Annotated in this window: 50 protein-coding genes, 1 tRNA gene and 1 pseudogene; 22 read left to right on the top strand and 30 right to left on the bottom strand. The window is 60.8% G+C overall.

Features of this window, described 5'->3' with window-relative positions; translation table 11 throughout:
* The first annotated feature begins 681 nt into the window (after window positions 1-681).
* From CZ203_RS08190 to CZ203_RS08180, 3 genes are all read left to right on the top strand, one after another.
* A complete protein-coding gene (locus tag CZ203_RS08190) occupies window positions 682-1,710 on the top strand; it encodes a LacI family DNA-binding transcriptional regulator (protein WP_159456431.1) in 1,029 nt (342 codons plus the stop codon).
* Between the two features lie 328 nt (window positions 1,711-2,038).
* On the top strand, window positions 2,039-3,052 hold the full coding sequence (locus tag CZ203_RS08185) for a Gfo/Idh/MocA family protein (protein ID WP_087065633.1): 1,014 nt from the start codon (window positions 2,039-2,041) through the stop codon (window positions 3,050-3,052).
* A 35-nt stretch (window positions 3,053-3,087) separates the two neighbouring features.
* Window positions 3,088-3,948 carry a sugar phosphate isomerase/epimerase family protein gene (locus CZ203_RS08180; RefSeq protein WP_087065632.1) on the top strand — a complete coding sequence of 287 codons (861 nt, stop codon included), beginning with the start codon at window positions 3,088-3,090 and terminating at the stop codon, window positions 3,946-3,948.
* A gap of 673 nt (window positions 3,949-4,621) precedes the next feature.
* Here the strand turns inward: CZ203_RS08180 and CZ203_RS08170 are convergent.
* The 3 genes from CZ203_RS08170 to CZ203_RS08160 all read right to left on the bottom strand — a co-directional run bounded on the left by CZ203_RS08170 (window position 4,622) and on the right by CZ203_RS08160 (window position 9,267).
* A complete protein-coding gene (locus CZ203_RS08170) occupies window positions 4,622-5,866 on the bottom strand; it encodes an MFS transporter (protein WP_159456430.1) in 1,245 nt (414 codons plus the stop codon).
* 61 nt (window positions 5,867-5,927) lie between these two features.
* Window positions 5,928-7,589 (bottom strand): glutamine--tRNA ligase/YqeY domain fusion protein, encoded by a 1,662-nt coding sequence (locus CZ203_RS08165; protein WP_087065629.1) that lies wholly within the window; start codon window positions 7,587-7,589, stop codon window positions 5,928-5,930.
* 25 nt (window positions 7,590-7,614) lie between these two features.
* Window positions 7,615-9,267, bottom strand: coding sequence for a glutamate--tRNA ligase (locus tag CZ203_RS08160; RefSeq protein WP_087066211.1), 1,653 nt, complete (start codon window positions 9,265-9,267; stop codon window positions 7,615-7,617).
* Between the two features lie 280 nt (window positions 9,268-9,547).
* On the opposite strand from CZ203_RS08160, the gene CZ203_RS08155 reads away from it, so the two are divergent.
* The 3 genes from CZ203_RS08155 (at window position 9,548) to CZ203_RS08145 (ending at window position 10,478) form a co-directional block, all read left to right on the top strand.
* Window positions 9,548-9,919 (top strand): metal-dependent transcriptional regulator, encoded by a 372-nt coding sequence (locus CZ203_RS08155; protein WP_087065628.1) that lies wholly within the window; start codon window positions 9,548-9,550, stop codon window positions 9,917-9,919.
* 71 nt (window positions 9,920-9,990) lie between these two features.
* Window positions 9,991-10,081, top strand: a tRNA-Ser gene (locus CZ203_RS08150).
* 190 nt (window positions 10,082-10,271) lie between these two features.
* Entirely contained in the window at window positions 10,272-10,478 is a 207-nt protein-coding gene (locus CZ203_RS08145) for a YwbE family protein (RefSeq protein ID WP_087065627.1), read from the top strand.
* 1 nt (window position 10,479) lies between these two features.
* Here CZ203_RS08145 and CZ203_RS08140 read toward each other — a convergent pair whose 3' ends face one another.
* Entirely contained in the window at window positions 10,480-10,680 is a 201-nt protein-coding gene (locus CZ203_RS08140) for a hypothetical protein (RefSeq protein WP_087065626.1), read from the bottom strand.
* Between the two features lie 622 nt (window positions 10,681-11,302).
* On the opposite strand from CZ203_RS08140, the gene CZ203_RS08135 reads away from it, so the two are divergent.
* Together CZ203_RS08135 and CZ203_RS14240 are read left to right on the top strand one after the other, a co-directional pair.
* Entirely contained in the window at window positions 11,303-11,830 is a 528-nt protein-coding gene (locus tag CZ203_RS08135; RefSeq protein ID WP_087065625.1) for a CarD family transcriptional regulator, read from the top strand.
* A 523-nt stretch (window positions 11,831-12,353) separates the two neighbouring features.
* Window positions 12,354-12,614 carry a hypothetical protein gene (locus CZ203_RS14240; RefSeq protein WP_143436179.1) on the top strand — a complete coding sequence of 87 codons (261 nt, stop codon included), beginning with the start codon at window positions 12,354-12,356 and terminating at the stop codon, window positions 12,612-12,614.
* Between the two features lie 85 nt (window positions 12,615-12,699).
* Here CZ203_RS14240 and CZ203_RS08125 read toward each other — a convergent pair whose 3' ends face one another.
* The 8 genes from CZ203_RS08125 to CZ203_RS08090 form a co-directional block, all read right to left on the bottom strand.
* Window positions 12,700-13,077, bottom strand: coding sequence for a hypothetical protein (locus tag CZ203_RS08125; RefSeq protein WP_087065623.1), 378 nt, complete (start codon window positions 13,075-13,077; stop codon window positions 12,700-12,702).
* A gap of 65 nt (window positions 13,078-13,142) precedes the next feature.
* The gene (locus tag CZ203_RS08120) at window positions 13,143-13,655 is read right to left on the bottom strand and encodes a Gx transporter family protein (RefSeq protein WP_087065622.1); all 513 of its coding nucleotides are present in this window, start codon (window positions 13,653-13,655) and stop codon (window positions 13,143-13,145) included.
* A gap of 10 nt (window positions 13,656-13,665) precedes the next feature.
* Window positions 13,666-14,061, bottom strand: a complete 396-nt coding sequence (locus tag CZ203_RS08115; protein ID WP_087065621.1) for a NusG domain II-containing protein — start codon at window positions 14,059-14,061, stop codon at window positions 13,666-13,668.
* Entirely contained in the window at window positions 14,051-15,091 is a 1,041-nt protein-coding gene (locus CZ203_RS08110; RefSeq protein WP_087065620.1) for an FAD:protein FMN transferase, read from the bottom strand. Before CZ203_RS08110 ends, CZ203_RS08115 begins: the two co-directional genes overlap by 11 nt.
* 137 nt (window positions 15,092-15,228) lie before the next feature.
* Complete coding sequence (locus CZ203_RS08105; RefSeq protein ID WP_087065619.1) at window positions 15,229-17,271, bottom strand: diguanylate cyclase; 2,043 nt, start codon at window positions 17,269-17,271, stop codon at window positions 15,229-15,231.
* Window positions 17,272-17,294: 23 nt separating this feature from the next.
* On the bottom strand, window positions 17,295-17,651 hold the full coding sequence (locus tag CZ203_RS08100) for an Hpt domain-containing protein (RefSeq protein WP_159456429.1): 357 nt from the start codon (window positions 17,649-17,651) through the stop codon (window positions 17,295-17,297).
* 486 nt (window positions 17,652-18,137) lie between these two features.
* A complete protein-coding gene (locus tag CZ203_RS08095) occupies window positions 18,138-19,847 on the bottom strand; it encodes an ammonium transporter (protein WP_087065617.1) in 1,710 nt (569 codons plus the stop codon).
* A 130-nt stretch (window positions 19,848-19,977) separates the two neighbouring features.
* Window positions 19,978-22,080: a glutamine synthetase III family protein gene (locus CZ203_RS08090; RefSeq protein WP_235847486.1), complete on the bottom strand. Its 2,103-nt coding sequence runs from the start codon at window positions 22,078-22,080 to the stop codon at window positions 19,978-19,980.
* A gap of 477 nt (window positions 22,081-22,557) precedes the next feature.
* Between CZ203_RS08090 and CZ203_RS08085 the strand changes: the two genes are divergently transcribed.
* The 8 genes from CZ203_RS08085 (at window position 22,558) to CZ203_RS08050 (ending at window position 31,885) form a co-directional block, all read left to right on the top strand.
* Window positions 22,558-23,649 carry a class II glutamine amidotransferase gene (locus CZ203_RS08085; protein WP_087065616.1) on the top strand — a complete coding sequence of 364 codons (1,092 nt, stop codon included), beginning with the start codon at window positions 22,558-22,560 and terminating at the stop codon, window positions 23,647-23,649.
* A gap of 3 nt (window positions 23,650-23,652) precedes the next feature.
* Window positions 23,653-25,158 carry a glutamate synthase-related protein gene (locus tag CZ203_RS08080; protein WP_087065615.1) on the top strand — a complete coding sequence of 502 codons (1,506 nt, stop codon included), beginning with the start codon at window positions 23,653-23,655 and terminating at the stop codon, window positions 25,156-25,158.
* A 102-nt stretch (window positions 25,159-25,260) separates the two neighbouring features.
* Window positions 25,261-25,983, top strand: a complete 723-nt coding sequence (locus tag CZ203_RS08075) for a GltB/FmdC/FwdC-like GXGXG domain-containing protein (protein WP_087065614.1) — start codon at window positions 25,261-25,263, stop codon at window positions 25,981-25,983.
* Window positions 25,984-26,010: 27 nt separating this feature from the next.
* Window positions 26,011-27,330: a glutamine synthetase family protein gene (locus tag CZ203_RS08070; RefSeq protein WP_087065613.1), complete on the top strand. Its 1,320-nt coding sequence runs from the start codon at window positions 26,011-26,013 to the stop codon at window positions 27,328-27,330.
* A 33-nt stretch (window positions 27,331-27,363) separates the two neighbouring features.
* Window positions 27,364-27,933 (top strand): ANTAR domain-containing response regulator, encoded by a 570-nt coding sequence (locus CZ203_RS08065; RefSeq protein ID WP_087065612.1) that lies wholly within the window; start codon window positions 27,364-27,366, stop codon window positions 27,931-27,933.
* Window positions 27,934-28,257: 324 nt separating this feature from the next.
* The gene (gene dapF, locus CZ203_RS08060; RefSeq protein WP_227103810.1) at window positions 28,258-29,103 is read left to right on the top strand and encodes a diaminopimelate epimerase; all 846 of its coding nucleotides are present in this window, start codon (window positions 28,258-28,260) and stop codon (window positions 29,101-29,103) included.
* Window positions 29,100-30,707, top strand: coding sequence for a CTP synthase (locus CZ203_RS08055; RefSeq protein ID WP_087065611.1), 1,608 nt, complete (start codon window positions 29,100-29,102; stop codon window positions 30,705-30,707). Before dapF ends, CZ203_RS08055 begins: the two co-directional genes overlap by 4 nt.
* On the top strand, window positions 30,704-31,885 hold the full coding sequence (locus CZ203_RS08050; protein WP_087065610.1) for an LL-diaminopimelate aminotransferase: 1,182 nt from the start codon (window positions 30,704-30,706) through the stop codon (window positions 31,883-31,885). Before CZ203_RS08055 ends, CZ203_RS08050 begins: the two co-directional genes overlap by 4 nt.
* An 89-nt stretch (window positions 31,886-31,974) precedes the next feature.
* Here CZ203_RS08050 and CZ203_RS08045 read toward each other — a convergent pair whose 3' ends face one another.
* From CZ203_RS08045 to abc-f, 3 genes are all read right to left on the bottom strand, one after another.
* Window positions 31,975-33,357 (bottom strand): sodium-dependent transporter, encoded by a 1,383-nt coding sequence (locus CZ203_RS08045; RefSeq protein ID WP_087065609.1) that lies wholly within the window; start codon window positions 33,355-33,357, stop codon window positions 31,975-31,977.
* Between the two features lie 211 nt (window positions 33,358-33,568).
* Window positions 33,569-34,894 carry an MATE family efflux transporter gene (locus tag CZ203_RS08040; protein ID WP_087066208.1) on the bottom strand — a complete coding sequence of 442 codons (1,326 nt, stop codon included), beginning with the start codon at window positions 34,892-34,894 and terminating at the stop codon, window positions 33,569-33,571.
* Between the two features lie 98 nt (window positions 34,895-34,992).
* On the bottom strand, window positions 34,993-36,606 hold the full coding sequence (gene abc-f / locus CZ203_RS08035) for a ribosomal protection-like ABC-F family protein (protein ID WP_087065608.1): 1,614 nt from the start codon (window positions 36,604-36,606) through the stop codon (window positions 34,993-34,995).
* A gap of 320 nt (window positions 36,607-36,926) precedes the next feature.
* Between abc-f and CZ203_RS08030 the strand changes: the two genes are divergently transcribed.
* Complete coding sequence (locus CZ203_RS08030) at window positions 36,927-37,271, top strand: GIY-YIG nuclease family protein (RefSeq protein WP_087065607.1); 345 nt, start codon at window positions 36,927-36,929, stop codon at window positions 37,269-37,271.
* Window positions 37,272-37,442: 171 nt separating this feature from the next.
* On the opposite strand, the gene rlmD is transcribed toward CZ203_RS08030, so the two are convergent.
* Both rlmD and CZ203_RS08020 read right to left on the bottom strand, forming a co-directional pair.
* Window positions 37,443-38,801, bottom strand: a complete 1,359-nt coding sequence (gene rlmD, locus CZ203_RS08025; RefSeq protein ID WP_087065606.1) for a 23S rRNA (uracil(1939)-C(5))-methyltransferase RlmD — start codon at window positions 38,799-38,801, stop codon at window positions 37,443-37,445.
* Window positions 38,802-38,805: 4 nt separating this feature from the next.
* The gene (locus CZ203_RS08020; RefSeq protein WP_087065605.1) at window positions 38,806-39,639 is read right to left on the bottom strand and encodes a DUF3298 and DUF4163 domain-containing protein; all 834 of its coding nucleotides are present in this window, start codon (window positions 39,637-39,639) and stop codon (window positions 38,806-38,808) included.
* A 144-nt stretch (window positions 39,640-39,783) separates the two neighbouring features.
* On the opposite strand from CZ203_RS08020, the gene CZ203_RS08015 reads away from it, so the two are divergent.
* Window positions 39,784-40,023, top strand: a complete 240-nt coding sequence (locus CZ203_RS08015; RefSeq protein WP_087065604.1) for a hypothetical protein — start codon at window positions 39,784-39,786, stop codon at window positions 40,021-40,023.
* Window positions 40,024-40,061: 38 nt separating this feature from the next.
* On the opposite strand, the gene CZ203_RS08010 is transcribed toward CZ203_RS08015, so the two are convergent.
* The 13 genes from CZ203_RS08010 to csaB all read right to left on the bottom strand — a co-directional run bounded on the left by CZ203_RS08010 (window position 40,062) and on the right by csaB (window position 54,376).
* The gene (locus CZ203_RS08010; RefSeq protein ID WP_143436178.1) at window positions 40,062-40,589 is read right to left on the bottom strand and encodes a hypothetical protein; all 528 of its coding nucleotides are present in this window, start codon (window positions 40,587-40,589) and stop codon (window positions 40,062-40,064) included.
* A 21-nt stretch (window positions 40,590-40,610) separates the two neighbouring features.
* Window positions 40,611-41,861 carry a phosphoribosylamine--glycine ligase gene (gene purD / locus CZ203_RS08005; RefSeq protein ID WP_087065602.1) on the bottom strand — a complete coding sequence of 417 codons (1,251 nt, stop codon included), beginning with the start codon at window positions 41,859-41,861 and terminating at the stop codon, window positions 40,611-40,613.
* A 23-nt stretch (window positions 41,862-41,884) separates the two neighbouring features.
* Window positions 41,885-42,457, bottom strand: a complete 573-nt coding sequence (locus tag CZ203_RS08000) for a hypothetical protein (protein ID WP_207651264.1) — start codon at window positions 42,455-42,457, stop codon at window positions 41,885-41,887.
* Between the two features lie 28 nt (window positions 42,458-42,485).
* The gene (locus tag CZ203_RS07995; protein ID WP_087065600.1) at window positions 42,486-43,661 is read right to left on the bottom strand and encodes a phosphoribosylaminoimidazolecarboxamide formyltransferase; all 1,176 of its coding nucleotides are present in this window, start codon (window positions 43,659-43,661) and stop codon (window positions 42,486-42,488) included.
* Window positions 43,662-43,680: 19 nt separating this feature from the next.
* Complete coding sequence (locus tag CZ203_RS07990; protein ID WP_087065599.1) at window positions 43,681-44,385, bottom strand: IMP cyclohydrolase; 705 nt, start codon at window positions 44,383-44,385, stop codon at window positions 43,681-43,683.
* Window positions 44,382-45,041, bottom strand: a complete 660-nt coding sequence (gene purN, locus CZ203_RS07985) for a phosphoribosylglycinamide formyltransferase (RefSeq protein ID WP_087065598.1) — start codon at window positions 45,039-45,041, stop codon at window positions 44,382-44,384. Before purN ends, CZ203_RS07990 begins: the two co-directional genes overlap by 4 nt.
* Before the next feature lie 51 nt (window positions 45,042-45,092).
* The gene (gene purM / locus CZ203_RS07980) at window positions 45,093-46,130 is read right to left on the bottom strand and encodes a phosphoribosylformylglycinamidine cyclo-ligase (RefSeq protein WP_087065597.1); all 1,038 of its coding nucleotides are present in this window, start codon (window positions 46,128-46,130) and stop codon (window positions 45,093-45,095) included.
* A gap of 116 nt (window positions 46,131-46,246) precedes the next feature.
* Window positions 46,247-47,671: an amidophosphoribosyltransferase gene (locus CZ203_RS07975; RefSeq protein WP_087065596.1), complete on the bottom strand. Its 1,425-nt coding sequence runs from the start codon at window positions 47,669-47,671 to the stop codon at window positions 46,247-46,249.
* Window positions 47,672-47,712: 41 nt separating this feature from the next.
* Complete coding sequence (gene purF, locus CZ203_RS07970; protein ID WP_087065595.1) at window positions 47,713-49,182, bottom strand: amidophosphoribosyltransferase; 1,470 nt, start codon at window positions 49,180-49,182, stop codon at window positions 47,713-47,715.
* Window positions 49,183-49,279: 97 nt separating this feature from the next.
* Window positions 49,280-49,990, bottom strand: coding sequence for a phosphoribosylaminoimidazolesuccinocarboxamide synthase (gene purC, locus CZ203_RS07965; RefSeq protein WP_087065594.1), 711 nt, complete (start codon window positions 49,988-49,990; stop codon window positions 49,280-49,282).
* Window positions 49,991-50,054: 64 nt separating this feature from the next.
* Window positions 50,055-50,546: a 5-(carboxyamino)imidazole ribonucleotide mutase gene (gene purE, locus CZ203_RS07960; RefSeq protein ID WP_200809458.1), complete on the bottom strand. Its 492-nt coding sequence runs from the start codon at window positions 50,544-50,546 to the stop codon at window positions 50,055-50,057.
* A gap of 395 nt (window positions 50,547-50,941) precedes the next feature.
* Entirely contained in the window at window positions 50,942-52,114 is a 1,173-nt protein-coding gene (locus tag CZ203_RS07955; protein ID WP_087065593.1) for a glycosyltransferase, read from the bottom strand.
* Window positions 52,115-52,138: 24 nt separating this feature from the next.
* Window positions 52,139-54,376: a polysaccharide pyruvyl transferase CsaB gene (gene csaB / locus CZ203_RS07950; RefSeq protein WP_087065592.1), complete on the bottom strand. Its 2,238-nt coding sequence runs from the start codon at window positions 54,374-54,376 to the stop codon at window positions 52,139-52,141.
* Between the two features lie 485 nt (window positions 54,377-54,861).
* Between csaB and CZ203_RS07945 the strand changes: the two genes are divergently transcribed.
* The 4 genes and pseudogenes from CZ203_RS07945 to CZ203_RS07930 form a co-directional block, all read left to right on the top strand.
* Window positions 54,862-55,992, top strand: coding sequence for a DUF6017 domain-containing protein (locus CZ203_RS07945; protein WP_087065591.1), 1,131 nt, complete (start codon window positions 54,862-54,864; stop codon window positions 55,990-55,992).
* A 101-nt stretch (window positions 55,993-56,093) separates the two neighbouring features.
* Window positions 56,094-56,306 carry a DUF5348 domain-containing protein gene (locus CZ203_RS07940; protein WP_003819042.1) on the top strand — a complete coding sequence of 71 codons (213 nt, stop codon included), beginning with the start codon at window positions 56,094-56,096 and terminating at the stop codon, window positions 56,304-56,306.
* Window positions 56,307-56,348: 42 nt separating this feature from the next.
* The gene (locus CZ203_RS07935) at window positions 56,349-56,825 is read left to right on the top strand and encodes a PcfB family protein (RefSeq protein ID WP_003509387.1); all 477 of its coding nucleotides are present in this window, start codon (window positions 56,349-56,351) and stop codon (window positions 56,823-56,825) included.
* Window positions 56,822-57,529 (top strand): annotated as a pseudogene (locus tag CZ203_RS07930) (type IV secretory system conjugative DNA transfer family protein); the annotation flags it as partial. The gene CZ203_RS07935 and the pseudogene CZ203_RS07930, both read left to right, overlap by 4 nt.
* Window positions 57,530-57,671 lie beyond the last annotated feature (142 nt).

Raw genomic sequence — 57,671 nt, 5'->3', positions numbered from 1 at the left:
CCGCAGGGTCCGGACAGGGGTTTCCCACCAAGCCCCCAGCGCGGGTATGCACTTTGCCTTTGTTTCAAATATGTCATCAAATCCGTTTGCTTTCCTCCGATTCTTAGGTTTATCCTTCTGGAATCTTCGCACGTTTTCCGCCGTTGTTTGCCTCTTTTCTGCCGTTTTTTCGCCAAATTCCGCTACCATCTTTTGGCGTTCCGGCAATTCCGCCCACGCGTATCCCGGCGTGTGCGTCTGGCTGCTGGGGCGCGGTAGTTCGCGCCGCCCAGGGGCGGTTTCCGGCTTCTATATCCGCATTTATTATATAAAATGCACAATACAAAATTCTTGCGTTTTTATCGTATTTTTTACAAAACCTCCCCCTTCCCGCCACCGCCTGCGCGTAATTCCTTTACAGTAAATTGCCCAAGAACCGTCCATTTCCCGCGATTGGGCACCGGTTTTGCAAAATTTTTTTCAATCCCGCGTGCATCTTCCGATAAATATGCTATAATAGCCCTAAATGCGGTTGGCCACGCACCCGCACCGCAAATTTGTGGAGTTTTTCAGCTGATTTTATCCGCCAGGGGCCGCGCCTGTCATTCTATACCATTGACACGGACGCCCACAGCCCCCGGATTCCCAAATCTATACAAGGACTCCCAGGCGTACCCAAAGGCCTGGGTAAGGAGGAACATCATGGCCGTCACCCTAAAGCAGATTGCCGAGCTGGCAGGCGTATCCCGCGGCACCGTCGACCGCGCGCTCTATGACCGCGGGCGCGTCAACCCCGAGGTCGCCGCGCACATCAAACAGATCGCCGCCGAGCTTGGATACCAGCCCAACCGTGCCGGCCGAGCGCTCGCGCTGGCCAAAAACCCAATCCGCATCGGCGTAATTATCCAGTCGGTCGAGACGCCGTTCATCCAGCTCGTGCTGGAGGGCGTGCATGCGGCCGCCGACGAGCTTGGCGAGATGGGCGTGCAGGTAATGATCCGGCAGATCCAGTCCATCGATATCCCCGCCGTACAGCGCACCATGGACGAGCTGGTCGAGGCGGGCTGCGGCGGCATTGCGCTGCTGCCCGCGGAAAGCAGCGCGCTGCGCATCAAGATCCGCCGCCTGCATGAAGAGCGCCAGCTCCCCATCGTCACGTTTAACTCCGACATCGCCGATACCCCGCGGCTCTGCTTTGTCGGGCTCAATAACAGGCTGAGCGGGCAGACCGCCGCCGGGCTGATGCACGCGATCGTACACCGTCCCGGGCCGGTGCTCGCCATCACTGGCCACAAGGACAAGCGCGCCATGCAGGAGCGCGCGAACGGGTTTAACGAGGAAATCCGCACCGCCTACCCCTCGCTCACCGCCCTGCCCACCGAATACTGCTACGACGACGCCGCACGCGCCTATGACATCACGCGGCGTGCTGCTTCCCACTACAGCAGCCTTGCGGGCATCCTCATCTGCACCAACGGCCAGGACGGCGTGTGCCGCGCGCTGGCGGAGCGCGGGCTTACCGGCAAGATCCCGGTCATCGGTTACGACCTGACGCCGGACAACTGCAACAACCTGCGCAGCGGCAGGGTGGATTTCCTGCTCGGGCAGGATTCCTTTTCGCAGGGCTACCGCCCCATCATGCTGCTTTTCGACTATTTGTTTACCGGCAAGGCGCCGGAAAGCGAGTATGTGTACACGGACATCGTCATTAAGACGCGGTACCTCGTCTGACCCTCTTCCATCGGCAAAATGCATAATATTTTTGAATATTTTTGACGTTTAGATGCGTGCGTTCTCGGGAACGCACGCATTATTTATAACTATATACCCTGTTAATTTTCTATCAAGCCATGCCCCGCAGCCCCAAAATGTCAACATCCTTTAGTTTTCAATTTTCTTACAGCCCAATTCCCCCGGAAATTGGGCGTTTTTCTTTTTTTAATCTGGCAATTTTATTGATTGCGGCGTGCGCGTGCACGCAGTATAATTAGCACAAAGTTAAGCACAGGCTAAGCCGCAGATTTGGGCGGCGTGACGAAAATGGAAAAGGAGAACTGTTATGGAACTGAAAATCGGTTTAATCGGCTGTGGCGCAATTGGCCGCGAGCACATCAAGCGCCTGTCTGGCAAGGTACAGGGCTGCAAGGTTGTTGCGGTATGCGACGTTTTTGAGGAAGGCGCGAAGAAGGGCGCAGAACTCGCGGGCGGCGCAAAGGTTTATGTCAACGACGTAGCCGGCATCGTAAACGACCCCGAGGTCGATGCGGTCGTCGTCACCACCCCCGGTTTCGCACATAAGGAAGCGGTCATGGCCGCGATCAAGGCCGGCAAGCCGGTCTTCACCGAGAAGCCGATGACCACCACCGCTGCAGACTCCAAGGAAATCGTAGAGGCCGAGATGGCTACCGGCAAGCACCTGGTACAGGTCGGCTTCATGCGCCGCTATGACAAGGGCTACCAGCAGGTCAAGGCGCTGCTGGACTCCGGCGACTTCGGCAAGCCGCTGCTGTGCAAGTGCACCCACCGGAACCCGGAAGTTGGCACCGACTACAACACCCCGATGGCCGTCCATGACACCGCAATCCATGAGATCGACTGCATGCACTGGCTGGTAGACGACGAGTGGGATTCCGTCCAGGTCATCCTGGGCGCGGACACCAAGTACACCCACCCGGCGCTGCGCGACCCGCAGGTCATGGTCATGCGCACCAAGAAGGGCGTCACCATCATGCTGGAAGTATTCGTAAACTGCAAGTTCGGTTACGATATCAACTGCGAAGTTGTCTGCGAAGACGGCGTCATCCACATGCCCTCCCCGGCTTTCCCCACCGTCCGCAAGGATGGCAACCTGTCCACCCCGATCGAGCAGAGCTGGATCAACCGCTTCATCGACTCCTATGACGTCGAGCTGCAGAACTGGGTTGACTGCGCGAAGAAGGGCGTCGTAGAAGGCCCGACCGCTTGGGACGGCTATACCGCCAACCTGACCGCCGACGCGCTCGTCAAGTCCCAGGAGACCGGCGAAATCGTCAAGGTCGAGAGCGGTGAGAAGCCCGCTTTCTATCAGAACTAATTCCCCATTCATAAAAATTAACGGAGGAGATACATATGAAAATCGGGTTTAATGAAGCGAACGACCGTTTCTGCAAGGACCATTCCGTAATGAAGGACCTGGAGCTGTGCGAAAAATATGGCTTTGACTTTATCGATATCCAGTCCGAGTGCCTGAACCGCGACCTTGAGGCCGGCAAGTGCACCATCGAGGAGCTGGGCGAGTGGTTCAAGAGCCACCACCTCAAGATGCTGTCCTACAACGCGCTGGTATTCTTCAACATGAAGCAGACCCAGGCCGAAAAGGACGCCGTTATGGCCGAGCTGGACGAGATTATCCGCCGCTGCAACATCCTGGGCTGCAAGATGATCGTCGTTGTGCCGTCCATGGACCTGCCGGTACACGCGACCCGCGGCGAGATCCGCGCGGACGCTGTCGCGGTGCTCAAGGAGATGCTCAAGAAGGTCGAGCCGCACGGCATCAAGCTGTCCCTCGAGTTCTGCGGCGCGCCGGGCATGTCCATCAACCGCTTCGAGGATGCTTATGCCATCGTCGAGGAGGTCGGCTCCCCGCTCGTCGGCATCACGCTTGACCAGTACCACTTCCATGCCATGGCTTCCGACTGGGCCGCGCTTGAGAAGGCCGACGGCAAGAAGATTTTCGTATGGCACCTCAACGGTATGGAAGATATGCCGTGCGGCGCTGCGTACAACACCGACGAGAAGCGCCTGTGGCCGGACGCCGAGGGCGACTGCCTGGATCACAAGCGTTATGCGGATACCCTCAAGAAGATCGGCTTCGAAGGCGACTGCTGCACGATCGAGATTTTCCGCCCCGCTTATTACGAGATGACCCAGGAAGACAACGTCAAGATGTCCGCCGAGGTCACCAAGGCTCACGTTGCGAAATACTGCTAATTTTCCCCAAATTGGCATTTTTCGATCAGCGCTTGCCGGCTGGCAGCCGCCGCCGGTACTGATAACACTTCTTCTTTTCTTTCCTTACGGAGAGNAAAAAGAGACAGGTGCAGGGCCCCGTGACGAGCGCGGGCACCCCCGCCGTCGCCAGGGACAGCCATACGCCCCGCATCCCCAGCCCGCCGACCGAGGCCGCCACCGTAAACGACAGCATGAACCCGCGCGCCGCTACCACGGCGGCGAGGAACAGGCTGTATGGCGTCAGCGCGCCAGCCAAGAGGCAGAGCGCCAGCCACACAAGCGTGCCGCACAGCGCCCCCAGCGCCTGTGCCCCGGAGGATACGGCTTCCGCCCCCGCCCCTGCGACCATGTAGTCCGCCAGCCTCGTCACGCTGCCCTGCGCGCCGTCCATCAGGCCGGTGAACCCGCCGGCGATCACCCCGCAAAGGAACAGTGCGATCAGGAATAAAAATGCCGGCGTGCCCCAGACCACGCCGATCGAAAAGAAATTGATCCGCTTTTTCATAACGCCCTCCTTGTCCGCTTGGTACAGGCTATGCGGGGCATGCCCTGCATTATGCCTGCCCGCGCGTGCGGCGTGGGGACGGCATGCGTGTGATCCCGCTTCCCCGGCAAAAAAGCCCTCCCTGCAACACGTCAGGGAGGGCTTTCCTCAGTTTTCCAGGCTTGCGTCGTAGGCAGACCACCTGCGCCGCCCGATCGCTGCAGCCGCGCAGGCAAGCGCGGCAAACGCCAGCCAGATGCCGATCGCCGCGCCCCAGCCGAACCGCCCGACCGCCGCGCCCACGCCGAAGGACGAAAGCGCGCTCCCGGCGTAAGCGCTGCAATTGAGCACACCGGTCATCGTCGAAGCGCGGCCGATCACGCCGAACCGCATGGGGATGAGGTTGATCAGCAGGATGTTGGCGCCGATCATCGCCGTGCTCGCCACGGTCAGCATCGAAAGCGACAGCAGGCCGTTTCCGGTGCCGCATATGGCGAGCACGCCGAGGCTCGCCAGCGCCGCGCCGAAAAACGCGCCCGCGCCCGCCAGCTCGTTCCGGATATACCGCGCCGCCAGCCACCGCGTCAGCAGCACGCCGCCGATATTGAATACCGGCAGGATCAGTGAGACCGCAGCGGAGGCATAGGTCGTCATCTGGAACTGCTCCGTCAGGAAGGTCGGCATCCACGACTGGATCCCATCCTTCAGCAGCCCATGGGACAGCGCGGCCAATGCAATGGCCAGCGCGCCCGACGCCGCGAGGATGTGCCACAGGTTGCCCTGCTTGCGGGCGGCCTCGGGCACGGCTTCCGGTATGCCGCAGGCCTGTACGCGCCGCTCAATGGCCGCCATGGCGGGCAGCCAGAAAAGCGCCGCCGCCAGCATCAGCACGGCGGGAAGCCAAAACACCAGCCGCCAGCTGAAAAAGCGGATGGAACCGGCCGCCATCAGGTAGATCAGGATGTTGGATACCGGGATCGTCGCCGCCGCGTCGCTGCAGGCCTGCTTGCGCGCAGGCTCCGGCAGCATCTCGGCAAAGATGCGCGCCACCGGCGACCACATGCAGGCCTGAAAGACCCCGTTTGCCATCCAAAGCACCAGCATGGCCGGCTGCGCCGACGCGCACCCCATGGCTAGGTTGGCCGCGGACGAGCCGATCAGGCCGAACGCCACCATCCGACGCGGGCTGACCCGGTCACCCAGCAGCCCGGTCGCGATCTGACACGCCCCGTAGACCGCGAAGAGCGCGGTACCCACCAGCCCCGCCCCCGCCTTGGAGAACCCCTCCGCGGTAATCAGTTCGGCCATCGCCGCCGCGTAGTTAAAACGCCCCAGGCAGGAAATCATATAGGTCACCCAGCACAGCCAGAACAGCCGCCGGCCGGTCGCCGGGTCGCAGATTTTGCGTTCCATTCGTTGTCGTCCTCCACAGCAAAAGGACGGATGCCCTTGCATCCGCCCTTTTGGGGTTTTGTTATTTTTGCAGCGTCTTGGCAAAGCCGTCCTTGAGCGTGACGATGCGGTTATACCGCCCCGGCTCACGGTCCTTGATATAGTAGCCCATGCGGACGAACTGCATGCGGGTGCCCTCCGGCACGTCCGCGACCGACGGCTCCAGCTTGCAGCCGGTCAGGTGCTTGAGGGAATCCGGGTTGAGGTAATCCAGGTAATTCGTGCCCTCCGGCACGTCGTTCGTGTTTTCCAGGGTGAACAGGTTGTCGTACAGATACAGGTCGGCGTCGACCGCATGCGCGGCGGAGACCCAGTGGATGGTGCCCTTGACCTTGCGCCCGTCCTTCGGCATGCCGTTGCCGGTGTCCAGGTCGGCCGTGCAGCGCACCTCGGCCACTTCCCCGTTTGCATCCGTCACCACCTCGTTGCACTTGACGATGTAGGAACCCATCAGGCGCACCTCGCCATCCGGCTTCAGGCGCTGGAACTTCGGGGGCGGCACGACGGCAAAGTCGCTCTTTTCGATATACAGCTCGCGGGTAAACGGCACCTGGCGCACGCCAGCGGCCTCGTCGCGCGGGTTGTTCGGCACCTCAAAGGTCTCCTCCAGGTGCGCGGGGTAATTCGTGATGACCATTTTGAGCGGCTCTGTGACCGCCATGCGGCGCAGCGCGGTTTCGTTCAGCTCCTCGCGGATGCAGTGTTCCAGCAGGCGGATGTCCACCAGGCTGTTAGCCTTCGCGATGCCTGCGCGGCGCACAAATTCCAGGATGGCGGCCGGCGTATAGCCGCGGCGGCGCAGCGCGCACAGGGTGGGCATGCGCGGGTCGTCCCAGCCCTCGACACGTCCCGTCTCCACAAGCTCGCGCAAATAGCGCTTGGACATGACCGTATTGGTCACGTTGAGCCGCGCGAACTCTCGCTGCTTGGGGCGGTGCGGCAGCGGGCAGTTTTCCACGACCCACTCATACAGCGGGCGGTGGTTTTCAAACTCGATGGAGCACAGGGAGTGCGTAATGCCCTCCAGCGCGTCCTGGATGGGGTGTGCGAAATCGTACAGCGGGTATATGCACCACTTGTCGCCCTGGCGGTGGTGGTGCGCACGCACGATACGGTAAATCGCGGGGTCGCGCAGGTTCATGTTGGGGCTTGCCATATCGATCTTGGCGCGCAGCGTCATGGAGCCGTCCGGGTACTTGCCCTCGCGCATCTCCTGGAACAGGCGCAGGTTTTCCTCCACGGGGCGGCTGCGGCACGGGCTGTCCTTGCCCGGCTCGGTCAGCGTGCCGCGGTAGGCGCGCATCTCCTCCTGCGTCAGGTCGCAGACATAGGCCTTGCCCGCCTGGATGAGGGCGACCGCGCATTCGTAGCACTTTTCAAAATAATCCGAGCCGTAGTAGACCCCGCCGTTCGGCTCCTCGCCGGTCAGCCACTTGATGTCTTCCCAGATGGAATCGACATACTCGGTGTCTTCCTTGACCGGGTTGGTATCGTCGTAGCGCAGGTTGAATTTGCCGCCATATTTCTTAGCGATCGACCAGTTGATATAGATCGCCTTGGCGCTGCCGATATGCAGGTAGCCGTTCGGCTCCGGCGGGAAACGCGTGTGGATCTGCTCGGCAAGGCCCGCCGCGATATCTTCGTCAATAATCTCCGTCAGGAAATTAGATACATCTTCCATCATATTCTAGTTACCCTCTTTTTATGGATTAAAGCGCCGCTTCCGCGCGGCGCAGGCGTTCCAGGACGCGCGCGCGTCCCAGGATCCCCATCACGGTCTGGAGGTCGGGCGCGTTCTGGCGGCCTGCGACCGCGATGCGCACCACCATGGACACGTCGCCCACCGCGCCCTTGTACTGCCCCGGATCCTGCTTAAACGCCTTGGTATCCGCGGCAAAGCCGTGCGCCGCCGCGATGGCCTTCATTTTGTCAAAGAAGCCCTCCGGCGTGTCGTTTTCGTCAAACACCCCTGCAAAGTCGGCAAGGATCGCCTTTGCGTCGTCCGCGGACACGTTCTGCGGCAGGGTATAATCCGGCTGGAACAGCTCGTCGAACATAAAGTCCATGTAGGGCTTTGCGTCCGACCACAGCGCAAGGTCCTTGCGCGGCTTTTTCCCACCGCGGCCGATGGCGAGGTAGGCCTTGGAAAAGGCCGGGTCGCGCGTAAACAGCTTGTGGAAATCCGGGTCGTTGTCCGCGCTCCACTGCGCGATATAGTCGTAGGCCGTGCCGGCCGGCATCCGCGAAATGACGTTTTTGGACACGTCGCGCAGCTTTTCAATGTCAAACAGCGCGCCGGAACCGCTCATCTTCTTGGTGGAGAACGGGAAATCGTCCATCGGCGCGTCGGGGTTCGCTCGCCGCCACTCCTCGAAATTGGAATTGAGCAGCGTCATCAGGTATTCCAGCACCGCGGGCACCGGGTAGCCTTCCCGATAGTAAAAGTCCAGCGCCAGCTCCGGATCCTTGCGTTTGGAAAGCTTGCGCTTGCCGCCGGTCTCCGGGTCGATCTTCATGAGCTGCGCGGTGTGCGCATACTTGGGCGCCTTCCAGCCCATCGCACGGAAAAGCTGCAGGTGCACGGGCAGCGTGGCGAGCCACTCCTCGCCGCGCACGACGACCGTCGTGCCCATCAGGTGGTCGTCCACCACATGCGCAAAGTGATAGGTCGGGATGCCGTCGGACTTCAGGATGACGACGTCCTGGTCGTTCTCCGTGACCTCCATTTTGCCCTTTACCAAATCCTCGTGGCGCACCTTGTTTTCGATGCTGCCCTCGGAACGGAAACGGATGACGTAGGGCGTGCCCTTTTGCAGCTCCGCTTCAATGTCCTCCATCGGACGGTCGCGCCATACGGCGTACTTGCCGTAATAGCCGAAGTTCTCCTTGGCCGCCTCCTGCTGCGCATGCGCCTGCGCCAGCTCCTCTTCGGTGCAGAAGCAGGGGTACGCCATGCCCCGCTGTACCAGGGACTTTACAAAAGCCTGGTAGATTTCCGCGCGGCGGCTCTGGCGGTAAGGGCCGTATGCGCCGGAATCGCCTTGCAACGTAGCGCCCTCGTCAAAGTGCAGGCCAAAGGAGGCGAATGCCTTCAGGATGGTCTCCACGCCGCCCTCCACCTCGCGCTTTTTATCGGTATCCTCGATGCGCAGGTAAAACACGCCGCCCGACTGGTGCGCCAGGCGCTCGTCCACCAGCGCGCCAAACAGGTTGCCGAGATGCATAAAGCCCGTCGGGCTGGGCCCCATGCGGGTGACCTTCGCGCCTTCCGGCAGCGCGCGCTTCGGGTAGCGCGCTTCGACTTCCTCCGGCGTCTGCCGGATATGCGGGAACAAGAGTTCCGCCAAATGGTTATAATCCATGTTTTCCACTCCATTCCGGGGGGCTGCTTCCGGCCTCCCCCGGCTATATTCACTGCATTATCTTATCATACAGCGGCTGTATTCGCAAGTTCCCAGGCCTCAAATTGTATATTTCTGCAGTTCGCACACAATGCTTCCAGCTTATCCCTTCAAAATTGTGTCCCATTTTCGCAGGCTTCATCCCACGGTGCGGACGCTGGCGGGACAAAACGCGCTTGCAGCGGCCCTGTAAATATGATAAACTGTAATAGTATCATTTTACTGCGGGCGTGAGGTAAGCATGAAAATACAGGAATCCGGCGAAAATTATCTGGAAACCATCCTAACCCTTGAGCGCAGGAACGGCGTTGTGCGCTCCATCGATATCGCCAACGAGCTCGGCTTTTCCAAGCCCAGCGTCAGCCGCGCCATGGGCGTACTGAAAAAAGCCGGCCTTATCGAGCAAGAGGCGTACGGCAACATCCAACTGACGGAGGCCGGGCGCGCACGCGCGACGGAAGTCTATCGCCGCCATCTGCTCATCACCCGTTTCCTCGTGGAAACGCTGGAGCTTGACCCTGTCATTGCCGAGCAGGACGCCTGCCGGATCGAACACGTCATCAGCCCGGAAACGCTTTCGCGCATGCGCGCCGTGCTGGACGGCGAAGGCTAAAACTTTTTGCAAATTCCCCTTGCATCCGGGCGCTATTTCTGGTATCCTTATTTTTGGTCACAACCGAATACGGAGCGGTATCGAAGTGGTCATAACGAGCTCGACTCGAAATCGAGTTGCCGGTGAAACGGCACGTGGGTTCGAATCCCACCCGCTCCGCCATTCCCAAAGCCCTGTCCGGCGAAAGGTTCGCAGGACAGGGCTTTTCTTTGTCCCGGTGGGGTATGCGGGTATTTTATGCGAAACCTGGGCAGAATCTGTAGTATCCCCCCCTGGGAAAAACCGGCCGAGGCCGCCCCGCAGGCGAATCATAGGTAGCAGCATCACGACATATGTATAAGGAGGGATCCCATTGGACGGGAAAAAACGTGCCAATATCCATGCCGGCCAGACGGCCGATATCGTTTTAAAGGCCGACCAGCGCACCGGCCGGCTGACGCGCGGCGTGGTCAGCCGTATCCTGACGAACAGCGCCACGCACCCGCACGGCATCAAGGTGATGCTGGAAGACGGCCGCGTCGGCCGGGTACAGCGCATCATCGAAGAAGATACGCCTTGAGTTACGGTTTGCCCGCCTCCCACGCCTCCAGCAGCGGCAGATATTCCGCGTAACGGTGCGGGCGGATTGGGCGCAGCGGCGGGCAGGTGGAAAAATAGAGCACCAACGCTTCCCCAATCCCCGGGTAGTCCGTCACAAACGCATACCCGGTCAGTTCCCCCGCGCGGATACGCCGTTTGATCGCGTTGTGGTAAGGATACATGTGCGCGCCCTCCCCATCCCTTGTTATCGGGGCACAGCTCCCACGGGACACCCTTTATTCTACCGCGTCCCGCCGTCGCCTATCCGTCCCGCGGCGTCCATTTTGCCGCGCCCGGATGCCCAGGATGTGGCGTGGGAAATCCGCGCAAATCCCGCCCCTGGAACGCCTTCGAATTTTTTCTATGTATAAATAAAAAATTTCTTACATTTCTTCTCTAATTTGTGCTAAAATATAAGTACAACGTGTGGTTTTGATAAACGTAAGTCCAGTTGTCAAAACCATGCGTTTTTCTTTTTCGCGGCGCACCCGGCGCCGCCCTTTTACCATAGGACCTATTATGCCGGCACGAAGGAGGTCAGCAATGGCATCGACGCGTCATCCACACGCTGCAAAGCAGCATCCGGACTGCCCCGCCCCCGTGGGGCAAGGGCGCTGCCCATGGCTGCATCCCCCTGCGCAACTGGGCGCACACCGCGGCAGGGGCAAACGCCTGCTTGCGGCCAGCCGGCCCTAACGAGGGGACACAGGCGCATTTTGCGCACAAATAGATGAACGGGCAGCGTCCCCAGACCGCACGCCCGGAAACCCATGCGGATACCGCAATCGGAAAAGGAAAGTGTTTATGTTCCATATTGAAGACCTCATCGTGTACGGCAGCAACGGCGTATGTAAAATCACGGATATCGGCTATCCGGAAGGGCTGCGGGACAGCGAAAAGAAGCGCTATTACACCTTGAACCCGCTTTATACCACCGAGGTTATCTACGCGCCGGTGGATACCAAGGTCTTTATGCGCCCGGTGCTGACGCGCCAGGAAGCCCTCGACCTGATTTCCCAAATCCCCCAGATTGAGGAGGACAGCACCGACCCGCGCGACCGTAAGCAGGTGATGAACCGCTATCAGGCCTCGCTGCGCTCGCACGACTGCCGCGACCTCGTGCAGCTGATCAAGACGGTCTATCTCAAAAACCAGTCCGCGATGGAGCGCAAGCGCGTCCCCGGCCAGGTCGACCAGTATTTCTTAAAGCGCGCCGAAGACCTGCTGTACGGCGAATTTGCCATCGCGCTCGGCATCGCGCGCGACAACGTACAGCCTTTTATCAAAGATACGATGGAAAGCATGCTTTGCCTGCAGCAAAAAGAGGCATAAGCGCAAAGGGAGCCGGCAGCCAGCTGCCGGCTCCCTTTTTTGTACCCGTCCATCCAGCGGCGCGTCCATGCTATCGCGGCATGGACGCGATGACGGCCGCGCCTTGCGAATGCCGTCGGCCTGTTTCAGATGGGGCGTTTCCGCAATTGCTGCTATTTTAGACGGTTTACAACGCCTTCCTTTTTTCCCATCCCTAGCTTCTTGTGTGGGTCACGCATAAAACACGGTGTGAATTTTGTGCAGAATTACAATGGTGTTTTTTGCCTGCCGCCGCCGGATTGTGGTATACTAAAGGCGCATACAGGGGACGGCACCCATCACAAAAAACAGGCGGTATGCATGCACGCGAAAGGGGACGGCACCCATTACAAAGAATATAACCGTGATCGATGGAACCGGCAACGTCCTGGCGCCGACCTATCCGCGCCGGGCCAAGGGGCTGGTGAAAAACGGGCGGGCACGGTTCCTGGATGAAAACACATTATGGATCCTGTGCCCGCCGCCGGAACAAGGAGAGATACGGATGTCTGAACTGACTGCGCAGGAAATCCTGCAGCGCATCGACCATATCCTGAACGACGTCTCCCATCTGCACAGCGCGTTTATGACGATTGAAAAAATCCCCTGCCCGCCGGCGGGCGAACCGGACGCCGGGCAGGCGCGCGCGGAGGCGGTTTCCGCCATCGTCTGCGCCCGAGAGGAGACCAACCGCCAAGCGCTGTCGCTCTTGGAAAAAATGTACGAAGACCTATATTACGAAGACGTGGAAGACGAAGAAGAATAACGGGAACGGGGGACGGTTTATCCGCCCCCCGTTTTTTGCAATAGAAAAGCCGCAATCTGACCGATTGCGGCTTTTTTTCGGGTATTTACTTCGCCGTGTTGGGCGCAGCGCTGTTGCTGCCCGGTACCGTGCCGTCCGGTACGCCCGCGGTATCGTTGCCCAGGATGCCGTCGTCCGTCGCGTTCGGCGTGACTGCGCCGCCCGCTGTGCCGGGGCCGCCCGCGCCGTTCGTCGGGTCGCCGCTGCCTGTGGCATCGTCGCCCATCAGGCCGGTATCCACGCCGTCGTTGGCGTTCGCCGCGCCTTCCTTGTTCCCGTTGTTGTCCGCAGGCGTGTTGGTGTTGTTATCGGTCGCGCTGTTGTCCGTGGTATTGGGGTCCTTCGTGTCGGTCGTCTTACCGCAACCGGCCAGCAGGGACAGCGACAGGGTGAGCGCCAGCGCCAGAGCCATCAGTTTCTTCATTGCGTTATACCTCCTTGAAATTTATGCTTAGTATGAGGAGGATTCCCGGCTTTTATGCTGGGTTTTTACGCAAAAATATCAATTTTTTTCAGATGGTTCAGCACCGTCCGGCACACCAGCCCGGTCAGCAGCCCCATCGGGATGGAAGTGAGTAGCAGCAGCGGCAAATACCCCAGCACGTCGGCGGTGCCGAGCACGAGCATCGCCGCACAGACCTGCCCGATATTGTGCGCCGCCGCGCCCGCGACGCTTATGCCAAACAGGCTGAACCACCGCCCTTCGCGCCGCAGCAGCAGCGCCATCACACCGAGCGCCAGGAAGCCGCCGAACAGGCTGAACAGGAAAGAGGTCACGCTCCCCGCGAAAATGGACGCCAGCGTCACACGGCACAGCAGGATGGCCGAAGCCTCCCGTTTGCGCATCGCCGTGAGCGCGAACAGCGTCACAACGTTTGCAAGCCCCAGCTTGATGCCAGGCACCGGCACCACCAAGTTCAGGGGAACCATGCGCTCCACCAGCGACAGGATCAGCGCCAGCGAGGTAAACAGCCCGCATAGGGCAATCCGTTTAATCCGCATCGCTTCCCCCTTACCGCACAATTGCGTCGACGTCGCCGCTGGCCTTCTGCCCGGTCAGCTTGACGACCAGCCGGTTCGGCAGGCAAACCGCGGACTGGCCGGCGCGCGTCAGCCAGCCCGTGCGCACGCAGACCTGGTCGTGGCAGTCCGCTTCGCGGATGCGCACGCGGCGACCGTCTATTTCAATCGTATTGTGCCCACCCGCCCGGCCTTCGACCGTAAAGGTTTCCTGCACGCCGTCCGCCAGGCGCACGCGCCGCACAAGCTGCTGGTCCTGCCGCACCTCCAGGTACAGCGCGCCCTGCGGGACAAAGAAGAACGGCGCGGCAACCGCCGCCGCCAGCAGGAGCACCAATACGCACACGGCGAAGTCGCCCGGGCGGAAGGTGCGCAGCCTATCCTTCATAGGTATACCCCTTGTCCGCGCCCAGGAACTCCCCGAACGCAAATTGCGTCCCGCTGCTGTGTTTGAGCGCGTCGGACGGCACCATGCGCTTATCCTGCGTGATAAAAAGGGCGGGGATGCCGTTGCGGTTGCAAAAATCCAGCCCGCGTTCCAGCCCCATGACAAAAAGCGCCGTCGAGTAGCCGTCTGCCGCCGCACCCTCCTCGTAGGGCTGGAGCACAGTCACGCTGCGCAGCCCGCTTTGCGCGGGATACCCGGTCTTGGGGTCGAAAACATGGTGGTAACGCACGCCGTCCTGCTCAAAATACCGTTCGTAGTCCCCCGTCGTGACGACGCAGCCGTCGCGCACCTCGACGGTTGCGAGGTATTCCGCCACGTTGTCCGGGTCGCCGATGCCGATCTTCACCGGCTTCGCCTGCCCGTCCAGTTCAAAAGCGGAAACATTGCCGCCAAGCTGCAGCAGCGCCGCCGTCGCGTCTTCAGAGGTCAATGCCCACGCGCCGGCGAAGCCCTTGGCGATGCCGCCGAGGTCGACCTCCGCGCCGTTTAGCAGGCGGACGCGCCCGCCTGCACTGGCGTCCGCCGCCGGCTCAAGCTCGATGTTGCGGTAGTCGACATGCGTGAGCGCAGCGTCAATCTCGCTTTGCTGCGGCACGTGCGCCCCCTCCGTGCCGATGCCCCAAAGGTCGGTCAGCGGCGCGACCGTCGGGTCGTACGCCCCATCCGTATCCATCGCGAGCCCCTTTGCCTGGTCAATTAAATGGTACGTTTCATAAGATACCGTGACCCAGTCGCCGCCCGCATGGTTGAGCGCGTATATTTCACTCTCCGGGCGGGTACGGGACAGCATCCTGTCCAGCTTGTTGATGTATTGCTCCGCCTGCACCACGGCCTGCTTGGCGTCCGCGCCTTCCGCCTGGATGCCCATAACCGTATTCATAGCGAAAAACTGCGATTCCGCCTTTTGCACGCCGCAGCCGGAAACCAGGCCCAGCAGCAGGCAGATCGCAGCCAACCGTATTTTGTTCATTATTTTGCTCCAATCCACGGGGTTTATAGCCGTTTTTCAGTATAATACAAAACGCATCGAAACGCAAGGAAAAGCCCCGGACAGTTTTCCGGGGCTTTGGGGTGATTTTGTCCCGGCGGCCGGTGCGGCGCGCCGTTTCAGTTGTCCATCGAGGACAACACGCTCAGCAAATCCTGCATGGAGCTGTCATAGAAGCAGTAACGGTCCCTCCCGCGCTTTTTCGCCGCGTAAAGCGCCCGGTCGGCGGCATGGAACAGCGTTTCATACGCGTTGCCATCCTGCGGCGCGAGGGCGATGCCCATGCTGACCCGTATCGGGAAGGATTTATAGTTGCCGTGCAGGGCGTCGAAAATGCGGCGCGCCAGGGCTTTGATATCGCCCTTGTATTCGATAAACAGCAGGAATTCGTCCCCGCCGATGCGCGCCGCGATATCGCCGCCGCGCACGCTGTTTTTCACCATATGCGCAACATGCTGCAGCACCTGGTCCCCAAACATATGCCCGTACGCATCGTTTGCCGCCTTGAAGTTATCCAGGTCGAGCAGCAGCATGGCGTACTGCTTGCCCTCCGCCGTCAGCGCCCGCCGGATCCAGCTGCGGGCGGACGCATGGTTGCTCAGCCCGGTGAGGGAATCCTGCTCCGCCATGCGCCGGAGCTGCTCCAGCCGGAGCTGCTCTTCATGATCGTCCACAAATTTGCCGATGATGCCCGTGACCTCATCCGGGGCGTCGGCCTGCCAGATGGGGCGCGCGACCGCCTTGTACCAGCGTTTTTCGCCCTTGACATTGAGGCAGTACATCCCCCCGGCGATCGGTTTTTCCGGGGTTGCACAGTTGAGCCGGTGCTTCAGGTCGAGGAAGTCCTCCAGGGAGAATACCCTGTGCAGTTCCCCGTTGCCCTCCGGGTGCTCGATCAGCGTGCTCAGGCCGAGGCGCACGCCGCCCCATTCGGAAATGGTCAGCATGTCGGATTGGTAGTTATACTCAAACTGGATTTCGTTGGACATGGACGCGAAGAACTGGTACTTGATGCGCTCCTGTTCGAGCAGCGTCAGCGTCCTGCTGGACACCTTGCCCCCCGCGATCACCTGGCTGGACAGCGCCCGGATGTTGGCCTCCGACACGTCGCTCAGCGAACGCAGGCGGAGCTCCTCCTCAAGGTGGGGGCCCGCCTCCTGCAGGCACTGCATCAGCAGCGGGTTGAACGCGCCGCATTCGCCGCGCAGGATCATGCGCAGCGCCTCTTCATGCGGATAGGCCGGTTTGTAGACGCGCTCGCTCGTCAGCGCATCGTAAACGTCCGCCAGCGCGACCACCTGCGCCTCGATCGGGATATCGTCCCCCCGCAGCCCGTCCGGGTAGCCGCGCCCGTCCCACCGCTCGTGGTGCCAGCGGCAGATGTTGTAGGCGATCTGGATGAGCTCCTCCTCGTGGCGCTGCAGCGCGTCCTGCATGATGCTGGCGCCCTGCATGCTGTGCGTCTTCATCACCGCAAATTCCTCGTCCGTCAGGCGGCCGGGCTTGTTGAGGATTTCCTCCGGGATGGAGATTTTGCCGACGTCATGCAGGGCGGAGGCGTTGATGATCAGCGCCATGCGCGCGGCGGGCAACGGGTATTTATCCGTAATTTCCTGCAACTTGCGCAGGAAAATCTCCGTCAAGGTGCGGATATGCAGCACATGCAGGCCGCTTTCCCCGTTCCTAAACTCTACGATATTGGAGAGGATTTCGACCATGAGGAAATTGTTCCGCTCTTTTTCGACCATCTGCTCCGCTACCATGCCCTCCAGCGCCTTCTGCTTGGAATAGAGCATAATGGTGTTGCGCACACGCCTTTGCACCGTTTTTTCATCAAAGGGGCGGTTGATATAATCGCTCGCGCCCAGGTCGTAGGCATGGTCGATATAGGCGGATGCGGTCTCCGAAGAGATGGTGATCACAGGGATCCGGTTGAGCCATCCATTCCGCTCCATCAGCTCCAGGACCTCAAACCCATCCATTTCGGGCATGACGATATCCAGCAGGACGAGGGAGATATCATCGTTCCGTTTTTGCAGCACCTTGGCCGCCTCCGCCCCGGTGGACGCCTCGAGGATGTCATACTCCTCCGACAGCATGTCCGCCAGCATGGAACGGTTCATCTCCGTATCGTCTACAATTAAGACCGTACCCTTCTTCATGGCCGTCATCCTTTCTTCGTGCTTTAGCCCTGCATAAACGCCCGGATACAGGAAACGGTTTCGCGGTACCTGCCGTCCACCTCGTCCAGCAGCGCGCCGACGTCGGCTGGAAGCAGGCCGCCGCGCAGGGCTTCCGTCATTTTACTGGCGGCGTCGCCGAGCGACGACAGCCCCAGGTTCATGCACACGCCCTTGAGCGAATGCGCGGCGCGGAAGGCCTCCTGTGCGTTGCCCTGCGCCAGCGCGCTGCAAAGGAGCCCGTAGCTTGGCTCATCCGGGAACATGGCGAGGAACTTCGCCACCCGTTCGGCCTTGCCCATCCGCCGCAGCACATCCCCATAATCCGCGCCCATGCAGGCGTAACATTCATTGATTGTCATATATTCTCCCCCGTCCGTCCGGACGCTGCCGGACGGTAAAACCCGTGCAGCCATGGCTGCCGGTGATATAATATGGCCGCCCTTTCCTGTACCAAGATCCGCAGGCAGGGCGGCGTCTTCCGCGGGGCATCCCCAGCCTGTCGCCCGGGCCCGCGCTTCTCTATTTTGACAAATTGATCCAAATGGCACACCGCAAGGGCGCTTAGCCTCCGCTTTCCCATCTTTAAAAATGCGCAAACGCGGAAACAAGCGTTATTGCCATGTATCCTAAGCATATTCTAGCGCATCCACCCCATAGATGCAAGTTCAAGATCGCGCCCGTCACACAAAAACCCTGCGGCGCGGGTTTCCATACCGTACTGGCCTGGTACGCCGCCCGCAGGCAGGGGATGCGGCGCCGCCTTAACCGGGACAGGGGGAGGGGACGGCCCAGGCCGTCCCCTCCCCCTGTTTTTTACCGCTTATCCGCATACGGTACGCTTGCTGTCACTCCACATCCTGCAGCGCGTCGTACCCCTCTTCGCCGGTACGCACCTTGACGACGTTTTCGACATGGTAGACGAAAATCTTGCCGTCCCCGATGTGTCCGGTATAGAGCACCCGCTTCGCGGTTTCGATAACCAGCTCAACCGGCACCTTGGATACGACGATCTCCATTTTGATCTTGGGCAGCAGGGTCATGTCGACCTCGGCGCCGCGGTAGTATTCCGTCGCACCCTTCTGCAGGCCGCAGCCCACGACATTTGCTACCGTCATGCCCGCAATGCCGATCGCGTTCATCGCGTTCTTCAGTTCCTCAAACTTGGACTGCTTGGTCACGATGACAATCTTGGAGATGGCGTGACCGCCCTCCGCGGGCGCGTCCGTCCGCACCGTTACCGGGACCGCCGCGTCCATGCTTGCCGTTTCGCCAAGTTCCGCCTTTGCGGCAGCCTCGCCCGCCTTGGTGCCCAGCACCGCCGGGATCGGCATGAAATCCGCGTAGGCGGAGGCCAGGCCGTGTTCCTTCATGTCGAGGCCCTGGATTTCCTCCTCCCGCGAAACACGCAGGCCGATGGTGTGCTTGATGATCTGGAATACGGCTGTCATGGTAATGGCCACCCAGGCGATAACACACGCAACGCCGAGAAGCTGTACCAGGAAGAAATGCGCGCCGCCGCCGTAAAACAGGCCGCCGTCCGTGGCAAGCAGGCCGGTCAGCAGGGTGCCCATCGCGCCGCACATGCCGTGCACGCCGACCGCGCCGACCGGGTCGTCCACCTTGGCCTTCTTATCCACGAACTCGATCCCAAATACCACCACAAAGCCCGCAAGGAAACCGATGACCGCCGCGCCAAACGGGCTGACCATATCGCAGCCCGCGGTAATGGCGACCAGGCCGGCCAGAGAGCCGTTCAGCGTCATGGACACGTCCGGCTTCTTGTAGCGCACCCAGGTGATACACATGACGGTAACCGTCGCCACGGCCGCCGCCAGGTTCGTGGTCATGAAGATGCGGCCTGCGGAAACGATCGCCTCGCCCTCCATCGACACGGTGGACGCGCCGTTAAACCCGAACCAGCAGAACCAAAGGATGAATACGCCCAGCGCGCCCAGCGTCAGGGAGTGCCCGGGGATGGCGCGCGGCTTGCCCTCCTTCGTGTACTTGCCAATACGCGGCCCCAGGATCAGCGCGCCGACAAAGGCCGCGACGCCGCCGACCATATGTACCGCCGTGGAGCCTGCGAAATCATGGAAGCCGAGCTGGCTCAGCCAGCCGCCGCCCCAAATCCAATGGCCGGAAACCGGATAGATGACCGCCGAAATGACCATGGAATAGATGCAGTAGGCCGAGAACTTGGTGCGTTCCGCCATCGCGCCCGAGACGATGGTGGCCGCCGTGGCGCAGAACACCGTCTGGAAGACGACGAACGCCCAAAGCGGGACGCCCGACGGCAGCACCGCGGCATAGTCCCCGCGGATCATCGGGTCAAACGTGCCGAACACTGCAGACGAGCCGCCAAACATGATCCCGAAGCCCAGCAGCCAGTAAATTGGCGTGCCGAGGCAGAAGTCCATCAGGTTCTTCATGATAATGTTGCCTGCGTTCTTCGCACGGGTAAAGCCGGTCTCCACCATTGCAAACCCCGCCTGCATGAAGAACACGAGCGCCGCGCCCAGCAGCACCCAGATTGTGTTGACTGCAGAAAATTCCATACTTGATTCCCCCTTAAAATAGTAATGGCGTGTACGCTGCCCCGGGGATGTCCCCCGGGAACGGCATACACGCCATTGTGTATGTGAATATTTTCACGCGTTATAAAGTTCTACGGCCCCGGCGCGCTGTTTATACGCCGTAAAGCAGCTTGCCATAAGTCGGGAACGGCCAATACTTCTCCGCCGTCAGCATTTCCAGCTCGTCGGCGGGCACCCGCAGCTCGTTCATCGCGGCAAAAACGACGTCGTGGTAGTAGTTCGCCAGGTCCTGCGCGCCTTCCTTGCCAGCAGCCTCCTTGAGCGCCTGCTCCAGCTTGTCAAGCTTGGCAGCCAGGGAAGCGTTCAGCGCGGAAAGCTTTTCAATGATGGAAACCTCCACCAGGTCGGCCTGGATGCCCAGCGCCTTTTTGGCCATGGCGGCATCCGCAAGCTCCTTGGTGTAGCTGATCACCGCGGGGATAATCTGCTTGCGCGCCATATCCGCCATGGTCAGCGCCTCGATATTGATGGTCTTATAATACTCCTCGAGCAGGATCTCTTCGCGGGAATTCAGCTCGGCTTCCGTATAGATATCATGCCGTTTGAACAGCTCGATGTTCTTTGCGTCGGTATAGTGCGGCATGGCGTCCGGCGTGGACTTCAGGTTCATCAGGCCGCGCTTCTCCGCCTCCTTGACCCAGGAATCGTCGTAGCCGTTGCCGTTGAAGATGATGCGCTTATGATCCTTGATGACCCGCTTGATCAGGGCGTTGAGCGCGTCGTTAAAGTCCGCCGCGTCCTCCAGCTCGTCTGCAAACTGGCGCAACTCTTCCGCGACCGCAGTATTGATCATAATGTTGGTGCACGCGATCGAGAAGGACGAACCCAGCATGCGGAACTCGAACTTGTTGCCGGTGAAGGCGAACGGCGAGGTGCGGTTGCGGTCGGACGTGTCCTTAGGGATGGGGGGCAGCGCGCAAACGCCGATCTCCATCTTCTCCTTGACGCGGTCCTTATACACCGCGCCGGTCTCGATCGCCTTGAGCACGGCCTCCAGCTCGTCGCCCACGTACATGGAGACGATTGCCGGGGGCGCCTCGTTCGCGCCGAGGCGGTGGTCGTTGCCCGCGTTGGCGACGGAGATGCGGAGCAGGTCCTGGTACTCGTCGACCGCCTTGATGACCGCGGCGAGGAACAGCAGGAACTGCGCGTTTTCGCGCGGGGAGGAGCCGGGCTCCAGCAGGTTTTCGCCCGTGTCGGTGGATACCGACCAGTTGTTGTGCTTGCCGGAACCGTTGACACCGTCGAACGGCTTCTCATGCAGCAGGCAGACCAGGCCGTGGCGGCCGGCGACCTTCTTCATCATTTCCATCGTGAGCTGGTTGTGGTCGGTCGCGATGTTCGTGGTGGTGAAGATCGGGGCGAGCTCGTGCTGCGCCGGGGCGACCTCGTTGTGCTTGGTCTTGGCGAGGATGCCGAGCTTCCACAGTTCCTCGTCCAGCTCCTTCATATAAGCGGAGACGCGGGGCTTGATCGTGCCAAAGTAGTGATCCTCCATCTCCTGCCCCTTGGGCGGCATCGCGCCGAACAGCGTGCGGCCGGTATACTGCAAATCGGGGCGCTCATCATAATACTGCTTGTCAACAAGGAAATACTCCTGCTCCGGGCCGACCGTCGTATTGACGCGCTTGGCGTCCTTGTTGCCAAACAGGCGCAGAATACGCAGCGCCTGCTTGCTGATCGCATCCATAGAACGCAGCAGCGGGGTCTTTTTGTCCAGGATTTCACCGGAATAAGAGCAGAATGCCGTCGGGATGCACAGGGTGCCGTCCTTGATGAACGCATAGCTCGTCGGATCCCAGGCGGTGTAGCCGCGCGCCTCAAAGGTGGAGCGGATGCCGCCGGACGGGAACGAGGAAGCGTCCGGCTCGCCCTTGATCAGTTCCTTGCCGGAAAACTCCATGATGACGTTGCCGCCCTCGGTCGGGGAGATGAAGCTGTCGTGCTTTTCCGCCGTGATACCGGTCATCGGCTGGAACCAATGGGTGTAGTGGGTCGCGCCCTTGGAGACCGCCCAGTCCTTCATTGCATTGGCAACCACGTTTGCGACGGCCGGATCGAGCGCCCGGCTTTCATCGATTGTCTTCTTAAGCGCCTTGTAGATATCCTTGGGCAGACGTTCCTTCATCACGTTTTCATTGAAAACCATGCTGCCGAACATCTCCGGGATATTCATGTGCTTTAAGCCATCCATACTGCACGCCTCCATTAATATATTGAAATTTTCACCTGACAAATGTTAAGGATATAAAAAATGGCACTGCGGGCAATATGCCCACAGCGCCCTTGCTGTTTACAACGTAAATTATATCGGCCGCCGCCCCCTTTGTCAAGGCGCAAACCAGACATTTTCACCGTCCGGCAAAGATTTATCGCATAATACTAAGTTTATCCCGGTGCTTTGCCCCGCTTTCTATGCAATCTGTAAGAATTTAATTTCTTTTATGAATCCGCGCTTGACCTTTATTTTTGTATGCTTTAGAATGGAAAGCGGACAAAGACGTCCGCCACACAAGGCCTTGCCGCGATGCAGGGAGCCTTGGTGGCGGACGTCTTTTTTATTTTGTAATGTCCCGCCCGCCTTCCCCTTTCCAAAGGAAGGCGGCGCCCTTCACGCGGGGCGGGCGCGGTACATTTTAAGGCACTGCCAGAGTAAGGAGGGCACCCCACCATGCTAAAAGAAGGCCAGGTCCGTATCCCTGCCGGATGTGCAATCTCCGGCATCTTTTCCAGAAGCGGCGCGCGCACGAGCGGCGAAGCCATCATAAAATCCATTTCCACCATGCACGACCGCTCGAACGGCCTGGGCGGCGGCTTCGCCGGTTACGGCATCTACCCGGAGTACGCGGATTTTTACGCGTTCCATGTGTTTTATGACACCCAGGCGGCAAGGGACGCCTGCGAGGACTTCCTGGAAGCGCATTTCGACATTGTGAACCTGTCGAAGATCCCCACCCGCCGCCACCCGCGCATCACCGACGAACCGATGATCTGGCGCTATTTCGTCAACCCGCTGCATGTAAAGCTTGAGGCAAGCCAGCTCGACGAGCGCGAATACGTCGCCCGCTGCGTCATCCGCGTCAACGACCAGCTGGAGGGCGCGTACATCTTCTCCTCCGGCAAAAACATGGGCGTGTTCAAGGCCTCCGGCTACCCGGAGGACGTCGGCGCATACTACCGGCTGGAGGAGTACAGCGCCTATTCCTGGACGTGCCACGGCCGCTATCCGACCAATACGCCCGGCTGGTGGGGCGGCGCGCACCCGTTCGCGCTGCTCGACTGGAGCGTTGTGCATAACGGCGAGATTTCCTCCTACGACGCCAACCGCCGCTTCATCGAGATGTTCGGCTATAAGTGCAACCTGCTGACCGATACCGAAGCCATCACCTATATCATCGACTACCTCGGCCGGCGGCAGGGGCTGACGCTGCCGGAAATCGCGCAGGTCATCGCGGCGCCCTTCTGGTCGACGATCGAAAGCCGCCCCGCCGAGGAGCGCGCGCGCCTGACCTATCTGCGCAACGCGTTCGCCCCCCTGCTCGTCACCGGCCCGTTTTCCATCCTGGTCGGTTTTGACGGCGGCCTGATGGCGCTGAACGACCGCCTCAAGCTGCGCAGCATGGTTGTCGGTGAAAAGGGCGACACCGTCTATATCGCCTCGGAGGAATGCGCCATCCGCGTCATTGAGCCGTCGCTCGACCGGATCTGGGCGCCCCGCGGCGGCGAACCGGTGATCGTCACCCTGGACAAAGGAGGAAAGTAAACGATGCCTATTGATTTTTTATATCCGGAATACGAGGTCATCCGCAATCCCGGCCGCTGTATCTCCTGCCGCATCTGTGAGCGGCAATGCGCCAACGGGGTTCACCTTTTTGACGATAAGACGAAGAAAATGACGGCGGACGAATCCAAGTGTGTATGCTGCCACCGCTGCGTGTCGCTCTGCCCGACGCGCGCCCTCAAAATCGTCAAAACCGACCACGCCTTCAAGGAAAACGCCAACTGGACGGGCAAGGCGATCACCGAAATCTACCGCCAGGCGGGCACGGGCGGGATGCTGCTCTCCTCCATGGGGAACCCGGAGCCGCAGCCGATTTACTGGGACAAAATCCTGATCAACGCCTCCCAGGTGACGAACCCCCCGATCGACCCGCTGCGCGAACCGATGGAAACGCGGACCTTCCTTGGCAAAAAGCCCGGCCATATCGAGCGCGACGCGCAGGGCAACATCGTCCCGAACCTTTCCCCGCAGCTCGCGCTGGACGTACCGGTCATGTTTTCCGCGATGAGCTACGGCTCGATCTCCTACAATTCGCACGCCGCCCTTGCCCGCGCCGCCGCCGCGCTCGGCACCTATTACAATACCGGCGAAGGCGGCCTGCACAAGGATTTCTACGGATACGGCCCGCACACCATCGTGCAGGTGGCTTCCGGCCGCTTCGGCGTTTACAAGGAATACCTGGAGGCGGGCGCGGCCATCGAAATCAAGATGGGGCAGGGCGCAAAGCCCGGCATCGGCGGCCACCTGCCCGGGCTGAAGGTCGGCCCGGACATTTCAAAGACCCGTATGATCCCCGAGGGCACCGACGCGATTTCCCCCGCCCCGCACCACGATATTTACTCGATTGAGGACCTCCGGCAGCTCGTGTATTCGCTCAAGGAGGCCACCGGCTACCAAAAGCCCGTGTTCGTCAAGATTGCCGCCGTGCACAATGTCGCCGCCATCGCATCCGGCGTGGCGCGCTCGGGTGCGGACGTGATCTGCATCGACGGCTACCGCGGCGGGACGGGCGCGGCGCCCACCCGCATCCGCGACAACGTCGGCATCCCGGTCGAGCTTGCGCTCGCGGCGGTCGACCAGCGCCTGCGCGACGAGGGCATCCGCGGGCAGGTCTCCATCGTGGCGGGCGGTTCGATCCGCAACTCCGCCGACCTTTTAAAGGCCATCGCCCTCGGCGCGGACGCCTGCTATATTGCGACCGCCGCCCTGCTCGCACTCGGCTGCCACCTGTGCCGCACCTGCCAGGCCGGCAAGTGCAACTGGGGCATCGCCACGCAGCGCCCCGACCTTGTGGAGCGCCTCGACCCGGAAACCGGCTATCAGCGCCTGGTCAACCTCGTCACGGCCTGGGACCACGAGCTGAAAGAGATGATGGGCGGCATGGGCATCAATTCGATCGAGGCGCTGCGCGGCAACCGCCTGATGCTGCGCGGGCTTGGCCTGACCCAGAAAGAGCTTGATATCCTCGGCATCAAGCATGCGGGCGAATAACCTTGTACTTTTACTTTCCCACGCGCCGGCAAAGGGGTATACTATAAGAAACCGCCCCCTTGGCGCGTACCCATCCCAACCCAAGTTAGGAGGCGTACAGCCATGGTCATCCAAGCAAACCTGACCCATTTTAAAACCCTGAACGAACAAATCCGCGCCTGTCCGGACGCCGACATTACGGTCGGCTGCTGCACCGGGCAGCGCTATATCGCAAGCGGCATGTCCGGCCGGCGCATCACGGTCCACGGCACGCCCGGCAACGCGCTCGGCGCGTACCTGGACGGCTGCACCATCGAGGTCTTCGGCAATGCGCAGGACGCGACCGGCGACACGATGAACAGCGGCGAAATCATCATCCACGGGAGCTGCGGCGACGCGACCGGCTACGGCATGCGCGGCGGACGGATCCTGGTGGAGGGCGATTGCGGCTACCGCGGCGGCATCCACATGAAGGCCTATGAGGGGCAATTGCCCGTGCTGGTCATCGGCGGGCAGGCGGGCTCCTTCCTCGGCGAATACCTGGCGGGCGGCCTCATCATTGTGCTCGGCCGCGGCGTGGGCGGCCTTCCCCCGGTCAGCTATTTCTGCGGGACGGGCATGCACGGCGGCAAGATCGTGCTGCGCTGCGACGAAGCGCCGCAGGGGCTGCCGCGCCAGGTGCTCGTATCCGAGGCGACGGCGGCCGACCGGGCGGAGCTCCTGCCCCATCTCGAGGCCTACTGCCGCCGGTTTGGCGGCGACGCGCAGGCGCTCGCGGCGGAACGGTATTTCGTCCTGACCCCCAACCCGGAGGCCGGCTACAAACAGCTCTATACCTTTAATTAAAATACGCAAACGGAGGTGCGGCACCCTATGAATTACACGATGAACGAGGTCGTACAGTTTATCGAGGAAAACGACGTCAAATTTATCCGCCTTGCTTTCTGCGATATTTTCGGCACGCAAAAGAACATATCTATCATGCCGGGCGAGCTTGCGCGCGCCTTTGACACCGGCATCTGCTTTGACGCCTCGGCCTTCCAGGGGTTCGCCAACGTCAATGATTCCGACCTGCTGCTCTTCCCCGACCCGGCCACGCTGTCCGTGCTGCCCTGGCGCCCCTCGCAGGGCAGGGTCGTACGTTTTTACTGCGACATCAAATACCCGGGCGGCAAACCCTTTGAGGGCGACGGGCGGCACATCCTCGGCCAGGCGGTCGCGCGCGCACGCCTGCGGGAGCTTTCCTGCACCTTCGGTACCGAATGCGAGTTTTACCTCTTTGAGCGGGATGAAAACGGCGCGCCGACCGCCATCCCGCATGACCACGCGGGGTATTTCGACATCGCCCCGCTCGACAAGGGGGAAAACGTGCGCCGCCAGATCTGCCTGACGCTCGAGGAGATGGGCATCCAGCCCGAAAGCTCCCACCACGAAAACGGCCCTGGGCAAAACGAGATCGATTTCAAGTATTCCCACGCGCTTGAGGCGGCGGACAATTTTATCACCTTCAAGGCCGCCGTCAAGACCATGGCGGCCGCCAACGGCCTGTTCGCCTCCTTCCTGCCCAAGCCGCTGCCGGGCAAGTCGGGCAGCGGCCTGCACATCAACCTTTCCCTGTTCCAAAACGGCCGCAACATGTTTGAAACCACGCCGGTGCGCCACAACCAGACCTGCGAAAGCTTTATCGCCGGTATCCTGCAGCGCGCCGCCGAGCTGACCGTCTTCCTCAACCCCCTCACCAATTCCTATACCCGCTTCGGGGAGTTTGAAGCGCCGAAGTACATCACCTGGTCGCACCAGAACCGGTCTCCGCTCATCCGCATCCCGGCCGCGACCGGCGAGCTGTCCCGCATGGAGCTGCGCTCCCCGGACAGCGCCCTGAACCCCTATCTCGCCTTCACCCTGCTTATCCATGCTGGGCTGGACGGCGTGGAGCAGGGGCTTGCCCTGCCCGCCCCCTGCAACGAGAACCTGTTTGCCGCGCCGCGCGACGTGCTGCGCCAATACGCCAGCCTGCCGGAAACGCTCCAGGAGGCCATCGCGCTCGCCAGGGGCAGCGAATTCGTATCGCGCGTGCTGCCCGCGCGCATTGTGGAGAGCTACCTGTCCGCCAAGCAGGCGGAGTGGGACCGTTTTTCCGGTGCGGACGACAAGCTGGCCGCCGAAACCGGCATGTATTTTGAACGGTACTGAGAAGGTCCCGACAACAGGGAGGAGTGAGGCCCTATGGATCGTGTGCTCATCGCTTCCGCTTCCGCCAAGAGCGGCGCCGCGCTGGCGCAGCTTCTCGACACGTTTGACCGTCCGGAAGCGGTCGCGACAGCGCTGAGCGGCGCCGAGGCGCGCCGCATGCTGCTGGAAAGTGAATACGGGCTTGTCATCGTCAACGCGCCGCTCCCGGACGAATTCGGCCATGAACTGGCCAGCCTCGCCGCGCAGGAGACCACGGCCGGCGTGCTGCTGCTCGCCAAAGCCGAGGTCGCCGACCAGGTCGCGGAAAAGGCCGAGCCGGACGGCGTGCTGGTCGTGTCCAAGCCTTTAAACCGCGCGCTGGTTTTCCAGGCGCTGCGGCTGCTCTCCGCGACGCGCCGCCGGCTGACCGGCCTGCGCTCGGAAAACCAGCGCCTGCAGCGGAAAATCGAGGATATCCGCCTGGTAGACCGCGCGAAATGCATCCTGATCGAGTGCTGCGGCATGGCCGAGCCGGAGGCGCACGCCTATATTGAAAAGCAGGCGATGGACCGCCGCCTGTCCAAGCGCGCGGTGGCGCAGTCCATCCTGGAAGGCGGCGTCTGACTTGCCGGGAAGCCTGTGCCCCCTGAAAAGGCGCGCGCAGGCCGCCGGATGCGGGCAGCAGCCGCGGCTTTTTATGGGGATTGCGCGCGGCTGCGCCTTCCCCTCCCCAGGCATGGCAAAGGAAGCCCCCCGGCGGCATTTTCGCAACCCCGACAAATAGCGGCGCTTTTACGTCCCGAATTTCTCTTTAACTTTTCAAAATTCCGTGGAAACAACCCGAAGGAATATGTTATACTTATGGTGTATTGGTTTGTCCGCGGGAAGGCGGCGGCCATGCGCCATTTTGTTTTGCGCTAAAGATAAAGAGAACGAGGAGTGATTTGGTTGAAGCTGCCCTTTACCAAGATGCACGGCTGCGGCAATGACTACATTTATTTTAACTGCTTCGAGCACGAGGTCCCGGAACCGGAGGCGCTCAGCGTAAAGCTGTCCGACCACCATTTCGGCATCGGCGGCGACGGCATTATCCTGATCTGCCCATCCGAAACCGCAGACGCCAAAATGCGGATTTTTAACGCGGACGGCAGCGAGGCGAAAATGTGCGGGAACGGCATCCGCTGCGTCGGCAAATACCTCTATGACAACGGTATGGTGGGCGGCCGCGAGCAGATCACGGTAGACACCCTGAGCGGTATCAAGAACCTCACCCTGTTCCCACAAAACAATTTGGTGCAGACGGTCCGCGTGGACATGGGCCCCGCAGCCCTGTCCCCGCAGGAAATCCCGGCCTATCTGGACGGCAACCGCATTGTGGGCGTGCCCCTGGTGGTGGACGAGCGCGTCTACCACATCACCTGTATCTCCATGGGCAACCCGCACTGCGTCATCTTCTGCAAGGAAGACGTCGACCAGCTCGACCTCGCACACCTGGGCCCCAAGTTTGAGCACAACCCGCTTTTCCCAGAACGCATCAACACCGAGTTCATCAACGTCCTGGGCAACGGCGAGCTCAAGATGCGCGTTTGGGAACGCGGCAGCGGCGAAACCTGGGCGTGCGGCACGGGTTCGTGCGCATCCGGCGTGGCGGCATGCCTCAACGGCCTGTGCGAAAAGGGGCGCGACATCACGATCCATCTGCGCGGCGGCGACCTGACGGTCAACTACACGGACGAGACCGTGTTCATGACCGGCGCTGCGACAAAAGTTTTTGAGGGAGTTATAGAGATATGACAAAGTATATTTTCGTAACCGGCGGCGTAGTCTCCGGTCTTGGCAAGGGCATCACCGCGGCGTCGCTCGGCCGCCTGCTCAAGAGCCGCGGCCTCAAGGTCGCCGCCCAGAAGCTCGACCCATATATTAACGTCGACCCGGGCACGATGAGCCCGTTCCAGCACGGCGAGGTGTTCGTCACCGACGACGGCGCGGAGACCGACCTCGACCTCGGCCACTACGAGCGCTTTATTGACGAGGATCTCAACAAATATTCCAACCTGACGACCGGCAAGGTCTACTGGAACGTGCTCAACAAGGAGCGCGCCGGCGAGTACCTGGGCGAGACCGTGCAGGTGATCCCGCACATCACGAACGAAATCAAGTCGTTTATCTATTCCGTCGGCCAGAAGACCAAGGCGGATATCGTCATCACCGAAATCGGCGGCACAACCGGCGACATCGAGTCCCAGCCCTTCCTGGAGGCGATCCGCCAGGTCGCGGCCGAGGTCGGCCGCCGCAACTGCCTGTTCCTGCACGTGACGCTTGTCCCCTTTATCTCCGGTTCGGACGAACCCAAGTCCAAGCCGACCCAGCATTCCGTCAAGGAACTGCGCGGACTCGGCATCCAGCCGGACATCATCATCGCGCGCGTCGACCGGCCGCTGGACGAGTCCATCAAGGCCAAAATCTCCCTGTTCTGCAACGTCGCGCCGGACTGCGTCATTGAAAACCGCACCCTGCCGGTGCTGTACCAGGCGCCGCTGATGCTCGAGGAGAGCCACCTGTCCGACATCGTGTGCCGCGAGCTTGCCATCGGCGCGCCCAAGGGCGATATGTCCGGCTGGTACGAAATGCTCGACCGCATCGCATCGCGCAAGGGCCGCGTAAAGGTTGCGCTTGTCGGCAAATACGTCAAGCTGCACGACGCCTACCTTTCCGTTGCGGAAGCGCTGCAGCACGGCGGCTATGAAAACGGCGTGTTCGTCGACATCGACTGGGTCGATTCCGAGGAACTGGGCGACTCGACCGCAGACAAGCTGCTGTCCGACTGCGACGGTATCATCGTCCCCGGCGGCTTTGGCGAACGCGGCATTGAAGGCATGATCTGCGCGGCGAATTACGCCCGCGTCCACCATATCCCCTATTTCGGCATCTGCCTCGGCATGCAGATCGCCGTCATGAGCTTTGCCCGCAACGTACTGGGCTATGCGGATGCAAATTCCAGCGAATTTGATCCGAACGGCGAGCATTCGGTCATCGACCTGATGGAGAGCCAGCAGGGCGTATCCAAGAAGGGCGGCACCATGCGCCTGGGCGCTTACCCCTGCAAGATCCGTCCGGGCACGCAGATGGCCGCGGCGTACGGCGAGGAGCTGATCTCCGAACGCCACCGCCACCGCTACGAATTCAACAACACGTTCCGTGAGGAGATCGAGGCCGCCGGCATGGCCATTTCGGGCACTTCGCCCTCCGGCGAACTGGTAGAGACCGTCGAAATCCCCGGCAATGATTTTTATGTGGGCGTGCAGTTCCATCCGGAATTCAAGTCCCGCCCGAACCGCGCCCATCCGCTGTTCAAGGCGTTTATCGGCGCGGCAATTAAAAGGAGTCAAAACGCATGAAGGTCAATCGCAACTTCCAGAACATCGCAGACAGCTACCTGTTTTCCACCATCGCCCGCAAAGTAGCGGAGTACGGCGAATCCCATCCGGGCGCGCCCATCATCCGCCTGGGCATCGGCGACGTCACGCTGCCGCTTGCGCCGGCCGTCATTGAGGCCATGCAGCAGGCGCTGTGTGAAATGAGCGTACAGAAGAGCTTCAAAGGCTACGGCCCGGAGCAGGGCTACCTGTTCCTCAAGGAAGCAATCCACAATTATTACGGCGTGCGCGGCATCGCGCTCAAGGCCGATGAAATCTTTATTTCTGACGGCGCAAAGAGCGACCTCGGCAATATCCTCGACCTGTTTTCGGTCGATAACACCGTGCTCGTGCCCGACCCGGTTTATCCGGCCTATGTAGATACCAACACCATGGCGGGGCGCAAGATCCTGTTCATGGACGCCAACGAGGGGAACGGCTTCCTGCCGCTGCCCGACGCGTCCGTCAAGGCGGACGTCATTTACCTGTGCTCCCCGAACAACCCGACCGGCGCGGCCTATTCCCGTGACGGTCTCAAGGCGTGGGTCGACTACGCGCTTGCAAACGACGCGGTCATCCTGTTCGACGCGGCCTATGAATGCTTTATCGAGGATCCCGCCCTGCCCCGCTCGATCTTTGAGATCGAGGGCGCGGAGCGCTGTGCAATTGAGTTCTGCTCCTTCTCCAAGATGGCGGGCTTTACCGGCACGCGCTGCGGCTGGACGATCGTCCCGCTGGCGCTGGAGCGCGAAGGCGCGTCGCTGAACAAGATGTGGCTGCGCCGCCAGACCACGAAGTTCAACGGCGTGCCCTATATCGTGCAGAAAGGCGCGGCCGCCGTATTCAGCCCGGAGGGCATGCAGCAGACCCAGCAGAACCTGTCCTATTACAAGGAAAACGCCAAGGTGCTGAGCGATGCGCTCGACGAGCTGGGCATCTGGTACACCGGCGGCAAAAACTCCCCGTACCTGTGGCTCAAGTGCCCGGACGGTATGGAAAGCTGGGCGTTTTTCGACCACCTGCTGGAGAACGCCAACCTGGTCGGCACCCCCGGCGCAGGCTTTGGCAAAAACGGCGCGAACTTCTTCCGCCTGACCGCCTTCGGCGACAAGGCCGCAACCCGCGAAGCGGTCGTCCGCCTGAAAAAGCTGCTTGGCTAAACCTACAAAACCCCCGTGGCGATTATGCCACGGGGATTTTTCCGCCCATAAAAAGCCCCCGTCCGGTTCCGGACGGGGGCTCCTGCTTTTTAGATGGAAATTACGCCGAAATACTTGAGCAGCTCGCCAGCCAGGATGACCAGCAGCAGCACGGGCGCAACCCAGCGCACCATGACGCGGTGCAGCTTCTCGCGGCGGAAAAGGCCGCCAAAACCCTTGACTTCGTCCGCAATGACCTTGGTGCCGACGACATGCCCGACCAGGATACAGGTCAGGAAGGCGACGATCGGCATCAGGACCGAGTTGGAGATGAAGTCGAAGAAGTCCAGGAACTCGAGGCCGAGCGGCTTGATCGCGGCGAGCACGTCGCTGTAGCCCAGGCAGGACAGCATGCCGAGCGCGATGACCACGACGGTGACCGCCACGGTGCTGGCGCGGCGCTGCCAGTGCAGCTTATCCTGGACGATGGAAACCACCGTTTCCATCAGGGAGATCGAGGAAGTCAGCGCGGCAAACAGCACAAGCAGGAAGAATGCCGTGCCGATGATGCCACCGAACGCCATCTGCTCAAATACGCGCGGCAGCGTGACGAACATCAGGCCGGGGCCCGCGTTGATCGCGCTCGGGTCGCCGCCGTTAAATGCGACAACGGCCGGGATAATCATCAGGCCTGCAATCAGCGCGATGCCGGTGTCGAAGATCTCGATCTGGGCAACCGAGTGTTCCAGATAGCTTTCCTTCGGCATATAAGAGCCGTAAGTGATCATAATACCCATTGCAAGGGACATCGAGTAGAAGAGCTGCCCCATCGCGCCCAGTACGGTCGTCGTGGAGAACTTGCTGAAGTCCGGCAGCAGGTAATACTTGAGGCCTTCCATCGCGCCGGGCATGGTCAGGGAGAAAATTGCCACGAAGATCGACAGGATGACCAGCACCGGCATCAGGATGCGGCTGACCTTCTCAATGCCCTTCTCGACGCCAAACAGGACGACCAGCGCGGTGACGAGCACAAAGAGGATGAACCACGGCACCGGGCTTGCCAGGACGCCGCCCCCCGACGCGCTGATAAAGGTGCTGAAGAAATTGTCGGCGTCGCCTGCGACGGCCGCGCCGTGGCCGCTCAGGAACTCAACAAAATATTTGATGACCCAGCCGCCGATGACGCAGTAGTACGGGACGATAATGACCGGCACCAGCGAAGCAAGCCAGCCCAGGAACCCAAAGCGTTTATCCAGCGCCTTATAGGCGCCGATACACGATAGCCGTGTCTTACGGCCGATCGCGATCTCCGTGATCATCAGTGCGAAGCCAAAGGTGACGGCCAGGATAATGTAAACCAGTAGGAAAATACCGCCGCCGTATTTGGCAGCCAAATACGGGAACCGCCATAGGTTGCCTAGACCTACCGCAGATCCAGCCGCCGCAAGGACAAAGCCCACACGGTTTGTGAAACTGCTTCTCTCTTGTTTCATATTTTTACCTCCGTTTTGCCGGAAGCTTCCGGCGCATAGTCCCCTTTTCCCGGCTACCCCCGCCGGATTTTTTGATACGAAAAAGGTGCTAATAGTATACCATAAATCCTGCACAAAATCGACAATTTGGTTAAAATTTTATGAACTTTTTCACCTGCACCTCTATTTCTTGCAGAGATGGAAAAAGGCGGGGATTGCCCCCGCCTAATAATTATGCAATCTTGTGCCGGGTCCACCGCCCGCTGAGATACCGCCAGACAAAGAGCGACGCGCGGAAAATCCAGTCCATGATCATAGCCACCCACACGCCGATAGCGCCCCAGCCCAGCCAGGAACCCAGGATAAAGCCGAATACGCACCGGAATACCCACATAGAAAAGATAGAAACCGCCATTGCAAAACGTACGTCGTTTGCCGCGCGCAATACATTGGGCAGGGTAAACGCCGCCGGCCACAGCAGGATGGCGCTGCCATCATGAATAAAAATAAGGATCATTGCAAGCTTCATAGTGTCCGGCGACAGGTTATACGCCCGCAGGGTAAGCGGCAGCGAGGCCAGGATCACAATATTGAGCGCCGCCATAATCAGGTAGGCGAGCTTCATCAGCTTTTTCGCGTAGTACCGCGCCTGCTCATAATCCTGCGCGCCCACGCATTGCCCAACGACCGTGATGATCGCCAGGCTGAGCGCCTGCCCCGGCAGGCAGCCCAGCGCGTCAAAGTTATTTGCAACCGCGTTTGCGGCGATCTGCGTCGTGCCAAACGCCGCAATAATACCGACGACCAGGATCTTGCCGAGCTGGAACATGCTGTTTTCCAGCCCGTTCGGGATGCCGATGTTCAGGATGCGCCCGATCATCGCGCCGTCCGGGCGGAAGCTGCCCCCGCGCCCGATGGAGACCAAGTTGCCTGGGCGGCGCAAAAGCGCCGTCATAATCACCGCGCCCAGCGCACGGGAGATCAGCGAGGAAAGCGCCGCGCCGGCCGCACCCATCGCCATGCCGTAGATAAACAGCGCATTGCCGCCGATGTTCAGCACGTTGATCACAATGGAAACCTGCATGGAAATGCGGGAATTGCCCTGCGCACGGAACAGCGCGGCGCTCGCGTTATAGACGGCGAGGAACGGGTAGGACAGGGCGGAAAGCAGGAAATAGACCCTCGCGTTCCGCATCACGTCCGGGTCAATCTGCCCAAACAGCAGCCGCAGCAGCGGCGTGCGGAACAGCAGGCAGAGCGCCATGACCACCGCTGAAATCACGCTGACGATCAGCAGCAGCTGCTTTGCCGAGTGGCAGGCGCGCTCGCGCTCTTTCGCGCCGATGAGCTGCGCGGACACCACCGCGCCGCCTGTCGCCAGCGCGGCAAATACGTTGATGATCAGGACGTTCACCATATCGACCAGCGATACGCCCGAAACCGCAGCCTCCCCGACCGACGAGACCATAATCACGTCCGCCATGCCGACCGTGACCGCCAGCACCTGTTCGATCACCAGCGGGACAATCAGGCGCCGCAAATCCGTGCCCGAAAACATGCGGCGCGGCGCCGCTACCTGTTCCATCTGCCATTTCCCCTTTACAAAATCTTTACACCCGTTTACAGTATAGCACTTTGTACCGGGCGGGGCAATGCTCAGAGCGACCGGTATTCGGCCTGCAGCGCTTCCCACTCCTCCTTAAGTGCGAGCGGGTCGTCCCCCTTCTGCGGGCAGGACATCCTGGCGTTGACCGCGGCGATCCGCAGCTCCAGCACCGTGCGGCGGGTGTCCCGGCTGGAACGCGGCTGGGCGCGGCGCCGCCGCTCCTCTTCCCATGCGGCCATACCGCCGTCAAACGCCTCCGCATGCCCGCCTTTGACAAAGACGAGACGGTCGGCCACGTGGGCGGCAAGCGTCCGGTCGTGCGTCACGACCAGCAGCGTCCCCTGCCAGCGCAGCAGGAGCCGTTCGAGCGCCTCGAGCGTATACACGTCCAGATGGTTGGTGGGTTCATCCAGGATAAGCAGGTGCACCTTGGCGGCCAGCAGCCGCGCGAGCATGACCTTGGCGCGCTCGCCGCCGGACAGGACGGAAATGGGTTTTCCGATCTCCCGCGCCCCGAGGTACAGGTTTGCCAAGATGGTACGCACCACATGCTCCGGCAAGCCGGAATCCATCCGCGCATTCTCCAGCACGGTCTTGCCCCCGTCCAGCGTCTCGTGTGACTGTGAAAAGTACCCCACGCGCACGCCCTCGGCAAACCGCCCCTGCTCCAGCAGGGCGCGCACCAGCGTGGTCTTGCCCGCGCCGTTGTCGCCCAGCATGACCGTGCGGGAGCCGGCCGGCAGGATCAGCTGCGCATCCTCCAGCACGGTTTTCCGCCCGTAGCGCACGGTCACATGGCCGACCTGCGCCGCAATTTTGGCACGTACCGGCTGCGGGTCGCCCAGCGGCATCGAGATTTCCGGCAAATCGCGCGGCCGCTCCTTGACGGCAAGCTGCTCGGCACGCTTCTGCATATGCTTTGCGCGGCTTTGCACATGTTTCTGCTGGATGGAACCAATATCCTTATAGAGCATCCACTCGCTCGAACTCATCCGGCGGGGCGGCCGGCCGACGCTTTTCGCCTGCTCGCGGATCTGGTACATCTCCTCTGTCAGCCGCTTTTTCTCCGCCGTATACTGCTCATACTCAAACTGCGCGAACGCGCGCTCCCGCTCTTTTTGCTGTAAAAAATCCGAATATGTCCCGGGAAATATCCGCAGTTTTCCATCCTCCAGCTCCCAAATTTGCGTACAGGCCGCGTCAAGCAGCGCGCGGTCGTGTGAAACCAGCACCAGCGCGCCCTGGTGCCGGAGCAGCAGCTTTTGCAGCGTTTCAATGCCGCTCACGTCCAGGTTGGTCGTCGGCTCGTCGGCAAACAGCAACGGCGTGTCTGCCGAAAGCGCCGAAGCAATTGCCAGCCGCGTGCGCTCGCCGCCGCTTTTGACCGCGCTCGCGCGCAGCCCGAGCAAGCTGCGCATCTGCGCATTGCCCGTGTCCGCCGCCTCCCCATCCTGCCGGATTACGGCGGTGCGGCAAAAGCGGCGCACCGTGCCTGCATCCGCCGGGCTTTCACCTGACAGCACGCGCAGCAGCGTGGATTTGCCCGCCCCGTTTATCCCGACCAGCCCAATACGGTCGCCAGATGAGATCGCAAGGTGGCCGATTTCAAATACATCCTGTATGCCGAAACGCTTTGCCAAACCGGCAGCTTCCAATAATAACATAAAAAAATCCCTCCCGAACAGCCCTGCCCGGAAGGGATTTTACCGCACCAAAACAGACGGGTCCTATTGACCCGCCGCTATGCAGATAAAATACGCAACCGAACAGAGCAAGCCTATGGTTTGCCCTAAACAACGTTTTTCCGTTCGGTTTTTTAATTGCGCATGTCCCTGCATAGCCCTCGTTTCTTCAGAATACGAGAGCAGTTTATCATGTGTCTGCGCATATTGTCAAGCATTTTCTTGACACGCGCGTCACCTTTTGTTATACTGTATTTACTAAATTACTAATTTACTAATATTTTGTGAAGGAGGGATATCGCTTGGACAAACAGGACCGCCGCGATAAAATCGCCGCCTATAAGGCGCGCCCGGTCACGGGCGGGGTCTTTTGCATCAAAAACACAATAACCGGACGTATCCTGCTACAGGCGGCTACGGATTTGCACGGCTGCAAAAACCGGTTTGACTTCTCCCAAATGACCGGTTCCTGCATCGAGCACAGGCTGCAGCAGGATTGGAAGCAATATGGCGCACAGGCTTTCGCTTTTGAAATCCTGGATACCATGGAGAAGAAGGAGACCCAAACAGGCCGGGAGTTCCAGGACGACATTGACGCGCTGCTGGAAAGCTGGCGCGAAAAGCTGCAGGAAAACCCGCAGTATTAAAACACGGTCACAGTCACTGAATAGGAAAAGGGACGCCCTTAAAGGGCGTCCCTTTTCCTATGGATCGCGGGGATGGAATCCCCTTGCGGTTTGTCCCATCTGCGCGGCCGGCGCAGACACCGGGCATCCCGCGGGGGTTCCCCGCCTCCGTCCGTTAAAACCGGCGCGTTCTTACTTTTTCCGTGTGAGCAGCGCGACCGTCTCCACATGCGCCGTCCGCGGGAACAAATCAAACACGCGGCACCGTGCCGCGGTATACCCCTGCGCCTCTAAAAGCTTGATGTCGCGCGCAAGCGTCGCCGGGTCGCAGGAAACATAAACCACGCGCGCCGCCGCCAGCAGGCCGATCGCCCCGATTGCCGTATCGTCCAGCCCCTTGCGCGGCGGGTCGACCACCACCACATCCGGTGTGATCCCCTGCTGCGCGAGCATCCCGGCCGACTGCCCGGCGTCTGCGCAAATAAATTCCACATTGTCCAGGCCGTTGCGCCCCGCGTTTTCCCGCGCGTTCTCCACGGCTTCGGGGACGACCTCCACGCCAATCACCCGCGCGGCGCGGCGCGCCATCGCAAGCGTGATGGTGCCTGCGCCGCAGTAAAGCTCGACGACGGTCTGCGCACCGTCCAGCGCCGCATACTCGAGCGCGCATGCATAGAGCCGCTCCGCCTGCGCGTGGTTGACCTGATAAAACGACTGCGGGGATAGCCGGAATACATTGCCGCACAGGATATCCTCCAGCGTGGGTTCGCCCCACAGGGTAACCGTCTTTTTGCCCAAGATGGCGTTGCCGGGCTTGCGGTTGATATTGAGGACGATACCGACGAGCGACGGTATCTGCTCCGTCAGCAGGGACACCAGCGCCGCCTGTGCGGGCAGCTTGCCCGCCGCCGCGACAATACAGACATGGGCCTGCCCGCTTGCGTCGCCCACACGGACATATACGTGGCGCACAACGCCTTTACCGGAGGCCTCGTCATAGGCGGGCACATGGTTTTCGTCCATCCAGCGCCGCACGAGCGCGGCGGCCTGATCCGCCTTTTCCGATTGGATCCCGCAATGCGTAATCGGGACAATCTCATGGCTGCGCGCGCGGTAAAACCCGGTAACCGCGCCGTTTTCCCCCTGGCCGACCGGATATTGCGCCTTATTGCGGTAATGCATGGCCGAAGGCGCGCCGACGACGGCTTCCGCTTTCAGTTGCAGCCCGCCGATGCGCTGCAGCGCGTCTTCCACCTTTTTGCGCTTGGCGCGCAGTTCCTCTTCATACGAAATATGCTGCCAGCAGCAACCGCCGCACACGCCCGCATGCGGGCACGCCGGCTCGACCCGGCTCTTGGAGCGCACGACGACCTGCTCGATCCTGCCGAACGCCATCCGGCGGTTGACCTTGACGATCCGGATATCGCACTGATCGCCGACCGCGCCGCCCGGCACAAACACCGCGATCCCGCCGATCCGCGCAACCGCCGCGCCATCCGCGGTATAATCCACCAGTTCCGCCCGGTAAACCTTGTTTTTAATTAATTCCATCTGCTTATCCTTCAATATATTCTGGTTTTAAAATATCGGCCAGCTCGGAAAACGGGATGGTGAACTCCTGCGGCCCCGCGGCATACGGCGCGAGCGTATAGGTGGCGTAGGCCAATACAAGCGCAGGGTCGCCGGTGACATAAAACGCCGCCGGGTCAAACGTATCGGCCACGAGCTGGTCCGCGTTTTCATAATAGCCCGTCTGGCTGTACGGCCCGCGCGCGTCCATCTGCCCGCGCACGATGTCAAACAGCGTCTCCTGATAGCCTTCCCCCGTAAACAGGTCGCCCAGCATCACCTGGCTGCCGTCCCCCTTGCGGAAGGTCTCGCCCATGACCGTCTGGTTGCCGTGCGCGCCGCCGGTATACGTATCCGAAGTGCGCCGGACGGACAGGAATTCATCGTTATTGCAGGTGACCTCGTAGTTCTCACGTACTTGGTATGGCTCAAACCCGCCGCCGTCCTGCTGCCTCGCCTCGCGGTCCTCCTGCGCAAACGAGGCCAACTCGCCCTTCCACCAGGTCCGCTCCTTGGCATAAAGGTTATCGTAATATTTCTTGATGTTGGAATACGCGCCCTTATCCACATATTCCGCAAGCTGCGGCTTATGCACCTCAACCTGGAGCAGGACCGCGCCGTCCGTATCGTCCTTCAGCTCAAACTGCTCCACGCCCTCTTTTTCCGCTTCCGGCTGCTTTTCCGGCTCCTCCGTAATCACTTCGGGCGCCTTTTGCGGCACATCCGCCAGCGCTTGTTCCGTTTTGGGCTGTGCACAGCCTTCCACCAGGATGGCCATCAGCAGGCCGATTGTCAGGAAACAGGTTTTACAGCGATTCATGGACAGCGTCTCTCCCTTTAGGGCCGAAACCCGGTTGTTTATTAACAGTATATCATACTGCGCCCGCAAAGGAAACCATGTATTGTATAGGCGAGGACGGACGATACTATAGACAGCCTATGTATTTGGAAAGGAGCAAAAAATATGCCGACAAACAACGGGCGCCCGATGGAGGAAATGCCGGTCGGGCTGATGATGCAGATGGCGCACAACACGCGCGCCATGGACGGTTTCTTCTCCATGGACGGCGCCCGCCAGCAGGCGCTGCTCGACTATATCCGTTCCTCCCCCACGGGTGAGGAAGCCAAGAGCCGGATCGAGCACGCGGTCGAGTCCCTCGCCGACGCAAGCGATTTTAACCCCTACAACCACACAGAGCGCTGAAAAAAGGCCTTCCCCGGTTTCCCGGGGAAGGCCTTTTTTTACATTTTGGGCAGCAGTTCCTGCTCAACCGCCGCGTCCACATCCATGACGCCGTTCGCCACGGCGGCGAACGCATCAATGAAGCGGGTGACGCTTGCCAGCACCAGCGAAAGGTTGTCCGCCATAAAGGTGACCGCCTTTTCCAGCTCGTCCGTCACACGCAGCAGCGTGTTGTGCTTGAGGTAAAGCTGGCCGGCCGGTGCGAAATACCCGAACGCGCCGAGCGCGCAATAATCGTTGCAATATTCGCAGCATTTCTTGACTTCCCGCGCCTGCTCCTGCGGCAGGCCGGTAAACAGCGTCGCGTAAAACTGCATCAGCGCCACGTCCTCGCCCGGCAGCGGGATCGGGATGAAGCACATCTCGACCATGACCTCCTGCATAACCTTGCCGTTGCGCGTGGTCTCCACCCGCAGGATGGACGGGTGCGCGGGGTCGTCCGACTTCACGACTTCAGACCGGTAGCCGTTTTCCTTGAGCACGTCGGCCATACAGCCTAATAATTGTAACTGCTTTTCCTGTTCCACGGTATTCCCTGCCTTTTATTCTTATTTTACCCCGATGTCGGTGCGGAAATGCGCCTGGTCGAAATGGATTTTCCGCACGTCGGCATACGCCTTGCGGATCGCCTCGTCCAGCGTGGGCGCGGTCGCCGTCACGCCGAGCACGCGGCCGCCGTCCGTCACGAGCTTGCCGCCCTGCGCGGCGGTACCCGCATGGAAGACGATCGCATCCTGCACCGTGTCCAGCCCGGTGATCTCCTTGCCCTTTTCATAGGCCTTGGGATAGCCGCCGGACGCCATGACCACGCAGCAGGCCGCGTTATCCGCCCACTTGACCTCGATCTCGTCGAGCTTTCCGTCGATGACCGCGTTAAAGATATCGAACAGGTCGGTCTCGAGGCGGCACAGCACCGCCTGGGTCTCCGGGTCGCCGAAGCGCGCGTTGTATTCGATGACGCGGGGACCCTTGGGCGTCAACATCAGGCCGAAGTACAGCACGCCCTTAAAGGGGCGGCCTTCCTGCGCCATGGCCGCGACCGTCGGCTTGAAGATCGTCTCCATGCACTGCTGCGCAATTTCTTCCGTGTAAAAACGGGAAGGCGAAAACGCGCCCATGCCGCCCGTGTTCGGGCCTTCGTCGTGGTCGTAGGCGCGCTTATGATCCTGCGCGGACGGCATCGTCTTGAGCGTCTTGCCGTCCACGAACGCGAGCACCGAAACCTCCGGGCCGGTCAGGTATTCCTCAATGACCACGCGCGCGCCCGCGCCGCCGAACGCGCCGCCGTCGATCGCGTCGCGCACCGCGGCGACCGCCTCGTCCACGGTCATGGCCACGGTCACGCCCTTGCCGAGCGCCAGGCCGTCCGCCTTGACGACGATCGGCGCGCCCTGCTCCCGGATATAGGCCACCGCCTCGTCGGAGCTTTCAAACACCGCATACCCGGCTGTCGGGATGTTGTATTTTTGCATCAAATCCTTGGCAAAGGATTTGGAGCCTTCAATTACGGCCGCGTTTTTGCGCGGGCCAAAGGCGCGGAAGCCCGCCTCCTCCAGCGCGTCGACCATGCCGAGCGCGAGCGGGTCGTCCGGCGCGACCATGACAAGGTCGGGCGCGTTTTCGCGGCAGAACGCCAGGACGCCGTCGATATCGGTCGCCTTGATCGGGACGCACTCCGCGGCCTGCGCGATGCCGCCGTTACCCGGCGCGCACCACAGCTTGTCCACCTTGGGACTCTTCTTCAGCGTGTGGCAGATCGCGTGTTCACGCCCGCCGCCGCCGATTACCAATACTTTCATTTCGATTCCCTCTTCCTTACGTTTCAGCCCAAACGCCTGCGCGCCATCAGCAGATAACGCACCTGATAGATGAGCGCGCACACCGTGCAGGCAAAAGCGGCCACTGTGCCCAGCATCTGCGCCATGACGGAAGACGGCATGCGCGGCAGGACATAGAGGCATACGAACATCAGCGTTTCCCCCGCCGCAAAGCAGGCGATCCACCACAGCCCCAGCCGGCGCTCCCCGGCGGATGCGCCAGCCATTGCCAGCAGCCCGTCCACGCCGCCGTACACCGCGGCGTAGCACAGCGCCATCGCCAGCGCGGTCAGCACATAGAGCATCATGCCCGACACGCCGTCATACAGCAGCGGCAGCCCGTCCGCCACCACGCCGAACATCGCGCACATGATGGACACCGCAAACCACCGGCTGTCCGGCAGCAGCAGCGCGCTGCCCGCGATCGTCAGCAGGTATCCCGCGAGCGAGACCGCGCCGATGGCCGCGGGCGCAAACAGCGAGGACAGCGCGCTGCCCGCCAGGGGCACCAGCGTGCCGGCCAGCAGAAGCAGGATCGCCCTGCCCACGCGGGCTGAACCTTTCCTGTCCTGTTTCATCGCTTTTCCGTACGCGCGGCGGCGCGGCTCAATGGTGGAACAGGCGCATGCCGGTAAACGCCATTACAATGCCGTACTTGTTTGCCGTTTCAATGACGTTGTCGTCGCGGATGGATCCGCCCGGCTGTACGATGTACTGCACGCCGGACTTGCGCGCGCGCTCGACATTGTCGCCGAACGGGAAAAACGCATCCGAACCGACGGTCACGCCCGTGTTTTTCTTGATCCAGTCGAGGCGCTCCTCGCGCGTCAGCACGGGCGGCTTGGCCTTGAAGGTATTCTGCCAAACGCCCTCGGCCAGCACGTCCTCGTACTCGTCGGAGATGTAGACGTCGATCGCGTTGTCGCGGTCGGGGCGGCGGATGCCGTCCTTAAACTGCAGCGCCAGGACCTTGGGATGCTGCCGCAGGAACCAGCCGTCCGCCTTCTGCCCCGCGAGGCGGGTGCAGTGGATACGGCTCTGCTGGCCTGCGCCGACGCCGATCGTCTGGCCGTCCTTGACATAGCAGACCGAGTTGGACTGCGTGTACTTGAGCGTGATGAGCGCCAGGATCATATCGTGGCGCGCGGCCTCGGGCAGTTCCTTGTTTTCGGTCACGATATTGTGCAGCAGGCTTTCGGAAATCTCGTAATCGTTGTAGCCCTGCTCGAAGGTCACGCCGAAAATGTCGCGCTGCTCGATCGGCTTCGGGGTATAGCCCGGGTCGATCTTGACGACGTTATAGCCGCCCTTGCGCTTTGTTTTGAGGATTTCGAGCGCCTCCGCCGAGTAGGAGGGGGCGATAATGCCGTCGGACACCTCGCTCGCGAGGTATCTTGCGGTATCCGCGTCGCACTCGTCCGAAAGCGCCGCCCAGTCGCCGTAAGAGCACAGGCGGTCGGCGCCGCGCGCGCGGATATACGCGCAGGCGATCGGCGACAGTTCGCGGCCGTCCTCGACGAAATAAATCTGCTTTTCCGTATCGGTCAGCGGCTTGCCCAGCGCCGCGCCCGCGGGGGACACATGCTTGAAGGAGGCTGCGGCCGGCAGGCCGGTCGCCTTCTTCAGGGCTTTGACAAGCTGCCACGCGTTAAACGCGTCGCAGAAGTTGATGTAGCCCGGACGGCCGTTCAGCACTTCGATCGGCAGCTCGCCTTCGCTCATAAAAATGCGCGCGGGCTTCTGGTTCGGGTTACAGCCGTATTTTAACTCTAATTCCTGCATGACAAGGCTCCTTTCGGCGTTAGTGGTTCTTGTTCCAGACGACCCTGGACTGCCTGCCCGTGGCAAGCTCGGTATAGCACACATAGAGCGAAACCTTATTGTCCGCATTCAGGCTGTCCCACAGGCTGCGTGCAAACGTGCTTACATCGCCCTCGATGCGCACGGTCTTGGGTTCGCCCTCGAAGGACGGCAGCGGGTCGCCGTCTCCCATGTAGGTGTGGATAAAGTGGCCAAGCCCCGCGACCGGCTTGTCGTACTCGAAGAAGAAGCGCTTGCAGCAGGACGGGTCGCCGTCGAAGCTCTTGAGGATGGAAAGCTGGTAGCTGCCGTCCTTTTCCAGCACGCCGGAAATGCGGGGGGTGTAGTTCGGGCCGTCCGGCTCAAACTCGCGCGTGCGCAGCGCCTCTTCCGGCGCCTTGCCCGCCTTCATCCCCTCCCAGACCGTATCGGTCTGGTCGCCGTTCGTCACGATCAGGCGGCCGTCGTAAAGGCGCACCGGATGGTAAATGATGAGCGACGGGTCGACCATCTTGGAGGGGTCGAACGCCTCGGTGCGGATGCCGTCCTCCGTATCGGAGAAGATGCGGTTGCGGCTGTTTTCCGAACGCCCCATAATGAAGTACGCGGCGACCGCATACCGGTCGTCCGCCGTGCGGCCAAGCACGATGCCCCGGCCGGGATAGGCGTTGCCGCGCAGCTCTTCCGTAATATCTAAAATCTTCATCGGTTCTCTCCTTCGTTTTCGTCGTCGTCGGCAGCGGCGATATAGACCACGCCGTCCTGCACCGTGATGCGGCCTTCGCAGAACTGCGAGACCGCCCGCGGCAGCAGCACCCATTCCGCCTCGCGCATGACGCGCTTCTGCAAAACCTCTGGGGTGTCGCCCGGCTGCACCGCGACCGCCTTTTGTGCGATGATTTCGCCGCCGTCCACGACCTCTGATACGAAATGGACGGTTGCGCCGGTCACCTTGACGCCTTTTTGCAGCGCCGCCTCATGCACGCGCAGGCCGTAGAAGCCCTCGCCGCAGAAGGACGGGATCAGGGACGGGTGCACGTTGATGATGCGGTTCTGGAACCGGCGGCAGAACGCGTCCGACAGGACGGTCATAAAGCCCGCCAGCACGACCAGCCCGATGCCGAGCTGTTCCAGCAGGTCGCCGAGCGCCTCGCCGTACGCCTCCGCCGAGCCGTAATCGCGGCGGCGCATCACATATGTGGGGATAAATGCCTGCTTCGCGCGCGTGATCGCGTAAGCGTCGGGGCGGGACGCGACGACGGCGCAAATTTCGCCGTTTTTGATGTTGCCCGCGGCTTCCGCGTCAATCAGCGCCTGCAAATTGGTGCCGCCGCCGGAAACCAGGACTGCAATTTTAACCATGATGATGTTCCTTTGCTTTCTGCTCCTGCACGCCGTGCGTGCCCAAACCCTTTAGCGCAGCTCTACGCCCTTATCGCCTGCGACGCAGGCGCCGATCACATAGCCCTTTTCGCCCGCTTCCGCAATCGCCGCGAGCGCCTTGTCCGCGTCGTCCTTCGCGACCGCCATGACGAGGCCCGCGCCCATGTTGAAGGTATTGTACATGTCGCGCTCCGGGATTTTGCCGGTCTGCTGGATGAGGCCGAAGATCGGCGGCACCGGCATCGCGGCCTTTTCGATGTCCGCGCGCAGGCCGTCGCACAGCATGCGCGGCACGTTTTCATAAAAGCCGCCGCCCGTGATATGGCTGATCGCCTTGACGTCGGCCTTTGCCGCGACATGCTGGATCGCCTTGACGTAAATCTTGGTCGGGGTCAGCAGCTCTTCGCCCAGCGTCTTGCCGAACTCGTCGATATAGCGCTTGACCGACTTTTCGTTGATGCCCAGCGTCTTGCGCACCAGGGAATAGCCGTTGGAATGCACGCCGGAGGACGCGACGCCGATCAGCACGTCGTCCGCCGCGAGGCGGGAAGCGTCGATCATCTTGGCCTTGTCCACGATGCCGACGGAGAAACCGGCCATATCGTACTCATCCTCCGGGTAAAAGCCCGGCATTTCCGCGGTCTCGCCGCCGATCAGCGCGCAGCCCGCCTGGCGGCAGCCCTCCGCGATGCCCGCGACCATGGACGCGACCTTTTCCGGGTGGTTCTTGCCGACCGCAATATAGTCGAGGAAGAACAGCGGCTGCGCGCCGCAGCAGGCGATATCGTTGACGCACATCGCCACGCAGTCGATACCGACCGTGTCGTGCTTGTTCATTAGGAACGCCAGCTTGAGCTTCGTGCCCACGCCGTCGGTGCCGGACACGAGGATGGGGTCTTCCATGCCCTTGAAGTCCGGACGGAACAGGCCGCCGAAGCCGCCGAGCGTACCCATTACGCCCTTGGTAAAGGTGCTTTCGACCATCGGCTTCATCAGCTTGACGGCTTCGTAACCGGCGGTGACGTCTACGCCTGCCGCCTTGTAGCTTTCAGAACGGCTTTCATTCATAGTTATAACTCTCACTTTCTAAGGATCCGGCTGCCCACAAGGGGGCTGGCCGCGTTTATATCAGGCGGGCAAAGCCCGCAGCGTGGGATGCGTATCGGGAAGCTGCCGTGCGGTGGTCAGCCCTTGCCGTTCCAGCAGTAGGTGCACACCTTGTCGCGGTCCATGCCGATCGCCTCAAGCAGGCCGTTCAGCGACTGGTAGCCGAGCGAGCTGAAGCCGAACTTTTCGCAGATCGTCTTGAGCATGCACTGGCCGCGCTCGGTGTTCGCGTCCGCATATTCGTCCAGGTGCTCCTGCCCCTCGTCGCCCTCCAGCTCCTGCACGGTGCGGCGCGCGAGCAGCTCCATGTCGGAATTGCTCGAGGAGAAATTTAAGTACTTGCAGCCGTACATGATCGGCGGGCAGGCCGAACGCATATGGACCTCCTCCGCGCCCGACTCATACAGGAAGTCGACCGTTTCGTGGAGCTGCGTGCCGCGGACGATCGAATCGTCCACAAACAGCAGCTTTTTGCCTTCGATCAGCTCGGGGACGGGGATCTGCTTCATTTTGGCGACCTCGTTGCGGATCTTCTGGTTCGTCGGCATGAAGGAGCGCGGCCAGGTCGGGGTGTATTTGATGAACGGGCGGGCAAACGGGACGGTGCCCGCGTTGGCATAGCCGATCGCGTGCGGCACGCCGGAATCCGGCACGCCCGCGATATAGTCCAGCCGCTCGCTGTCAAAGCCGCGCGCCTTGTCCTCCCGCGCCAGGATCTGGCCGTTGCGGTATCGCATCAGCTCGACGTTGACGCCCTCGTAATTGGAGTTCGGGTAGCCGTAATACGTCCACAGGAAAGCGCAGATTTTCATCTCCTTGCCCGCGGGCGACAGCGTCTCAAACCCCTCCGCCGTCATCTTGACGATCTCGCGCGGGCCAAGCTCGTACGCGTCCTCGTACCCCAGCTTGCGGTAGGCGAAGGACTCGAATGAGACGCAGTACCCGTCCTCGCTTTTGCCGATCAGCACCGGCAGGCGGCCAAGGCGGTCGCGCGCAGCGATGATGCCGTCCTGCGTCAGCACCAGCACGGTCATCGACCCGTCGATCATCTCCTGCGCGTGCAGGATGCCGGAAACGAGGTCGTCCTTCTGGTTGATGAGCGCGGCGACGAGCTCGGTCTGGTTGACCTTCCCCGAACCCATGGCCATAAACTGGTGCCCATGGTCGGAAAAATACCGGCCGACCAGCTCCTCCGCATTGTTGATGATCCCGATCGTCGTCAGCGCGTACAGCCCCAGGTGCGAGCGCACGAGCAGCGGCTGCGGGTCGGTATCGCTGATGCAGCCGATGCCGCTGCATCCCTGGAATTCCGGCAAGTCCTTTTCAAACTTGGTGCGGAACGGGGTGTTTTCAATGTTGTGAATCTGACGCTGGAAGCCGTGCTCCCGGTCGTACATGAGCATACCGCCGCGGCGCGTGCCGAGGTGCGAGTGATAGTCCACGCCGAAGAAAATATCCAGCACGCAGTCCCGTTGCGAGGCTACGCCGAAAAATCCTCCCATAAGTTCTCCTTATCCAATTTTTACTTGTGCCGCCCGGCAGGTCAGCCCTGGCTGGGCAATTCACTTTCAAACATGTTTTTTTCAGCCTGCTCGGGCACGTCCACCGGGTATTTCCCGGAAAAACATGCGTCGCAGAAGCCGACCTTCGCGCCCAGCGCGATCTTGTGCGCCGCCTCGAGCGACAGGAAGCCGAGGCTGTCCACGCCGATGATCTGGCGCATTTCCTCCACCGTCCGCCCGTGCGCGAGGAGCTGCGTGCGCTCGGGGATATCGGTGCCAAAGAAGCACGGGTGCCGGAAGGGGGGCGCGGAAATACGCATATGCACTTCCTTCGCGCCCGCGTCGCGGATGAGCTTAACCAGGCGCGCGCAGGTCGTGCCGCGTACGATGGAGTCGTCCACCATGATGACGCGCTTGCCCGCGACCGCCTCGCGCAGCGCGTTGAGCTTGAGGCGCACCGAGCGTTCGCGCTTTTCCTGCCCGGGCTGGATGAAGGTGCGGCCGATATACCGGTTTTTGATCAGGCCGACGCCATATGGGATGCCCGAACACTTGGCGTAGCCGATGGCCGCCGGGATGCCGGAATCCGGCACGCCGATGACGACGTCCGCGCCGACCGGGTGCTCGATGGAAAGGTACTTTCCCGCCTCCTGCCGCGCCAGCTCTACGCTCGCGCCGTCGATCACCGAATCCGGGCGGGCGAAATAGATATACTCGAATACGCAGGCCGAGGTCTTTGCCTCGACGCCGCAGTGCAGGCTCTTGAGCTTGCCGTCCTCGACCACGCAGACCTCGCCGGGTTCCACGTCGCGGACAAACGCCGCGCCGAGCGCGTCGAGCGCGCAGGTCTCGGATGCGAAAATATAGGCGCCCTCCGGCGATTTGCCGATGCAGAGCGGGCGGAAGCCGTGCGGGTCGCGCGCGGCGAGCAGCTTGCGGGGCGACATGATGACAAGGGAGTACGCCCCCTTGATCACCTTCATGGTGTTCACGACCGCCTCCTCGATCGAGCCGACCTTGAGGCGTTCGCGCACGATGGTGTAGACGAGCACCTCGGAATCGTTCGAAGAACGGAAAATGCCGCCTCCAAGCTCAATTTCGCGGCGCAGCTCGCCTGCGTTGACCAGGTTGCCGTTATGCGCCACCGCCAGGTTGCCCTTGACGTGGGTGATCGCAATGGGCTGCGCGTTTTCGCGGCTCTGCTTGCCGGTTGTCGAGTAGCGGACATGGCCGACCGCCATCTGCCCCGGCATGGCGTCCAGCGTCTCCTGGTTAAACACGTCGTTTACCAGGCCGACGTCCTTATGGCAGTGGATCACGCCCTTGTTATTCACCGCGATGCCGGCGGCCTCCTGGCCGCGGTGCTGCAGGGCGAACAGGGCGACGTACGCCTCGTGCGCGGGGCTGGCTTCCGAGCCGGCAGGGAGGGAAATGCCGAAAACGCCGCATTCCTCATGGATGGCATCCGCGTCCCAGGGGGTACGCGGGGATTTCTTGATACGATATTTCATGCTAACCTCGGTTCAGGGTAAGGAATAAGAAAATGGACAATGAAATACGTTTTGCATTGTCCATTCCCCTTGTTGCTTTTCTTTGTGCCCGTCCTGCTTAGTTGCCCATCAGGCGGCGCATAATTTCCTGGTAAGCGTCCTCTACGCCGCCCATATCGCGACGGAAACGGTCCTTATCCAGCTTCTCCTTGGTATCCTTGTCCCACAGGCGGCAGGTATCCGGGGAGATTTCATCCGCCAGGACGATCTTGCCGTCCGCAGTCTTGCCGAACTCCAGCTTGAAATCGACCAGGATCACGTTGAGGGAGTCGAAATAGGCCTTCATGACCTCGTTGACCTTGAACGCCATGGACTTGATCAGGTCGATCTCCTCCTGGGTGGCGAGCTTCAGCGCGAGCGCATGATAGTCGTTAATCAGCGGGTCGCCCAGGTCGTCGTCCTTATAGGAAAACTCGATGGTCGGCGTGTCGAACACGATGCCTTCCTCTACGCCGTAGCGCTTGGCAAAGGAGCCGGCGGAAATGTTGCGGATGATGACCTCGAGCGGTACGATCTGCACCTTCTTGACCACGGTCTCGCGCTCGGAGAGCTGCTCGACAAAGTGGGTCGGCACGCCCTGCTTCTCCAGCAGCTGGAACATGTGGTTGGACATGACGTTGTTGATAACGCCCTTGCCCGCGATCTGTCCCTTTTTCTGGCCGTTGAATGCGGTCGCGTCGTCCTTGTAATCGACGATCACGAGCGCCGGGTCGTCGGTCGCGAATACCTTCTTGGCCTTGCCTTCATAAAGCTGTTCTTTCTTCTCCATGGTATTTTCTCCTTTTCCAAAGCGTAAAATTGTATATAAACTTAACTTTTGGGGCCTGTCCCGTTTACGCGAATTGCGCGCGCACCTTTTCGTCCTTCGCCGCGACCTCGCCCGCCATATCGGCCTTGAACTGCGCCAGCTTGTCCGCGAGCGCCGCGTCGGACAGCGCCAGCATCTGCGCCGCCAGGATCGCCGCGTTGTCCGCGCCGTCGACCGCGACGCAAGCGACCGGAATGCCCTTGGGCATCTGCACCATGGACAGCAGGCTATCCAGCCCGCCCATCATCGAGGTCTTGATCGGCACGCCGATGACCGGGAGCGTCGTGTAGGCCGCGAGTACGCCGCCGAGGTGCGCCGCCTTGCCGGCCGCCGCGATGATCACGCCGAAGCCGTCCGCCGCCGCGTTTTTCGCAAGCTGCTCCGCCGCCGCGGGCGTGCGGTGCGCGGAAATGACGCGCACTTCAAACGGGATGCCGAACTTTTCAAGACGCTTAGCGCAGCCCTCCATCACGCCCAGGTCGGAATCCGAACCCATTACGATACATACCTTCTTCATAATATTTTTCTCCTTCCATCCGTCGTGCGCCCGCCCATCCGGGGCGCTAGAAAACAAAAAAGCAGGACGTAATTTTGGTTGCAAACGTCCTGCTTTGATTTTTTATATACTTGTGCCATAGTTGGAGCGACGCTTACGCAGGCGCGCATGGGTACACTTCTGCCAAGGGGCCAGAAAAAATACACAAAGCGCCACAACGCCACTTCCTTCCCACAGTTGTTGCTTCCCAGAGGGGAATACAGTTATATTTTATATGACCTTTGGCACCCTTGCAAGGGTTTACGCACTCTTTTCAAAAGATTGTTTAAATTGTTCAACCGCTGTCCGAAAACCCGGCTTTTTGTCGCCTTTTTGCCGAACCGGCGCCGCGCCGCTTTTCCCGCACGGGCGCCCGCTCACTCCGGCTGCAAAACGCCGTTTGCGTACAGCACGCCTTCCATCTGGCGCACGCGCTCCGTCCAGGAGCACTGTTCCCCGTACTGCAGGCGCTTTTGCACCTTTTCGGGGTCGTTTTCGGACGCGGCCGCATCGCAAAGGGACAAAAACTCTTCCGGGCCGCGCGCGATATAGACCACGTCGGCAAAATCCTCCACCTGGAGCGGTTCCCGCGTCGACACCACCGGCTTGCCCGTGGCCAGGTACTCGTAAAATTTGAGCGGCGACACGTCGCGGCTGAGCGCGCCCTCCCGGAAAACGTTGAGGCAGACGTCAAACTGCGCGATATAGGCCGGCAGCTCCGGCTGCGGCACCAGGCCGTGGAAAACGATGTTCGGATACTTTTTCAGATGGTCGAGATTGACGCCGGGCAGCGTGCGGCCGATCAAAAAGACCGTTGCGTCCGGGCGTGCCGCGGCGAGCTTTTCCACCAGGCTGTAATCGATACACTCCTGCAGCATGCCAACAAAGCCGTATACCGGGTGCTTCAGGCCGCGCATCGGCTCCGGGCACGGCAGGCTGCCGCGCTCCGCCTGTACCTTGGAAAAAATCTCATACGCCGCGCCGTTCGGGATCATCTGCGCGCCCGGGCTCAGCTTTTGCAGGGTCTCATGCAGTCCGACCGCCGTGGAAAAGACCTGATCCGCCGCCGTGGCAAGGTCGCGCTCCATCCCGTCTACGACCGCGGGGGTAATATGCCCCTTGTAGGCCGAGTGCCGGTCGACGCAGTCGTACACCAGCTTGCCGTGCGGCACATGCGCCACGATATCCGCCGAGGACGGCGAGTAGCACCACAGGACGGCCTCGTTGCCGAAGCCGTGTTCCGCCATCTTGCGGCGCACGTAGCGCGCCTGGCGCTTCTGGTTCAGCCGGTTGACCCAGCGGAACTTATTAAAAAAAGGGAGCACCGGCGGCAGGGCGTAGACCGTGATATTGTCCTGCACCTTTTCGCCCGGCGCCCTGTGCATGGACAGGCGCGCGCGGCACTTCTTGTCCTTGAGCGGCGCGATGACCGATACCGGCGGGTCAAAATACAGGATTTCTGCATTGCGCAGGCGGTTCATGACGTTCTGCTTGCGCGTGGGCAACGGATGGTAATTTGTGGTCGACAGGCACACGATATGGTTCTTCATCTTTTCCAGTCCTCTTGTTTCTTTTTACTTCACGGTGCCGAGATCGAGCAGCCGCTTCGCGCCCGCCGTATTCTCATGCTCCCGCTGGCGCAGCAGCACCGCCATGCGCTGCACCTCGGCATCGAGCGCGCCCGAAACGCACTCGTCGATCAGCGGCTTCATCGCCTCCGCGGTCACATCGGTCAGCTGGATGCAGGTGCGGCTGCCGATGTATTTCAGGAACCCGTCCACCTTGATATCGTACGACATACCGATGACCGGCACGCCGTGCCCCGCGGAGAACATCAGCGAATGCAGGCGGATGCCGACCACGGCCTGCATCCGCGACAGGATGCCGATCGTCATCTCGATGGGCTGGCGCGTATCAATCGTGTAGTGCGGGCAGTGCAGCTTTTCGGCCACGCGCTGGGCGGGGTAAAGGTCGCTCGGGAACTCGATCGGCACGAAAAGCGGGATCAGGCCATGCTTTTCGTAGGCGTAATCGGCGGCCTCGGCAATTTCGCCGAGCACGCCGTCCAGCCCCTTCCAGTTGCGCAGGCCGAAGCCGATGTAGCGCCCTTCCGGCGGGATGCCGAGCGCCTCGAGCGTCAGGTCGACGGTCTCGCGGGGCGTGGGCTCCAGGATAATGGTCGGGTCCGCCGACAGGCGGATGTCCGGCCGCGTGATGCCCATGCGCGTCAGCTCGCCGCGCGAAAGGTCGTCGCGCAGCGTGATCAGGTCAACCGCGCGGTTGATCGCCTTGGCCGCCGCGCGGCGGTTTGCGGGGCGGTTGATCGGGCCGATGCCGCAGCCGTACATCATGACGCGGCAGCCCATGGACTTGGCCGCACGCAGGGTGTACAGGTAATAGTGCAGCGAACGGGTCGAGGTCACGTCCTGCATCAGGCTGCCGCCGCCGTTGATATAGAGCGCCGAGCGACGGAAACGGTGCAGCACCGCGGGCACATTAAAGGTATACATGGCGTTGGTACGGTAGACGACGCGCGTCTCCTTCGGGCGGCGGGACATGACCCAGATCGGCCGCGTCGGGTCGATCTCGCGCACCTCCTGCACGATGGCTTTGAGGATCGCGTCGTCGCCCGCGTTGCCCTTGCCATACGCGCCGCAGATGACCACGCCGGCGCGGCGAGCCTTGGGCTGGTGGAACAACTCGAGCACACGCTCATAATTGTGGATCTGCGTGTCGCACATGGTCTGCAGCGAAAATTCGCGCGACGCCTTTTCGTAGAGCAGCCCGGCAAAGCGGCGGCGCATTTCCGGGTCGTTTGCCAGGCGCGCCATATATTTTGCGAGCGCGCCGTCGTCGCCCGGCTGGAAGATGAAGCCGTTTTCGCCCGCGTCGATCAGGTCGGGCATGCCGCCGACGTCCGAGCAGATCGTCGCGCAGTGCTCCCGCACGCCCTCCAGGATGGAGTACGGGAAGGTTTCCGATAGCGACGACAGGAGGTTGATATCCATGCACGCAAAATACTGCGGCACGTCGGTCACCCACCCGCAGAAGGTGATGCGGCTGTCCGCGCCGAGCTGCTTGGCAAGCTTGCGCAGCATGTCCTCGTCCTCGCCGTCGCCCGCGATAAACAGGCGGAGCTGCGGCGCTTCCTGCAGCGCCTTCGCGAAGGCGCGCACCGTGGTCGCGATATCCTTCACCGCGGTCAGGCGCGCGGCGATGCCGCAGAGCACGTCGCCCGGCCCGATTTCCACACCCCACTTTTCACGGATATAGGCGGCGCGGTCCAGCCCTTCGACCGAGCCGTCGAAATCCATGCCGTTATAAATCGTCACCATGCGCTCCGGGTCAAAGCCGCGCGCAATCAGCGTGCGCGCCATCCGGTCGGCCACGGGCTGGTAAAAATCCAGGAAACGCAGCGCCACCGCATTGAGCGTGCCGCGCGTCATCTGCTTGAACGGCGACCCGAGGTAATCGAGCCGGTAATCCGAGTGCACGGTCGTCATGACCGGGATCTGGCGCTTGGCGCGCGCCATCGCCCCCATGAGGTTGGCCTTCGCGCCGTGGCAATGGATCACGTCCGGCTGGAACGCGTCGACCACGCGCAGCAGCTCGCGGCGGCACTTGAACGGGCTCATGTGCTCGATCACCGTGACCGGCACGCCGCGCGCCGCCGCCTCCTGCGGGAACGGGCCGTCCCGGAACGAGACCAGGTGCACCTCGTGCCCCCGGCCGCGCAGGGCGGTTATAATAGACATGATATGGGTTTTGGCGCCGCCGACGTCGCCGCCGCCCATCATATGAAGCAGTTTCATGGTCCCTCCCAGTTGTGGAAACCGGCGCAGGCCGCCGGCGTCCAGATAGAATCATTATACAACGCTTTTTCCCGCATTGCAAAGCCTGTTTGACGCTCCAAAGCGCGGCATGGTATAATGTCCGAAACGCGCCCATTATGCAAATGCCTTCATAATTATGCCAAATACGGCGTGCCCGTGGCCGTCGGCATTTTATTTGCCCCGCGACGGGGGATACTGCAATTGTTCACAGAACAACTCTGATTATCTCCAAAAAGCCCGGGAATACGGGCATTTCACGGGATATAAGAACTGAATTTACTACCGATTTACTACTTTCGGATTGAGCTTTGACACGCTTCTGCCTCCCGTGAAGCCCACCACCCAAATAGTGACACATCGAAAATTGAATACGACACCGCAGACAGCGGCGTTCTCTTTTCCCCTTTGGAGAGATCAGGACGCCGCTTTTTTTGCGCCCAAAACCAGAAAGGAGGCGACCGCCTATGTACTTTACTTCCGGCAGTGACCGGGCCTTTGAACAGCTCATGCAGACGAGGCCGGGCGCAGATCATTTTGACAGCGGCGAGGCCGGAGCGCCGGAGGACTGCGGCACCTGCCGTTTCTACCGCCCGCACTGGAAGTACCAGTTTTGTGTGTATGAGGAATGTCCCTACCAGCCGGGCAAGCTCACCGCCCTTGACGGCGCGGTGAAATTTCAAGTGAAAGGAGTGGACGACGAGATGGCAGTTTTTCGAGTGGAGAAAAACCGGGGCTACACAGTGATGTCCAACCACCACCTGCGGAACAAGGACTTGTCCCTGAAAGCCAAGGGCCTGCTGTCGCAAATGCTGTCCTTGCCGGAGGATTGGGATTTTACGCTGAAAGGCTTGTCCCGTATCAACCGGGAGCAGATCGACGCGATCCGGGCGGCGGTTAAGGAGCTGGAACAGGCGGGCTATATCGTGCGTTCCCGTGAGCGTGACAGCCAAGGCCGCCTGCGCGGGGCGGATTACATCATTTACGAACAGCCCCAGCCTGTGCCGGATTTACCTACATTGGAAAATCCAACGCAGGAAAAGCCTACGCAGGAAAAACCAACGCAATTAAATAAAGATAGATCAAGTAAAGAGAAATCAATTACGGATGGATCAAATACCGATTCCATTCCTATCCTTTCCCCTCCCTCTCCTTTGGGGGAAGAAGCGGCTGCGCCGCCGGAACGGAAAGGAACGGGAGCGAAATCACAAAGCGCCGTAGAGATTTATCGGGAGATCATCAAGGACAACATCGAGTATGAACACCTTTGCCAGTATGCCAAGGGGATTGACCGGGATATGCTGGACGAGATCGTGGACTTGCTGGTGGAAACCGTATGCAGCGCCCGAAAGACCATCCGCATTGCCGGGGACGATTACCCCGCTGAGCTGGTGAAATCCAAGCTGATGAAACTGGACAGCTCTCACATTGAGTTTGTCTTTGACTGTATCAGCAAAAACACCACGGAAATACGGAACATCAAAAAATACCTGCTGGCGGTTCTGTTCAACGCCCCAAGCACCATCAACGGCTATTACACGGCGCTGGTGGCCCATGACATGAACACAGGCAGTTGGGGAACCCCGCAAAATCGGTGATTTTGTGGGGAGAGGAGAAACAGCGAAATGAGCGAGCTTTTCACGCTTGCGTGGAAACAAGCGATATGGAGCTTGTGACGACGAGAAAGGAGGACGGCCCTATGAAACAGGGCGCTTTGATTTTTGACGAGCAGACAGACCGCTACGACATCCGCTTTGACCTTGCGGACTATTACGGCGGCCTGCACTGCGGAGAAACTTTTGATGTGATGGTGGGCGGCAGATGGAGGCCGACCCGCATTGAAATGGCCGAGAACTGGTATCTGGTGGGAATCCATGCCGACGACCTCTCCGGCCTGCGGGTGCGGATTTAAGCCATCCGCCTGCCTGCTGACTTTCCAAAGGAGGGATAGCAGTTGCAGGAAGAAGTAGACCAGAAAACCATAGCGTTAGCGGTTAAGACGGGCAAGCTCACCGCCCAAGTGCTGCAAGCGGCCATCCGAAAATATCTGGCCGCCCGGCAGAAAGGGACGGGCAAGGCCCATCACGGCCAGCAGAGCTTGCGGCAGCTCAAAAAGGACGGTTCCGCCCTGTCCAACATTGAGATTACCGACGCCAACATTGGCTTATTTAAGCCCTGCGCCAAGAAATACGACATTGATTTTACCTTGCGGAAAGACCGCACTACCCATCCGCCCCGGTATATCGTGATCTTCAAATCCAAGCAGGCGGACAATCTGGAACAGGCGTTTAAGGAGTTTACGGCCAAGAAGCTCAAACAGCAGGAACGCCCCTCCATCCGAAAGACCCTTGCCGTCCTGAAAGAAAAGGCGGCGGCCAGAAGCAGCCAGCAGGCCAAGGAGAAAATCAAGGAAAGGGGGCTGTCACGATGAAGCCGGAAATGAAAAAGCTGATAATCGCCAACCTGCCCTACCTGTTGTTTGTTTACCTGTTCGGCAAGCTGGGACAGACCTACCGGCTGGCGGCTGGGGCGGATTTGCCGGAAAAGCTGCTGCACCTTGCGGACGGCTTTTCCCTTGCCTTTGAAAGCGCCGCCCCCAGCTTCCACCTGTTCGATCTGGCGGTGGGCGTGGCCGGTGCGGTGGCACTGCGGCTGATGGTGTACTGCAAAAGCAAGAACGCCAAGAAATACCGCCGGGGCGTCGAGTACGGCAGCGCCCGTTGGGGCGGCCCCAAAGATATAGCCCCGTACATCGACCCGGTGTTTGACAACAACATCCTCCTGACCCAGACGGAACGCCTCACCATGAACAACCGGCCCAAAGACCCCAAGACCGCCCGGAACAAAAATGTGCTGGTGATCGGCGGTTCCGGCAGCGGCAAGACCCGGTTCTTTGTGAAGCCCAACCTTATGCAGTGCGTGTCCAAGGACTACCCGACCTCATTCGTGATTACTGACCCGAAAGGAAGTCTGATTGGCGAAGTGGGCCAGCTCCTTGTGCGGTGCGGCTACCGGGTAAAAGTGCTGAATACCATTAACTTTTCCAAGAGTATGCGCTACAACCCGTTTCGCTACATCCATTCCGAAAAGGACATTTTGAAGCTGGTAAACACGCTGATCTGCAACACCAAGGGCGCGCGCCCAGATAGGGCGTAGTAAGAAGTAGAATCAGGCACTACCCACTCAGATAACAGTGGAAACGACCCGCCTAACCGATAGGCGAAAGCTGATGCGGGACCATAGCATGGCGGGAAAGCGATAAGTTGCTCTATACACA

The sequence above is a fragment of the Intestinibacillus massiliensis genome, from assembly GCF_900155735.1.
Lineage (GTDB): Bacteria > Bacillota > Clostridia > Oscillospirales > Butyricicoccaceae > Intestinibacillus > Intestinibacillus massiliensis.
This window is presented reverse-complemented; position numbering and strand designations above follow the sequence as displayed.

Coding starts and splice junctions, on each gene's coding strand:
- purE (WP_200809458.1), bottom strand. CDS start 50,546: ATGAAGAAGGTATGTATCGTAATGGGTTCGGATTCCGACCTGGGCGTG.
- CZ203_RS08155 (WP_087065628.1), top strand. CDS start 9,548: ATGAAAATACAGGAATCCGGCGAAAATTATCTGGAAACCATCCTAACC.
- CZ203_RS08080 (WP_087065615.1), top strand. CDS start 23,653: ATGCCTATTGATTTTTTATATCCGGAATACGAGGTCATCCGCAATCCC.
- CZ203_RS08115 (WP_087065621.1), bottom strand. CDS start 14,061: ATGAAGGATAGGCTGCGCACCTTCCGCCCGGGCGACTTCGCCGTGTGC.
- rlmD (WP_087065606.1), bottom strand. CDS start 38,801: ATGGAATTAATTAAAAACAAGGTTTACCGGGCGGAACTGGTGGATTAT.
- CZ203_RS08000 (WP_207651264.1), bottom strand. CDS start 42,457: ATGAAACAGGACAGGAAAGGTTCAGCCCGCGTGGGCAGGGCGATCCTG.
- CZ203_RS08135 (WP_087065625.1), top strand. CDS start 11,303: ATGTTCCATATTGAAGACCTCATCGTGTACGGCAGCAACGGCGTATGT.
- CZ203_RS08110 (WP_087065620.1), bottom strand. CDS start 15,091: ATGAACAAAATACGGTTGGCTGCGATCTGCCTGCTGCTGGGCCTGGTT.
- CZ203_RS08095 (WP_087065617.1), bottom strand. CDS start 19,847: ATGGAATTTTCTGCAGTCAACACAATCTGGGTGCTGCTGGGCGCGGCG.
- CZ203_RS08100 (WP_159456429.1), bottom strand. CDS start 17,651: ATGACAATCAATGAATGTTACGCCTGCATGGGCGCGGATTATGGGGAT.
- CZ203_RS08190 (WP_159456431.1), top strand. CDS start 682: ATGGCCGTCACCCTAAAGCAGATTGCCGAGCTGGCAGGCGTATCCCGC.
- purD (WP_087065602.1), bottom strand. CDS start 41,861: ATGAAAGTATTGGTAATCGGCGGCGGCGGGCGTGAACACGCGATCTGC.
- CZ203_RS08040 (WP_087066208.1), bottom strand. CDS start 34,894: ATGTTTTCGGGCACGGATTTGCGGCGCCTGATTGTCCCGCTGGTGATC.
- csaB (WP_087065592.1), bottom strand. CDS start 54,376: ATGAAACTGCTTCATATGATGGGCGGCGGCGACGTCGGCGGCGCCAAA.
- purF (WP_087065595.1), bottom strand. CDS start 49,182: ATGAAATATCGTATCAAGAAATCCCCGCGTACCCCCTGGGACGCGGAT.
- purN (WP_087065598.1), bottom strand. CDS start 45,041: ATGGTTAAAATTGCAGTCCTGGTTTCCGGCGGCGGCACCAATTTGCAG.
- CZ203_RS07945 (WP_087065591.1), top strand. CDS start 54,862: ATGTACTTTACTTCCGGCAGTGACCGGGCCTTTGAACAGCTCATGCAG.
- CZ203_RS08180 (WP_087065632.1), top strand. CDS start 3,088: ATGAAAATCGGGTTTAATGAAGCGAACGACCGTTTCTGCAAGGACCAT.
- CZ203_RS08160 (WP_087066211.1), bottom strand. CDS start 9,267: ATGGATTATAACCATTTGGCGGAACTCTTGTTCCCGCATATCCGGCAG.
- CZ203_RS08015 (WP_087065604.1), top strand. CDS start 39,784: ATGCCGACAAACAACGGGCGCCCGATGGAGGAAATGCCGGTCGGGCTG.
- CZ203_RS08165 (WP_087065629.1), bottom strand. CDS start 7,589: ATGATGGAAGATGTATCTAATTTCCTGACGGAGATTATTGACGAAGAT.
- CZ203_RS07995 (WP_087065600.1), bottom strand. CDS start 43,661: ATGCAGGAATTAGAGTTAAAATACGGCTGTAACCCGAACCAGAAGCCC.
- CZ203_RS08140 (WP_087065626.1), bottom strand. CDS start 10,680: ATGTATCCTTACCACAACGCGATCAAACGGCGTATCCGCGCGGGGGAA.
- CZ203_RS08085 (WP_087065616.1), top strand. CDS start 22,558: ATGCTAAAAGAAGGCCAGGTCCGTATCCCTGCCGGATGTGCAATCTCC.
- CZ203_RS08075 (WP_087065614.1), top strand. CDS start 25,261: ATGGTCATCCAAGCAAACCTGACCCATTTTAAAACCCTGAACGAACAA.
- CZ203_RS08090 (WP_235847486.1), bottom strand. CDS start 22,080: ATGGATGGCTTAAAGCACATGAATATCCCGGAGATGTTCGGCAGCATG.
- CZ203_RS07955 (WP_087065593.1), bottom strand. CDS start 52,114: ATGAAGAACCATATCGTGTGCCTGTCGACCACAAATTACCATCCGTTG.
- CZ203_RS08055 (WP_087065611.1), top strand. CDS start 29,100: ATGACAAAGTATATTTTCGTAACCGGCGGCGTAGTCTCCGGTCTTGGC.
- CZ203_RS08125 (WP_087065623.1), bottom strand. CDS start 13,077: ATGAAGAAACTGATGGCTCTGGCGCTGGCGCTCACCCTGTCGCTGTCC.
- CZ203_RS08065 (WP_087065612.1), top strand. CDS start 27,364: ATGGATCGTGTGCTCATCGCTTCCGCTTCCGCCAAGAGCGGCGCCGCG.
- CZ203_RS08050 (WP_087065610.1), top strand. CDS start 30,704: ATGAAGGTCAATCGCAACTTCCAGAACATCGCAGACAGCTACCTGTTT.
- CZ203_RS08105 (WP_087065619.1), bottom strand. CDS start 17,271: ATGAAGAAGGGTACGGTCTTAATTGTAGACGATACGGAGATGAACCGT.
- purC (WP_087065594.1), bottom strand. CDS start 49,990: ATGGAGAAGAAAGAACAGCTTTATGAAGGCAAGGCCAAGAAGGTATTC.
- CZ203_RS08170 (WP_159456430.1), bottom strand. CDS start 5,866: ATGGAACGCAAAATCTGCGACCCGGCGACCGGCCGGCGGCTGTTCTGG.
- CZ203_RS08045 (WP_087065609.1), bottom strand. CDS start 33,357: ATGAAACAAGAGAGAAGCAGTTTCACAAACCGTGTGGGCTTTGTCCTT.
- CZ203_RS08185 (WP_087065633.1), top strand. CDS start 2,039: ATGGAACTGAAAATCGGTTTAATCGGCTGTGGCGCAATTGGCCGCGAG.
- CZ203_RS07940 (WP_003819042.1), top strand. CDS start 56,094: ATGAAACAGGGCGCTTTGATTTTTGACGAGCAGACAGACCGCTACGAC.
- CZ203_RS07990 (WP_087065599.1), bottom strand. CDS start 44,385: ATGAAGATTTTAGATATTACGGAAGAGCTGCGCGGCAACGCCTATCCC.
- CZ203_RS08070 (WP_087065613.1), top strand. CDS start 26,011: ATGAATTACACGATGAACGAGGTCGTACAGTTTATCGAGGAAAACGAC.
- CZ203_RS08120 (WP_087065622.1), bottom strand. CDS start 13,655: ATGCGGATTAAACGGATTGCCCTATGCGGGCTGTTTACCTCGCTGGCG.
- CZ203_RS08020 (WP_087065605.1), bottom strand. CDS start 39,639: ATGAATCGCTGTAAAACCTGTTTCCTGACAATCGGCCTGCTGATGGCC.
- CZ203_RS07975 (WP_087065596.1), bottom strand. CDS start 47,671: ATGGGAGGATTTTTCGGCGTAGCCTCGCAACGGGACTGCGTGCTGGAT.
- CZ203_RS14240 (WP_143436179.1), top strand. CDS start 12,354: ATGTCTGAACTGACTGCGCAGGAAATCCTGCAGCGCATCGACCATATC.
- purM (WP_087065597.1), bottom strand. CDS start 46,130: ATGAATGAAAGCCGTTCTGAAAGCTACAAGGCGGCAGGCGTAGACGTC.
- abc-f (WP_087065608.1), bottom strand. CDS start 36,606: ATGTTATTATTGGAAGCTGCCGGTTTGGCAAAGCGTTTCGGCATACAG.